General features: G+C 40.0%; 52 protein-coding genes, 10 tRNA genes, 1 rRNA gene and 1 other annotated feature. Of the genes, 44 read left to right on the top strand and 19 right to left on the bottom strand.

Features of this window, described 5'->3' with window-relative positions; genetic code table 11:
- The 17 genes from rrf to glmS all read left to right on the top strand — a co-directional run.
- Window positions 1-112, top strand: a 5S ribosomal RNA gene (gene rrf, locus IEO70_RS12180); the annotation flags it as partial.
- 9 nt (window positions 113-121) lie between these two features.
- Window positions 122-196 (top strand) — tRNA-Asn (locus tag IEO70_RS12175).
- Window positions 197-204: 8 nt separating this feature from the next.
- Window positions 205-277 (top strand) — tRNA-Thr (locus IEO70_RS12170).
- A gap of 14 nt (window positions 278-291) precedes the next feature.
- Window positions 292-366, top strand: a tRNA-Glu gene (locus tag IEO70_RS12165).
- A 6-nt stretch (window positions 367-372) separates the two neighbouring features.
- A tRNA-Val gene (locus IEO70_RS12160) sits at window positions 373-448 on the top strand.
- 158 nt (window positions 449-606) lie between these two features.
- Window positions 607-682, top strand: a tRNA-Thr gene (locus IEO70_RS12155).
- A gap of 22 nt (window positions 683-704) precedes the next feature.
- Window positions 705-789, top strand: a tRNA-Tyr gene (locus tag IEO70_RS12150).
- A gap of 20 nt (window positions 790-809) precedes the next feature.
- Window positions 810-884: transfer RNA gene (locus IEO70_RS12145), tRNA-Gln, on the top strand.
- A 5-nt stretch (window positions 885-889) separates the two neighbouring features.
- Window positions 890-962, top strand: a tRNA-Lys gene (locus IEO70_RS12140).
- Between the two features lie 21 nt (window positions 963-983).
- Window positions 984-1,055, top strand: a tRNA-Gly gene (locus IEO70_RS12135).
- Window positions 1,056-1,069: 14 nt separating this feature from the next.
- Window positions 1,070-1,145: transfer RNA gene (locus tag IEO70_RS12130), tRNA-Ala, on the top strand.
- A gap of 241 nt (window positions 1,146-1,386) precedes the next feature.
- Complete coding sequence (gene sigW, locus IEO70_RS12125) at window positions 1,387-1,950, top strand: RNA polymerase sigma factor SigW (RefSeq protein WP_190998648.1); 564 nt, start codon at window positions 1,387-1,389, stop codon at window positions 1,948-1,950.
- Between the two features lie 16 nt (window positions 1,951-1,966).
- On the top strand, window positions 1,967-2,602 hold the full coding sequence (locus IEO70_RS12120) for an anti-sigma factor family protein (RefSeq protein ID WP_190998647.1): 636 nt from the start codon (window positions 1,967-1,969) through the stop codon (window positions 2,600-2,602).
- A 182-nt stretch (window positions 2,603-2,784) separates the two neighbouring features.
- Window positions 2,785-3,606, top strand: a complete 822-nt coding sequence (cdaA, locus tag IEO70_RS12115) for a diadenylate cyclase CdaA (RefSeq protein WP_190998646.1) — start codon at window positions 2,785-2,787, stop codon at window positions 3,604-3,606.
- A complete protein-coding gene (locus IEO70_RS12110) occupies window positions 3,599-4,897 on the top strand; it encodes a CdaR family protein (protein WP_190998645.1) in 1,299 nt (432 codons plus the stop codon). Before cdaA ends, IEO70_RS12110 begins: the two co-directional genes overlap by 8 nt.
- A 118-nt stretch (window positions 4,898-5,015) precedes the next feature.
- Window positions 5,016-6,368, top strand: coding sequence for a phosphoglucosamine mutase (glmM, locus tag IEO70_RS12105; RefSeq protein ID WP_190998644.1), 1,353 nt, complete (start codon window positions 5,016-5,018; stop codon window positions 6,366-6,368).
- 553 nt (window positions 6,369-6,921) lie between these two features.
- Window positions 6,922-8,727 carry a glutamine--fructose-6-phosphate transaminase (isomerizing) gene (gene glmS, locus IEO70_RS12100; RefSeq protein ID WP_190998643.1) on the top strand — a complete coding sequence of 602 codons (1,806 nt, stop codon included), beginning with the start codon at window positions 6,922-6,924 and terminating at the stop codon, window positions 8,725-8,727.
- A gap of 314 nt (window positions 8,728-9,041) precedes the next feature.
- On the opposite strand, the gene IEO70_RS12095 is transcribed toward glmS, so the two are convergent.
- The 3 genes from IEO70_RS12095 to IEO70_RS12085 all read right to left on the bottom strand — a co-directional run bounded on the left by IEO70_RS12095 (window position 9,042) and on the right by IEO70_RS12085 (window position 11,764).
- The gene (locus tag IEO70_RS12095; RefSeq protein WP_190998642.1) at window positions 9,042-10,229 is read right to left on the bottom strand and encodes a NupC/NupG family nucleoside CNT transporter; all 1,188 of its coding nucleotides are present in this window, start codon (window positions 10,227-10,229) and stop codon (window positions 9,042-9,044) included.
- A gap of 244 nt (window positions 10,230-10,473) precedes the next feature.
- Complete coding sequence (locus IEO70_RS12090) at window positions 10,474-11,355, bottom strand: TIGR01777 family oxidoreductase (protein WP_190998641.1); 882 nt, start codon at window positions 11,353-11,355, stop codon at window positions 10,474-10,476.
- Window positions 11,356-11,371: 16 nt separating this feature from the next.
- Window positions 11,372-11,764 carry a thiol-disulfide oxidoreductase DCC family protein gene (locus IEO70_RS12085; protein WP_328820922.1) on the bottom strand — a complete coding sequence of 131 codons (393 nt, stop codon included), beginning with the start codon at window positions 11,762-11,764 and terminating at the stop codon, window positions 11,372-11,374.
- Between the two features lie 337 nt (window positions 11,765-12,101).
- On the opposite strand from IEO70_RS12085, the gene IEO70_RS12080 reads away from it, so the two are divergent.
- The 6 genes from IEO70_RS12080 to IEO70_RS12055 all read left to right on the top strand — a co-directional run bounded on the left by IEO70_RS12080 (window position 12,102) and on the right by IEO70_RS12055 (window position 17,441).
- The gene (locus IEO70_RS12080; protein ID WP_190998639.1) at window positions 12,102-13,358 is read left to right on the top strand and encodes an esterase/lipase family protein; all 1,257 of its coding nucleotides are present in this window, start codon (window positions 12,102-12,104) and stop codon (window positions 13,356-13,358) included.
- 120 nt (window positions 13,359-13,478) lie between these two features.
- Complete coding sequence (locus IEO70_RS12075) at window positions 13,479-13,913, top strand: hypothetical protein (protein ID WP_190998638.1); 435 nt, start codon at window positions 13,479-13,481, stop codon at window positions 13,911-13,913.
- 172 nt (window positions 13,914-14,085) lie between these two features.
- The gene (gene nosD, locus IEO70_RS12070) at window positions 14,086-15,441 is read left to right on the top strand and encodes a nitrous oxide reductase family maturation protein NosD (RefSeq protein ID WP_190998637.1); all 1,356 of its coding nucleotides are present in this window, start codon (window positions 14,086-14,088) and stop codon (window positions 15,439-15,441) included.
- A complete protein-coding gene (locus tag IEO70_RS12065; protein WP_190998636.1) occupies window positions 15,438-15,896 on the top strand; it encodes a nitrous oxide reductase accessory protein NosL in 459 nt (152 codons plus the stop codon). The genes nosD and IEO70_RS12065 overlap by 4 nt, the downstream gene beginning before the upstream one ends.
- Window positions 15,893-16,714 carry an ABC transporter permease gene (locus IEO70_RS12060; protein WP_190998635.1) on the top strand — a complete coding sequence of 274 codons (822 nt, stop codon included), beginning with the start codon at window positions 15,893-15,895 and terminating at the stop codon, window positions 16,712-16,714. The genes IEO70_RS12065 and IEO70_RS12060 overlap by 4 nt, the downstream gene beginning before the upstream one ends.
- On the top strand, window positions 16,707-17,441 hold the full coding sequence (locus IEO70_RS12055) for an ABC transporter ATP-binding protein (RefSeq protein WP_190998634.1): 735 nt from the start codon (window positions 16,707-16,709) through the stop codon (window positions 17,439-17,441). Before IEO70_RS12060 ends, IEO70_RS12055 begins: the two co-directional genes overlap by 8 nt.
- Before the next feature lie 35 nt (window positions 17,442-17,476).
- On the opposite strand, the gene IEO70_RS12050 is transcribed toward IEO70_RS12055, so the two are convergent.
- The 5 genes from IEO70_RS12050 to pxpB form a co-directional block, all read right to left on the bottom strand.
- Window positions 17,477-18,070, bottom strand: coding sequence for a nitrous oxide reductase accessory protein NosL (locus tag IEO70_RS12050; protein WP_190998633.1), 594 nt, complete (start codon window positions 18,068-18,070; stop codon window positions 17,477-17,479).
- A gap of 123 nt (window positions 18,071-18,193) precedes the next feature.
- A complete protein-coding gene (locus IEO70_RS12045; RefSeq protein ID WP_190998632.1) occupies window positions 18,194-18,847 on the bottom strand; it encodes a nitrous oxide reductase accessory protein NosL in 654 nt (217 codons plus the stop codon).
- A 97-nt stretch (window positions 18,848-18,944) separates the two neighbouring features.
- Entirely contained in the window at window positions 18,945-19,730 is a 786-nt protein-coding gene (locus IEO70_RS12040) for a 5-oxoprolinase subunit PxpA (protein WP_190998631.1), read from the bottom strand.
- Window positions 19,731-19,749: 19 nt separating this feature from the next.
- Window positions 19,750-20,697: a 5-oxoprolinase subunit C family protein gene (locus tag IEO70_RS12035; protein ID WP_190998630.1), complete on the bottom strand. Its 948-nt coding sequence runs from the start codon at window positions 20,695-20,697 to the stop codon at window positions 19,750-19,752.
- A complete protein-coding gene (gene pxpB / locus IEO70_RS12030; RefSeq protein ID WP_206711576.1) occupies window positions 20,694-21,404 on the bottom strand; it encodes a 5-oxoprolinase subunit PxpB in 711 nt (236 codons plus the stop codon). Before pxpB ends, IEO70_RS12035 begins: the two co-directional genes overlap by 4 nt.
- Before the next feature lie 438 nt (window positions 21,405-21,842).
- On the opposite strand from pxpB, the gene hflX reads away from it, so the two are divergent.
- Entirely contained in the window at window positions 21,843-23,114 is a 1,272-nt protein-coding gene (gene hflX / locus IEO70_RS12025) for a GTPase HflX (RefSeq protein WP_190998628.1), read from the top strand.
- Between the two features lie 64 nt (window positions 23,115-23,178).
- On the opposite strand, the gene IEO70_RS12020 is transcribed toward hflX, so the two are convergent.
- Both IEO70_RS12020 and IEO70_RS12015 read right to left on the bottom strand, forming a co-directional pair.
- The gene (locus tag IEO70_RS12020; RefSeq protein WP_190998627.1) at window positions 23,179-24,501 is read right to left on the bottom strand and encodes a hemolysin family protein; all 1,323 of its coding nucleotides are present in this window, start codon (window positions 24,499-24,501) and stop codon (window positions 23,179-23,181) included.
- A gap of 54 nt (window positions 24,502-24,555) precedes the next feature.
- Window positions 24,556-24,966, bottom strand: coding sequence for a MerR family transcriptional regulator (locus IEO70_RS12015; protein ID WP_190998626.1), 411 nt, complete (start codon window positions 24,964-24,966; stop codon window positions 24,556-24,558).
- Between the two features lie 163 nt (window positions 24,967-25,129).
- Between IEO70_RS12015 and IEO70_RS12010 the strand changes: the two genes are divergently transcribed.
- Window positions 25,130-25,849, top strand: a complete 720-nt coding sequence (locus tag IEO70_RS12010; protein WP_190998625.1) for an SDR family oxidoreductase — start codon at window positions 25,130-25,132, stop codon at window positions 25,847-25,849.
- A 289-nt stretch (window positions 25,850-26,138) separates the two neighbouring features.
- On the opposite strand, the gene IEO70_RS12005 is transcribed toward IEO70_RS12010, so the two are convergent.
- From IEO70_RS12005 to IEO70_RS11995, 3 genes are all read right to left on the bottom strand, one after another.
- Entirely contained in the window at window positions 26,139-26,834 is a 696-nt protein-coding gene (locus IEO70_RS12005; protein WP_190998624.1) for an ABC transporter ATP-binding protein, read from the bottom strand.
- A complete protein-coding gene (locus tag IEO70_RS12000; protein ID WP_190998623.1) occupies window positions 26,834-27,958 on the bottom strand; it encodes an ABC transporter permease in 1,125 nt (374 codons plus the stop codon). Before IEO70_RS12000 ends, IEO70_RS12005 begins: the two co-directional genes overlap by 1 nt.
- Before the next feature lie 156 nt (window positions 27,959-28,114).
- A complete protein-coding gene (locus tag IEO70_RS11995; RefSeq protein WP_190998622.1) occupies window positions 28,115-28,639 on the bottom strand; it encodes a PadR family transcriptional regulator in 525 nt (174 codons plus the stop codon).
- A gap of 209 nt (window positions 28,640-28,848) precedes the next feature.
- On the opposite strand from IEO70_RS11995, the gene IEO70_RS11990 reads away from it, so the two are divergent.
- Window positions 28,849-29,025, top strand: a complete 177-nt coding sequence (locus tag IEO70_RS11990; RefSeq protein WP_190998621.1) for a hypothetical protein — start codon at window positions 28,849-28,851, stop codon at window positions 29,023-29,025.
- A gap of 579 nt (window positions 29,026-29,604) precedes the next feature.
- Here the strand turns inward: IEO70_RS11990 and IEO70_RS11985 are convergent.
- The gene (locus IEO70_RS11985; protein WP_190998620.1) at window positions 29,605-30,588 is read right to left on the bottom strand and encodes a Gfo/Idh/MocA family protein; all 984 of its coding nucleotides are present in this window, start codon (window positions 30,586-30,588) and stop codon (window positions 29,605-29,607) included.
- A gap of 189 nt (window positions 30,589-30,777) precedes the next feature.
- Here IEO70_RS11985 and IEO70_RS11980 point away from each other — a divergent pair, with 189 nt between their 5' ends.
- Window positions 30,778-31,101 carry a hypothetical protein gene (locus IEO70_RS11980; RefSeq protein ID WP_190998619.1) on the top strand — a complete coding sequence of 108 codons (324 nt, stop codon included), beginning with the start codon at window positions 30,778-30,780 and terminating at the stop codon, window positions 31,099-31,101.
- A gap of 275 nt (window positions 31,102-31,376) precedes the next feature.
- Here IEO70_RS11980 and IEO70_RS11975 read toward each other — a convergent pair whose 3' ends face one another.
- A complete protein-coding gene (locus tag IEO70_RS11975; protein WP_190998618.1) occupies window positions 31,377-33,878 on the bottom strand; it encodes a YhgE/Pip domain-containing protein in 2,502 nt (833 codons plus the stop codon).
- A 414-nt stretch (window positions 33,879-34,292) separates the two neighbouring features.
- Between IEO70_RS11975 and IEO70_RS11970 the strand changes: the two genes are divergently transcribed.
- Genes IEO70_RS11970 through IEO70_RS11955 form a run of 4 tightly spaced genes read left to right on the top strand, consistent with a single transcriptional unit; the run spans window position 34,293 to window position 37,989 of the window.
- Window positions 34,293-35,246 (top strand): ABC transporter permease, encoded by a 954-nt coding sequence (locus tag IEO70_RS11970; RefSeq protein WP_190998617.1) that lies wholly within the window; start codon window positions 34,293-34,295, stop codon window positions 35,244-35,246.
- A complete protein-coding gene (locus IEO70_RS11965; RefSeq protein WP_190998616.1) occupies window positions 35,236-36,189 on the top strand; it encodes an iron chelate uptake ABC transporter family permease subunit in 954 nt (317 codons plus the stop codon). Before IEO70_RS11970 ends, IEO70_RS11965 begins: the two co-directional genes overlap by 11 nt.
- Window positions 36,186-36,950, top strand: coding sequence for an iron ABC transporter ATP-binding protein (locus IEO70_RS11960; RefSeq protein WP_190998615.1), 765 nt, complete (start codon window positions 36,186-36,188; stop codon window positions 36,948-36,950). The genes IEO70_RS11965 and IEO70_RS11960 overlap by 4 nt, the downstream gene beginning before the upstream one ends.
- 22 nt (window positions 36,951-36,972) lie before the next feature.
- Entirely contained in the window at window positions 36,973-37,989 is a 1,017-nt protein-coding gene (locus IEO70_RS11955; protein WP_190998614.1) for a siderophore ABC transporter substrate-binding protein, read from the top strand.
- 84 nt (window positions 37,990-38,073) lie between these two features.
- On the opposite strand, the gene IEO70_RS11950 is transcribed toward IEO70_RS11955, so the two are convergent.
- On the bottom strand, window positions 38,074-38,556 hold the full coding sequence (locus IEO70_RS11950) for a flavodoxin domain-containing protein (RefSeq protein WP_190998613.1): 483 nt from the start codon (window positions 38,554-38,556) through the stop codon (window positions 38,074-38,076).
- Between the two features lie 271 nt (window positions 38,557-38,827).
- Between IEO70_RS11950 and IEO70_RS11945 the strand changes: the two genes are divergently transcribed.
- The 7 genes from IEO70_RS11945 (at window position 38,828) to IEO70_RS11915 (ending at window position 45,121) form a co-directional block, all read left to right on the top strand.
- Window positions 38,828-39,370 carry a helix-turn-helix domain-containing protein gene (locus tag IEO70_RS11945; RefSeq protein WP_190998612.1) on the top strand — a complete coding sequence of 181 codons (543 nt, stop codon included), beginning with the start codon at window positions 38,828-38,830 and terminating at the stop codon, window positions 39,368-39,370.
- Window positions 39,371-39,421: 51 nt separating this feature from the next.
- On the top strand, window positions 39,422-40,528 hold the full coding sequence (locus IEO70_RS11940; protein WP_190998611.1) for an ABC transporter ATP-binding protein: 1,107 nt from the start codon (window positions 39,422-39,424) through the stop codon (window positions 40,526-40,528).
- Window positions 40,518-41,327 carry an ABC transporter permease gene (locus IEO70_RS11935; protein WP_190998610.1) on the top strand — a complete coding sequence of 270 codons (810 nt, stop codon included), beginning with the start codon at window positions 40,518-40,520 and terminating at the stop codon, window positions 41,325-41,327. Before IEO70_RS11940 ends, IEO70_RS11935 begins: the two co-directional genes overlap by 11 nt.
- Window positions 41,314-42,117: an ABC transporter permease gene (locus IEO70_RS11930; RefSeq protein WP_190998609.1), complete on the top strand. Its 804-nt coding sequence runs from the start codon at window positions 41,314-41,316 to the stop codon at window positions 42,115-42,117. Before IEO70_RS11935 ends, IEO70_RS11930 begins: the two co-directional genes overlap by 14 nt.
- A complete protein-coding gene (locus tag IEO70_RS11925) occupies window positions 42,114-43,187 on the top strand; it encodes an ABC transporter substrate-binding protein (protein WP_190998608.1) in 1,074 nt (357 codons plus the stop codon). Before IEO70_RS11930 ends, IEO70_RS11925 begins: the two co-directional genes overlap by 4 nt.
- Before the next feature lie 603 nt (window positions 43,188-43,790).
- Window positions 43,791-44,366, top strand: a complete 576-nt coding sequence (locus IEO70_RS11920; RefSeq protein WP_190998607.1) for a LemA family protein — start codon at window positions 43,791-43,793, stop codon at window positions 44,364-44,366.
- Window positions 44,363-45,121 carry a TPM domain-containing protein gene (locus IEO70_RS11915; RefSeq protein ID WP_407949199.1) on the top strand — a complete coding sequence of 253 codons (759 nt, stop codon included), beginning with the start codon at window positions 44,363-44,365 and terminating at the stop codon, window positions 45,119-45,121. The genes IEO70_RS11920 and IEO70_RS11915 overlap by 4 nt, the downstream gene beginning before the upstream one ends.
- Before the next feature lie 234 nt (window positions 45,122-45,355).
- Here the strand turns inward: IEO70_RS11915 and IEO70_RS11910 are convergent, their stop codons facing one another.
- Entirely contained in the window at window positions 45,356-45,826 is a 471-nt protein-coding gene (locus IEO70_RS11910) for a nucleoside deaminase (RefSeq protein WP_190998606.1), read from the bottom strand.
- A gap of 380 nt (window positions 45,827-46,206) precedes the next feature.
- Window positions 46,207-46,442: a binding site (T-box leader), on the top strand.
- Window positions 46,443-46,516: 74 nt separating this feature from the next.
- On the opposite strand from IEO70_RS11910, the gene IEO70_RS11905 reads away from it, so the two are divergent.
- From IEO70_RS11905 to IEO70_RS11895, 3 genes are all read left to right on the top strand, one after another.
- Entirely contained in the window at window positions 46,517-47,857 is a 1,341-nt protein-coding gene (locus tag IEO70_RS11905; RefSeq protein ID WP_190998605.1) for a sodium-dependent transporter, read from the top strand.
- Window positions 47,858-47,998: 141 nt separating this feature from the next.
- A complete protein-coding gene (locus IEO70_RS11900; protein ID WP_190998604.1) occupies window positions 47,999-48,661 on the top strand; it encodes a hypothetical protein in 663 nt (220 codons plus the stop codon).
- Between the two features lie 17 nt (window positions 48,662-48,678).
- A complete protein-coding gene (locus IEO70_RS11895) occupies window positions 48,679-50,037 on the top strand; it encodes an efflux RND transporter periplasmic adaptor subunit (RefSeq protein ID WP_190998603.1) in 1,359 nt (452 codons plus the stop codon).
- A gap of 53 nt (window positions 50,038-50,090) precedes the next feature.
- On the opposite strand, the gene IEO70_RS11890 is transcribed toward IEO70_RS11895, so the two are convergent.
- On the bottom strand, window positions 50,091-50,699 hold the full coding sequence (locus IEO70_RS11890) for a histidine phosphatase family protein (protein WP_190998602.1): 609 nt from the start codon (window positions 50,697-50,699) through the stop codon (window positions 50,091-50,093).
- 149 nt (window positions 50,700-50,848) lie between these two features.
- Between IEO70_RS11890 and IEO70_RS11885 the strand changes: the two genes are divergently transcribed.
- The 3 genes from IEO70_RS11885 to IEO70_RS11875 all read left to right on the top strand — a co-directional run bounded on the left by IEO70_RS11885 (window position 50,849) and on the right by IEO70_RS11875 (window position 54,145).
- Complete coding sequence (locus IEO70_RS11885; RefSeq protein WP_190998601.1) at window positions 50,849-51,196, top strand: metal-sensitive transcriptional regulator; 348 nt, start codon at window positions 50,849-50,851, stop codon at window positions 51,194-51,196.
- A 60-nt stretch (window positions 51,197-51,256) separates the two neighbouring features.
- A complete protein-coding gene (gene copZ / locus IEO70_RS11880) occupies window positions 51,257-51,463 on the top strand; it encodes a copper chaperone CopZ (protein WP_190998600.1) in 207 nt (68 codons plus the stop codon).
- Between the two features lie 264 nt (window positions 51,464-51,727).
- The gene (locus tag IEO70_RS11875; RefSeq protein WP_190998599.1) at window positions 51,728-54,145 is read left to right on the top strand and encodes a heavy metal translocating P-type ATPase; all 2,418 of its coding nucleotides are present in this window, start codon (window positions 51,728-51,730) and stop codon (window positions 54,143-54,145) included.
- Between the two features lie 330 nt (window positions 54,146-54,475).
- On the opposite strand, the gene IEO70_RS11870 is transcribed toward IEO70_RS11875, so the two are convergent.
- On the bottom strand, window positions 54,476-54,959 hold a 484-nt coding region (locus tag IEO70_RS11870), incomplete at its 5' end, for a transposase (protein WP_190998598.1).

Genomic DNA, 54,959 nt, shown 5'->3' with positions numbered 1-54,959 from the left:
GTAATGATGGCGAAAAGGTCACACCCGTTCCCATTCCGAACACGGAAGTTAAGCTTTTCAGCGCCGATGGTAGTTGGGGGTTTCCCCCTGTGAGAGTAGGACGTTGCCAGGCTAATATTATTCCGCAGTAGCTCAGTGGTAGAGCACTCGGCTGTTAACCGAGCGGTCGTAGGTTCGAATCCTACCTGCGGAGCCATATTTCTTGCTTCCATAGCTCAGCAGGTAGAGCACTTCCATGGTAAGGAAGAGGTCACCGGTTCGAGCCCGGTTGGAAGCTTATTTAATGAATGTGGCCCGTTGGTCAAGCGGTTAAGACACCGCCCTTTCACGGCGGTAACACGGGTTCGAATCCCGTACGGGTCACCACATAATGGAGGATTAGCTCAGCTGGGAGAGCACCTGCCTTACAAGCAGGGGGTCGGCGGTTCGATCCCGTCATCCTCCACCATATTTTTATGACGGTGTAGCTTAGTTGGTAGAGCACGTTCGAATATGCTTCGTAGATTGAATACAGCATACAGAGCGAGCCACATCTTGACTACTCTTTCTTAGGTCTAGATGACGAAAACAGTGAAGCGGTAGTAAATAAATAATACTTAATATATCGCCGGTGTAGCTCAGTTGGTAGAGCAACTGACTTGTAATCAGTAGGTCGTGGGTTCGACTCCTATCGCCGGCACCATTTCTATTTTCAATTTTATAGTGGAGGGGTAGCGAAGTGGCTAAACGCGGCGGACTGTAAATCCGCTCCCTCCGGGTTCGGCGGTTCGAATCCGTCCCCCTCCACCATTTTATACAATAAATATTATTGGGCTATAGCCAAGCGGTAAGGCAACGGATTTTGATTCCGTCATGCGAAGGTTCGAATCCTTCTAGCCCAGCCATTTTAGAGCCATTAGCTCAGTTGGTAGAGCATCTGACTTTTAATCAGAGGGTCGAAGGTTCGAGTCCTTCATGGCTCACTTTATTTTAATTTTCCGGGTGCGGAAGTAGTTCAGTGGTAGAATACAACCTTGCCAAGGTTGGGGTCGCGGGTTCGAATCCCGTCTTCCGCTTATATACATATTAAGGGGCCTTAGCTCAGCTGGGAGAGCGCCTGCCTTGCACGCAGGAGGTCAGCGGTTCGATCCCGCTAGGCTCCACCATACACTACATAAATACTATTACGTCACAAATCTCATTGGTTTGTGACTTTTTTTATATCATAAAACGACGTTCGTTAAAATGTGGTATATTTTCTGAAGCTTGCTGTTTTATTCGAAAAAACTGTAAATTCTATGCCTTAATTAGCAGAATTTGATAATATAGTCTCATATATATTTGAAACCTTTTTTAAAGAAGAAACGTAATTAGAGCATAGCCCGCGGGGCGGAGGTTAATTAGAAAATGGAATTACTAGTTAAACAGAGGATTAAAGAGGTTTTAAAAGGGGATCAAAATGCATTTGGAGAAATAGTTGAAATTTATAAAGACAAAGTATTTCAGCTGTGTTTTCGTATGCTTGGCAATCGGCATGAAGCTGAAGATATGGCACAGGAAGCGTTTGTAAGAGCATATGTCAACATCCACACTTTTAACATTAAGCTGAAATTCTCGACTTGGTTATACAGAATAGCAACGAACTTATGTATTGATCGAATACGTAAGAAGAAACCGGACTTTTATTTAGATGCTGAAGTAGCAGGTACGGACGGTTTGAATATGTATTCGCATATTGCAGCAGATGCGGAAGATCCTGTTGATGAGGTTGAAAGTCTGGAGCTGCATGATACCATTCAAAAGGAAATATTGAGCTTACCGGAGAAATACCGTTCTGTCATTGTATTGAAGTATATTGATGAACTGTCTCTTAAAGAAATATCTGAAATACTTGATATGCCTATCGGAACTGTTAAAACAAGGATTCATCGAGGACGGGAAGCATTAAGAAAACAACTGAGTAATTTATAATAAGCAGGTGATTATATTGAAATGTTCAGAAGAAGTAATTTTATACATGCATGAATATTTAGATGAGGAAATTAGCAAAGAACATGAAAATATGCTCAGAATTCATCTGCATGAATGCAATGATTGCAAGGCATATTTTCACGAGTTGAAAAGGGCAATTGCATTGGTACAAAGCACGTCCCACATTGTAGCTCCTGCTGATTTCACATCAAAGGTAATGGCAGCTTTACCAAAAGAAAAACGTAAGGTGAGCGTACAAAGATGGTTCAAAAAGCATCCTTTCTTCACTGCAGCTTCTTTATTCACTATATTAATGGGAGGGGCATTGTTCTCCAGTTGGCAAGGAGACCAGCATCTATCATTTTCTAACCAGCCTGAATTGCAAGTTGAGCAAGACACTGTTGTAGTGCCGGAAGGAAAAGTGGTGACGGGAGATATTGTTGTCCGTAATGGCAATATACGAATTGAAGGGGAAGTAGACGGCAATGTGACTATCATCAACGGAGAAAAGTTAATGGCATCTGCAGGAAATGTAACAGGTGAGATTCAAGAAGTTGACCAAGTATTTGAATGGTTATGGTTTAAGATAAAAGAGTCCGGCAAAGAATTCACTAACTTATTTAAAGAGCAAGAGAAGGTACCATCCAATTAATGCGGATGGTACCTTCTCTTTTCAAATGGTATGATTTACTGAAACCTTCCAACTAAACAAAGTGTACAAATTTATTGCATTTTTCATGTATGGTTTTAATTAGACTAAGGTTATTATATGTTATAATGGTACAGTTAATGAAGTTTATTAAAGGTTTTCAATACTAAAGTGGAGGAAGTAACATGTCACTAGAGAACTTTACTTTCCTTGATATAATCATAAATCTTTTAGATATTATCCTAATATGGTTTGTTATATATAAATTGCTGATGGTCATTAAGGGAACGAAGGCCGTTCAGTTATTAAAAGGCATTTTTGTTATTGTTGTCGTTAAGGTATTAAGTGATTTGATCGGTTTTAGAACGTTGAGTTGGCTAATGGGTGAAGCGTTGAGTTGGGGTTTCATTGCAATCATTATTATCTTCCAACCAGAGTTGAGGCGGGCCCTGGAGCAAATCGGCCGAGGAAAGCTATTTTCACGCAGTGTTGCTCAGGAAGAGGATGAACGTGAGCAAATGATCAATGCGATTACGACTGCAACTGCCTATATGGCAAAGCGTCGCATCGGAGCACTTATTTCAATCGAACGTGAAACCGGCTTGAATGAGTATATTGAAACGGGCATTGAAATCGATTCAAAAATCACATCAGAAATTTTAATCAATATTTTCATTCCTAATACTCCGTTACATGATGGAGCAGTTATTCTTCAGAAACAGAAAGTAGCAGCGGCAGCTTGTTATTTACCGTTGTCTGAAAGTCCTTTTATCTCAAAAGAATTGGGAACGCGTCACCGTGCTGCACTTGGAATTAGTGAAGTGACAGATTGCTTGACTGTTGTGGTGTCGGAAGAAACAGGCAGCATCTCTTTAACGAAAAATGGAGAATTGCATCGAGATTTAACACCGGAAGAATTTAAGGATATGCTGGATCAAGAGTTATCGAGCTCATCTAAGCCAATGACTCAATCCCGTTGGAACTGGAGGGCGAAGAAAAATGGATAAGCTTTTTGAAACTCCATGGTTCTTAAAAGTCGTTGCTTTAGTATTGGCAGCTTTGTTATACATATCAACTAACTTTGATATCGGCTCCGGCTCTTCTTCGTTTAACACACCTGCGCAAACGGATACAGTGGTTATTGAATCTGTACCGGTCGAAGTATATTATGATCGGGATAATCTTGTAGTAACAGGTGTTCCGGAAACAGTTGATGTAACTCTTGAAGGGCCAAAAAACTTATTGGTTATCACCAAGAATTCACGGGATTTCAGTTTGTTTATCGATCTGTCAGATCAAGAAATAGAATTAGGGACAAGAAGTGTCGCAATTGAAGTAAGAGATTTGAATGATCGATTGACAGCAACAGTTGATCCCAGAACTGTTGAAGTGACGATTGAGGAGAAGATTACGAAGAAATTTACTGTTACGCCGGAATTTGATCGCTCGCTTTTAGAGGATGGCTACATAGCTGAAGCGCCAACTGTCAATCCGACAACGGTTGAAGTAACTGGAGCTAAAAGCACAATTGATAGCATTGCATATGTAAAAGCAATTATCAATCTGCAAGAAGGCGTGAATGACTCTGTCACGCTCAAAGCCCCAGTACAAGCTTTTGATGAGAACTACAATAAGCTGGAGGTTGAAATAGACCCTGGGACAGTAGAAGTCGAGGTGCCGATTGTCAGTCCAAGCAAAACTATGAGCATAGTCCCTGTTGAATCCGGAGAGCCAGCTTCAGGAGTGACGATTGAGGACATTGAAGTGCAGCCGAGTGAAATTACATTGTACGGCAAACAGAAGGTACTTGATACAATAGAAGATCTTCAATTGCCTGTGGATATAAGCAATATTAAAGAGAACACGACAGTAACTATGCCTATCGACTTACCGGAAGGAATCACAGCTTCATCTGCTGAAGAAGTAACGGTCAAGATTACAGTGAAGTCAAATGCAGATACTGAAGAGGACAATCCGGATGAAAACACGGAAAATGAGGATGTAGATGTTTCCAGAGTGTTTTCTAACCTGCGCATACAATATGTAGGCCTGGAGGATACTTATGAATTATCCTTTATAGAGCCTTCGCAAGGCGTAACGAATGTATCGCTTACCGGAAAGAAAAGTATAATAAACGGTTTAAAGTCTTCCGATATTCAGGTATCTATTGACGTTACCGATTTAGGAGAAGGCGAGCATAGTGCGCCGGTTACGGTCAATACACCGAACAATACTGAAGCGAAGTCATCTGTTTCAGTCGCGAAGGTATCGATTGTAAAGAAGGAGAGTCCAACATAAGGTGAATGTCTACTTTGATTATATTTAAGGTAGTTCATATATATAGTATACCGAAATTGATACAAATTTTATTGTGTACTTATCACAGTAAAACACTTTGAAGGAGAGATATTTTAACATGGGTAAATATTTTGGAACTGACGGAGTAAGAGGTGTAGCGAATAGCGAGCTGACGCCTGAGTTAGCATTTAAATTAGGGCGCTTCGGAGGTTACGTTTTAACAAAACATACAAATGATAGACCGAAAGTAGTGATTGGTCGTGATACTCGTATTTCAGGACATATGTTAGAAGGAGCACTTGTTGCAGGATTGCTGTCAATTGGTGCGGAAGTAATGCGTCTTGGTGTCATTTCAACTCCGGGGGTTGCGTATTTGACGAAAGCTTTAAGCGCTGATGCAGGTGTTATGATTTCAGCTTCTCATAACCCAGTTGCAGATAATGGGATAAAATTCTTCGGCAGCGACGGTTTTAAACTGTCGGATGAACAAGAAGAAGAAATAGAGCAATTAATGGATATGGAAGAGGATACATTACCAAGACCGATAGGCGGAGACTTAGGTCAGGTTAATGACTATTTCGAAGGCGGTCAAAAGTATTTATCTTACTTAAAGCAGTCAGTAGAAGAGGACTTTACAAATATTCATGTGGCTCTTGATTGTGCGCATGGAGCGACATCCTCACTTGCAACACATCTGTTTGCTGACTTAGATGCAGACATTTCAACGATGGGTTCTTCTCCAAATGGTTTGAATATCAACGATGGAGTTGGCTCGACTCATCCCGAAGCATTAGCATCTTTTGTTCTTGAAAAAGGAGCAGATATCGGTTTAGCCTTTGATGGCGACGGTGACCGTCTAATTGCTGTAGATGCAAAAGGCAATGTGGTCGACGGCGACCAAATTTTATATATTTGCGGAAAATATTTAAACCAAACTGGACGATTAAAGCATAGTACAATCGTTTCAACGGTTATGAGTAACTTGGGATACTACAAAGCTTTAGAAGAGCAAGGAATCAAGAGCGCTCAAACAGCAGTTGGGGATCGTTATGTTGTAGAAGAAATGAAAAAAGGTGGTTACAGCCTTGGTGGGGAGCAATCAGGACATATCATTTTCCTTGATTACAACACAACTGGAGATGGGCTGTTAACAGGTCTGCAGTTAGTGAATATCATGAAAATGACAGGCTTATCTTTAGAAGAATTAGCTGGCGAAATGACCAAGTATCCGCAAAAACTTGTCAATGTGCGTGTGACAGATAAGCACCACGTTACAGAAAATGAAAAAGTAGCGGCAATCATTGCTGAAGTGGAAGAAGAGATGGCAGGCAACGGACGAATTCTTGTGCGTCCATCCGGTACAGAGCCGCTTGTTCGCGTAATGGCGGAAGCGCCAACTCAAGAAAAATGCGATGAATATGTAGAACGCATCAGTTCTGTTGTTAAAGAGGAAATGGGATTACAGGAATAATATAATAAAAGGGTCAGCGACTTTTGAGCTATTGGTCGCTGATTCTTTATTATTCTAAAATAGTTCATTGAGTTGTGAAAAATGGTAAAAGTCAGATGGAATAGGTACTATTATCAAACAAAATAAAGTAAAGTCAGCACGCATTCAATTGATAAGAATAGTCTAAAAGAGAAGGGATTTTTTTCCTTTTATCCTGTAATGCTGTTGACGGAATTTTTAGCATCGGTTATAGTTAATTATCATGCGCTATTAAGGCATGTCTCCGAATAAATGTTAGAGGGGGACCGGACATTTATCTTGGCAATAAATGATCTTTTAAAAGCGCCTGAACTAAACGGTACGGAGAGCGTTTAGTTGACGAGGTGGAGGTTTATCGAATTTCGGCGGGTGCCTCCCAGTTGCGGTGCACAGCTGTATATTTCCACTCCAAAACAAAAAGGTAACTTTTTGCACAAAGAGTTGAAAATGCACTATGATATAATAATAAGAGATAAGGGGACAGGAATGTCCTCTGACATTCTTGTCTCCTTCTGCTAATAGGAGGAAATCAAGTATGTGTGGAATCGTTGGATATATTGGAAACCAAGATGCAAAGGAAATCTTGTTAAAGGGCTTAGAAAAGCTGGAATATAGAGGTTACGACTCAGCAGGGATCGCAGTTGTCAATAACAATGGCATCCAAGTATTCAAAGAGAAAGGTCGCATTGCTGACCTTCGTGAAGTAGTGGATGCAGATGTGGCTGCTCAAACCGGAATCGGTCATACACGCTGGGCGACTCACGGTGTGCCAAGCGTAAGAAATGCGCACCCTCACCAAAGTAATTCTTCTCGTTTTACGTTAGTTCATAACGGTGTAATCGAGAACTATGAAATCTTAAAACGCGAGTATTTAAAAGACGTTACTTTTAAAAGTGATACAGATACAGAAGTAATCGTGGCATTAGTTGACAAATTTGCTACTGAAGAAAACTTATCTGTTGAAGAAGCGTTCCGCAAAACGCTTTCGCTTTTAAAAGGTTCTTATGCACTTGCTCTTTTAGATGACCATAATAACGGAACAATTTTTGTTGGGAAAAACAAAAGTCCGTTATTAATCGGTGTTGGTGATGGATTTAACGTTGTGGCATCTGATGCAATGGCTATGCTTCAAGTAACAGACCGTTTCATTGAGCTAATGGATAAAGAGATGGTAATTGTTACTCAAGAGAACGTTACTATCAAAAAGCTAGATGGCACAGTGGTAGAGCGCGAGCCTTACACAGCTGAACTGGACATGAGCGATATTGAAAAAGGTACTTACCCGCACTATATGCTTAAAGAAATTGACGAGCAGCCGCTAGTTACTCGTAAAATTGTTCAGGCATATCAAAATGCAGCGGGTGAGCTTACAATTGCTGAGGATATTTTAGCGGCAATGAATGAAGCAGACCGTATTTATATTGTTGCTTGCGGAACTAGCTATCATGCTGGTCTTGTCGGAAAACAGTACATCGAAAACATGGCTAAAATTCCGGTAGAGGTGCATGTAGCTTCTGAGTTCAACTACAATATGCCGTTATTGTCTGAAAAACCTTTATTCATCTTTATCTCACAAAGCGGTGAAACAGCCGATAGCCGTGCGGTACTAGTATCTGTTAAAGAACTTGGTCATAAAGCATTGACGATCACAAACGTTCCGGGATCAACACTTTCACGTGAAGCGGATTACACATTACTATTGCATGCAGGTCCTGAAATTGCAGTAGCTTCTACAAAAGCTTACACAGCGCAAATCACAGTGCTTTCAATCTTAGCGTACGTTACTGGCGTATCAAGAGGTCTTGAGCAAAAACTTGATTTAGTGCATGAGCTTGGAATTGTAGCGAATGCAATGGAAGTACTTTGCAATTCTAAAGAAATGTTAGAAGGAGTCGCAAGAGAATACCTGTCTGTGACACGCAATTGTTTCTTCATCGGCCGTTCAGTGGACTTTTTCGTTGGTTTAGAGGGCGCTTTGAAGCTGAAAGAGATTTCCTATATTCAAGCTGAAGGCTTTGCAGGAGGCGAGCTGAAGCACGGTACAATTGCCTTAATCGAAGAAGGCACTCCGGTTATCGCTCTTGCTACACAAGAATTGGTTAATTTAAGCATTCGCGGCAACGTGAAAGAAGTAGTTGCCCGTGGTGCATATCCATGTGTTATTTCCATGAAAGGTCTGGAAGAAGACGATGATGCATTCGTAATTCCAGCTGTTCATGAACTGTTAACACCTCTTGTCTCTGTCGTTCCATTACAACTAATCGCTTACTACGCTGCGCTACACCGCGACTGTGACGTAGACAAACCGCGTAACCTTGCGAAAAGTGTAACTGTTGAATAAGGATAAATTTTAATTAGTATATATTAAAACAAAAAAACTCGTCGAAATTGGCGAGTTTTTTTATGTGATTTTCTTTATTTTGTCGTAACTTATAATACGTTAAAAGCGGTGTTTGTAGAAATTTGACGGTGGAAGGAAGAGTCTTGCCGTTATATATATTAACTTGTCACAAGTTCGTATTTCTTGGGAAATAATCTAGAGTAAAAAGTGACAATAACCTACATTTTCTATACTGAACTTAATCAATCGAATGTTTGATTGAGAGGGAAATAAAAAAGAACTTCAGCACATGTGCTGAAGTTCTTTTTGGGGGATTATGCAAATAGACCTACGACAGTAGCAGATAGGATTGATGCCATTGTTGCAACTAATAAAAGTTTTAAACCGAATGAACTAACTTCTTTAGCCTTCGCTCCATTAATTGCTTGAACAGCACCAGCAATAATACCGATTGAGCTGAAGTTTGCAAACGAGACTAAGAATGTGCTTAGCACAGCTGATGCTTTTGTAGAAAGCACATCAAGTAATGGCTGTAATTGCAGAATCGCTACGAATTCATTTGATAGAAGTTTTGTACCCATAATAGAGCCAGATGTTAAAATTTCACTTGAAGGAACACCCATCAAGTATGCGATTGGAGAGAATACATAACCAATCATTGTTGTTAAATCCATACCGAAGATCCCATTAAAGATACCGTTTAATAGAGCAAGTAATCCTAGGTAACCGATTAACATAGCACCAACAATCAGTGTAACTTTACCACCATCGATGGCACCTGTACCGATAGCATCGAAAACATTTTTCGTATGAATCATATCGTCGATTACAATTTCTCTGTCTTCTTTTGATGCTTTTACAGGCGTAATGATAGAAGCAACAATCAGACCGCTGAACATGTTAAGAATAACACCAACAAGAACATATTTAGCAGGAAGCATTGTCATGTACGAAGCAATTAATGCTGCTGAAACACTTGCCATTGCTGATGTTGAAACGATGAATAAGCGATTCTTATTCAGGTGGTCGATTTGAGATTTAATAGCTAGAATTGCTTCAGACTGACCGAAGAAAACCGAGTTAATGGCATTGAAGCTCTCAACTTGCGGTAAACCGGTAATTTTCGAAAGAAGTCCGCCTAAGTATTTAATAATATAAGGAAGTATTCTTAAGTGTGTTAGCAACGATAGCAATGCAGCTGTGAAAACAACTGGTAACAGTACGTTGACGAAGAAAGGTGATCCACCATCAGGAATCCATCCGCCAACTACAAAGTCAATACCTTCATATCCGTAAGAAAGTAACTTTTCAAACGCTCTAGAAACTGCTGCGATTACATTAAGACCAGCTTTTGTGCTTAACAGTAACCAAGAGACCAGTAATTGTAAGCCGATCATAATTCCGACAGCTTTGAAGTTTATATTCTTTTTGTCATTCGACAGTAAGAAAGCGACCCCAAGTAACAGGGCGATTCCGATAATTGCAATGATAATACTGAACAAAAAAATCCCACTCTTTCAATAAAAAAATTATTTCAATAGTATCTGCCAAAATAGAGATTGACTATTGATTATGGCCCATCAAAAGTTGCCTTTAGTATAATACGAACTTTGTTATTCTATTACAAGGACATATGTCCGTAATATATAGAGTGGCGAAAAAACAAATTGTTTAGATAAATCAATAAAAAAAGCTGGTTGAGACTCAACAATAATTGAGACCTTTCCAGCTTTTGATTTATTGATTTTAAATGATATCTTGAAAGGTATCGTTCAGAGTTTCAAAGGTGAATGTGAAGCCTTCACGCTGTAATCGTTCCGGAATGACCCAGCGGCTTTTTAATACTAACTCTGTTTCAGTGCGGATGAAAATAGAGCCGAACTCGAGCAGCCATTTCGGACTCGGGAGGCCGAATGGTACGTTCATGATTTGGCGCAATGTTTGCATCATCTCATGGTTGCTGACTGGACATGGGGAAGAGCAATTAAAGACGCCGCTTAAGTCTTCACGGTCTTTCAAGAAGAGAATGATTCGAAATAAGTCCTCGATATGTATCCAGCTGAATTTTTGTCTGCCATTTCCTTGAATGCCGCCTAACCCGAACTTGGCGAGATTACGATAAGGAGTCATGACACCACCGTCTTTGCCTAAAACAATTGCTATACGCAAAGCAGCTTGACGTGTCTCAGGCAATTTGAAATCGAAGAAAGTCTTCTCCCAGCTTGTCGCCACATCAACAGAAAAGCCAGAACCAATCTCGCCATTTTCTTCTGTCATCGGACGGTCCTCAGCATGTCGATAAATTGTCGCTGTACTTGAGTTAACCCATAGCTTCGGAGGATTGCCGCATGCCAACACACTATTGCCCAATAATGCTGTTGTCCGTTTTCTTGATTCTAAGATTTCCCGTTTATTCGTTTCGTTGTAGCGGCAATTGACAGACTTGCCGGCAAGATTAATGAGAAGATCCGCATCTTCTAACGCTTCCGTTATGCCGTCTTGGTCCTCCCAGGAAATGTGCGGAGATTGTCTTGAAATTATTAGCAGCTCATATCCAAGCTCTTGGAATCGTTTTTGGAAGTATTGACCTATAAATCCGGTACCACCTGCTAAAACTACTTTTTTCATAAATACCCCCAATTAATCAGGATAAAAATCGTTTTCTTATTTCGGTAGAAGGCAGCATACAGGCCTCTTTTTTACCGAACCATTTGTATCTGTTTTTGGCTATGAATTTATAAATTATATCCCGCATTGGCTTTGGTACAAGAAGCAGAGCTGAGAGCAGCTTCCAGCCTCCATTTAAATTTCGGCTAATGTACAGAGCGGCGGTAGACTGGGAGTGCCATTGACCATTTTCAATCAAGATTAGACTATCTAAATGCGGAGAAACTTGAAGGTCTGTTAATAGTTTTTGTCCGATATTGCTTTGAATCGAGGCAAAGTGAAAGCGGGCATTTCTGTCACGTTTAATGATAAACTGGACGCTACTGTCACAAAAATTGCATTCTCCGTCAAATAAAATGATTCTGTTCACAACAATCGCCTCTTTCTCTGCTTTAATGTAAGTGTACATCTAATAGGTAAAATAATCCAAAAATATGATTTTTGTTATGTGTTAATGATTAGAGTATTTTTTGGGGAATAACGACTGCGATGGTTGGGGCATTATTTTTTTTATTTTGTATGGACCAGTCAGCAGAAGGTCGGTTCTTTGTACCATAAGTTGTCTGAGGTCAATTTACGGTTCAGTGATTTAATCAATCGTTTGATTGGACCGGTTAAAGCATGTATTGCAATATAATATGCTAGATTGATTCGTTTGAACAGGTACATACTATCAATAAAATAGCTGACAGGAAGAGGGAAAGAGAATGGCGAGAATATTTGCGATTAGTTTCATCATTCTTTTCTTGCTTTTGGGGGCAGTGATGATGAGAGATGGAGTAAAGGAAGAGCAGGTCAGCTCGTTTATTCAAAAAAATGATTACCCGATTATATTTGTTCATGGTTTGGCAGGCTGGGGCCGTGATGAAGTGTTCGGTCTTAAATATTGGGGCGGGTTGAACGATTTTGAGAAGCATTTGAATACTAAAGGTTATACAACTTATACAGCTGCTGTAGGACCGATCTCGAGCAATTATGATCGGGCTATAGAACTTTATTATTATATAAAAGGCGGAACGGTGGATTATGGGGCTTTTCACGCTGAAAGTTATGGGCATAGCCGTTACGGCCGCACGTATAAAGGCATTTATCCGCAATGGGACAGCGAGCATCCAATTCATTTGATTGGCCATAGTATGGGCGGGCTGACAAGCAGGGCATTAGTGGATTTGCTGATTGACGGAAATGTGGAGGAACAAGCGTATGCAGCATCCATTCCGGGTGAGGAGTTGTCACCTTTATTCAAAGGCAACCAAGATTGGATCCACAGTGTCACAACAATCGGAACACCGCATAATGGTTCCACATTTGCGGAAAGTGATAACGAGCTGGTTCTTTTTATTAAAGGATTGGTATTGGAGATAGCGGCTTTAAGCGGTGGAGATGTTTCCGCCTTTGACTATGATTTTAAGTTGGATCAATGGGGGATTGAACGCGGCGCAAACGAAGAGTTTGAAGGTTATTTGCAACGGGTTATGAATAATGGGTTATGGAGCAGTGAGGATTTGAGCATTCATGATTTGCATACTAAGGGAGCTTTCTACAATAATGAATGGATGGATACGCATAAGGAAGTCTATTATTTTTCGTATACAGGACAAACGACATCAGCTAACGAGCTCACAAAACGCCATTTGCCGAATTTGCTGACCAACCCACTCATTATTCAGCCAGCTATGTTTATTGGCAGCTTTTCAAGAACAGAATCAAATCCTATTATTGATGAAAGCTGGTGGCCAAATGACGGTCTCGTCAGTACGGTTTCTTCTATTCATCCTTTTGGTCATCCGGCTACCATATATACGGAGAGAGAAGACATAAAGAAGGGAGTCTGGAATTACTACCCGGTTCGTCATGAATGGGATCACCTTGATCAAGTAGGATTTACTGTCGCCCCTTATACCGATATGAATAAATTTTATGAAAAGGTAGCAGGACAGCTTCTAGCTTTGCCTGCACGTTAACTTATTGCAGGCTCAATTCTTTGACACATAATTGAAGCATTGTGATAATGGAATTATATATTTCCGGTATATGGTTTTTTTGTTTGTTTTAGGTGATTGATTTTGAAGAGGGGGGATTTCATGTCTTTGTACAATTTTTCCTATTTTGTTCATGTTATTGGGGTCGTTTTATGGATTGGTTCATTTGTGAGTTTTTGGTTCTTGCTCCGCACCGCTGTTAAACAAGATTCATACGAGGGAATCGGCAATGCAATTAGAAAAAATGTGAATGCTGTAATTTTACCTGCTGCAGTATTGGTGGTGGTGAGCGGCTCTTACATGATTATGACATTCAATCGGGACTCTATGCCGTTGTATTTTTCGTTAATGGAGATGGGCGGAACGATGGTGATTTTGCTTAGCATTATTGCTTTATCAATTATAAGCAGAAAAATCACAAAAGCAGTGGATGAAGCGAAAAAATTAGCTTTATACAGTTATTATCGCATGACTTTGCTGTTATCTTCTGTTCTTGGTGCAGCTGTTGTTTTTATCGTAGCCTTGCGTCTTACATAATGAAAAGAGAATATAGTTTTGATTGAATCGGGAATGAAACGTCATTTCTCGATTTTTTTGTGTCTAAAAAAGTAAAGAAAATTCAATCTTCTTGTAACGGACGTTAACATTTCAAAAATAGCACACAAATTCTTGGTAAAATTAACCTAAGTATGGAGAAGGGTGATAAGAGATGAGAAATGTTGTAGTAAAGGGTGCAGGAATCATAGTGCTGCTCGTATTAGCTTCTTTGATGAGATCCCCGGCCGTTCATGCAACAGACATACAGGTTAATGAAGGGCAATCAATCCAAGAAGCGATTAATCAGGCGCAGCCGGGAGATACCATTGCAGTTCAAAAGGGAACCTATAGCGAAGTGCTTACGATTATTCAGTCTATCTCACTCGTAGGGGAAGAGGGCGCAGTGATTGATGGCGGTGGTGACGGAAATGTCATAAACATTTCGGGGAATGACGTCACCATCAAAGGACTGACTATTCAAAATAGCGGTACGAATGAAACGGATAGCGGTATTTATGTGCAAGAAGGTCAAAACCATGTGCTGAAAGATAATATTTTTAAGGATACGATGCATGGAATTTATGTTAATGAGAGTCAAGACGCTGTGATTTCAGGAAATCAGATATCCAGTATATCGGAGCACTTTTCTAATCGGGGCAGTGGAGTGTTTATATTTAAAGGAAGCGGTCATACGATTGAGGAGAATATGATGATGAGCGTCCAGGACGGAATTTATGTGGAGTCTGCTTCGGACATCACTTTGCGGAAGAATGAAGCTTATGGCTCGAGATATGGGCTTCACTTTATGTTCGCAAAAGATATACTGGCCGAGGAAAATCATATGGAAAGCAATATTACCGGCATGATGATTATGGACTCAGAAAGCATTCAGGTGCTTAATAATGAAGTGCTAAATCAGTTTCATGTCCGCGGTTTTGGGTTGCTTGTTTACGAGAGCCACAATCTGCTGATTGAAGGCAATGAGATCCGTCAAAATAGTACGGGTCTATCTTTGGAGAAAACAGTAGATGTAGAGATTAAGAGAAACATTATTTCAGCCAATCAAGTCGGGCTGGAGTTTATCGGAAAAAATGAAAATAATATTTTCACAGAAAATAATTTTATCGCCAATATTGTGCAATCGAAAATCTCCAATAATGATATGAAGCTTGATAACGGAGAAATCGGCAATTATTGGGATGACTATTCCAGCTTTGATATTACCGGAGATGGAATAGGAGAAGAAACGTATAAAGCTGGCTCACTTTATGATCAATTGCTGGAGAAACAGCCATATTGGCAATTCTTTTTTGAAAGTCCATCGATTACGCTATGGAGCCAAGCAGAATCGTTTTTTCCGTCATTAAGTGCTGATGTATACGATGAGCATCCCCTTATATCGCCGGTTCAGTTGGATGAGGATTCCTCGGAAGAAGGAGCAACAAGGGATATAGGCGTATTGATTGTTGCTTTGTCATTTTTATGGTTCTCGATTTTGCTAATTTGGTTAGGGAGGCATTACGCATGAAAAAACTGCTTAGTGTGTTATTCATAATTGTTATTTTGGCAGGCTGCAGTGGCAATCAGTCATTTGAGCCGGTGGAAATTGATCCGGAGGTGGATGTGTGCGAGGTGTGCAATATGAGTCTGTCTCATGATGCATACGCAACGCAGCTTTTCTCAAAGGCTGGAGATGTGTTTTTATTTGACGATATTGGCTGTATGTTTGAATACGTTGATAAAGATAAAGAGATTGATAAAGATCAGATTGAAGTGGAATATGTGCGTGATTTGGATAACGGAGACTGGATTCAAATTGAGAAAGCGTACTTCGTTTATAATCCGGATGTGTGGACACCGATGGCAAATGGTGTAGTTTCCTTCGGAAGTAAAGAGAGCGCTGATGCATTTGTTGAAAAAGAAGGCGGAGAAGTTTTAAATTATGAGCAACTGCTGGAACATAAATGGGGTTGGGAAGGATGATTATCAATATTGCGAGACAGCAGTTTACATTAATTTTGCGCAGTAAGTGGCTGCTTAGCTTTGGTTTGTTATTCGCTTTCCTGGCTATATTCATCAGTTATTTCGGTCATTCGAGCGGATCCGGGTTTGAAGGCTTCAGCAGAATGTCTGCTAGCTTATTGAACTTGAACTTGCTGCTGATTCCATTAATAGCGTTGCTGGTTGGCGGGTTATTCCTGTCCGGAGAAAAAGAAGACCGTGGCTTAATGCTATTGCTGACGTATCCGGTCAATGCGATTACTGTCATACTTGGCAAGTATATCGGTTTATTGGTCAGTTTATGGACTGTTGTGACATTCGGCTATGGAGCGGCGCTTCTTGTCATGTATATTGCCGGTGTAGATGTGGCAATCGGAGTAATACTGAAGTTTTATATGTTCTCTATTTTATTGGCGGCGATTTTCTTAGCGGTTTCTATGATTATCGGGCTAGTGGCAAAAACACGTTTTCAGGCGCTGGGAGCAAGTTTAATTGTATGGGCATTTTTAGTGCTATTTTATGAATTCCTTGTCATGGGTCTTAGTGTGATTGTACCGAAACAATCGGTCCTTGCGTTACTTTCTGTTTCAATCTTCTTAAATCCGGTCGAGATGATTCGCGTATGGTCAGTTTTGACAATGGAGGGAGCCTCTGTGTTCGGTCCGTCCTTGTATGATTTGACGGTATGGGCAAATGGTTTCTTTGGACAAGTTCTTTTTGGAGTTTGCGGGGTTCTTTGGCTGATTGTTCCGATTATTATTAGCGGCATTGTGCTGAAAAGGAGGGTCGGAAATGAGTAAATGGATAGAGCTGCAGGACTTGTCGAAGATTTACAATGAATATAGTAAAGTAGAAAATGTCAGTTTCTCAGTCGAGAAAGGTGAGATAGTTGCTTTGTGCGGCGGTAACGGTGCTGGAAAAAGCACGCTCATTAAAATGATTACCGGCATTTTAAAACCTACGAGCGGAGAAATCTGGATTGATGGCAAGCCTGCTAATACAATCAGTAAAACGTATCGGACTCAATTTTCCTACATGCCGGATGATATGTTGTTTCCGCGTCAGCTGACCGCTTTGGAAATCCTTGCTTTTTTTGCTAATCTGCGAGGTGTGGAGAAGGAGAAGGCCGAAGAGGTACTAGGAATTGTCGGACTGCTGGATCAGCGCAATCAGTTAATTAAACATTTCTCAAAAGGAATGCAACAGCGGCTGTCCTTTGCGCAAGCTTTATTGGCGGATACGCCATTGATTATTTTGGACGAACCTACGAATGGACTCGATCCTTATTGGGTATACCGTTTCAAAGAAATCATGAAGCAAGAAAAGGCAAAAGGGAAGTCGATTTTATTCACGACTCACATCCTTTCCTTGGTTGAAGAGATTGCGGATAAAGCAGCCTTTATTGAGAGAGGTCAGTTGATCCACTTTGAAAAGGTCAGCCAATTGGTTAATCAAAACGGTGAACACGTACCGCTTGAGAAGGTATTTTTTGAAAAACAGATTACTGCGAGTTTAATTAAAGAGTAAACAAAAAAAGAGGCCTAGGCCTCTTTTTTGCACTTTTAATGACCGCTGTTTTCAGTGGTGCTTTCATCACTGTTGTTTTGCTGCTCTTGCATCTGCATTTTTTTCTGATAACGTTCGTTGGCTACTTCATCAACATTTTTCCAAGTAACGACAGTAGGGTTTAAATCAGCATGATCGCTTGTAAATGTATCGGCATCTTCTTGGCTGCTAAAGAAGGAATAACCGTATTTCATCGGTGTTGCAATGTCAGAGTGCACGATAATTGCATCGTCTGATTTAAGCCAATCTAATGTGTAGTAATCACGTACCCAGGATTCTTTATATGTTTCACCTGATTTACGAGGGGCATTTAAAAGGCAGCCTGAATCACAGAAAAATATATATTCGTCATCTTCAGTGATTGCCTCTGCAGTAAATTGACCCATTTCGTCATCTTTTTCCAAAATCTCCATGCCGCAGAATGCACAGGTGTCTTCTTCAGTCGGCTCAATTGGCTCTACTTTCTCTTCTGTTTTTGTATCATCATTATTTGACGCTGTGTCCGTGCTGGAGTTATCATCATTGCTATTACATGCAGCCATTGCTAATACAAGCAATAACGAGAGCAGCAGTAAAGAAAATTTCTTCATTTGAATTCCTCCCTCTATAATTTGCACTATAATAATACCCGCTTTGCGTGTTAAAATTCTGAACTTTTTGTGCAATAACTGAAAATAAAAAAAGCAGAGGATGTTCGCTCCTCTGCTTTTATTTCAAGAATGGCTTGAATCAGATTGATCATGCTCTGATTCAGATTCCGAATCGGAATTATTATGTTGTCCCTGATTCATTTTTTCCATTTTCTTTTTATATCTTTCATATGCTACTTCATCTACTGCATCCCAGTCGGTCATTGCAGCGTTTAAGTTTGCGTTATTGTTTACGTATTGTTCAGCTGCTTCAGAGTCGCTAAAGAAGGCATAGCCGTATTTCATCGGTGTTTGAATATCAGCTTTTACTATAGTAACATCCTCATCGCTTGTCCATTCCATTGTATTCAAATCCCGAACCCATGATTGAGCAAATTTCTGTTCTTCTTGACGCTCTGCATTCAGAAGGCAACCGGAGTCATCAAAAAATACACGCTCTCCATCTGCCGTGATGGCTTGAGCTGTAAAAGCGCCTAGAGGATCACTGCTTCCGAAAATTTTCATATTGCAAAAAGCGCAAACTTGATCATGATCAGGTTCTGTCGGAGTATGTACTGCAACCTGCTCGTCTGTATCATTCGAGTTTGTATCATTATCTATTGCTGTTGTTTCTTGCTCATCCTTTGTTGATTGGTTTTTCGTCGTTTCATCATCACCGCATGCTGTGAGTGCAACCATCGCTAATAATGACAATGACATCGCTGCTTGCTTTTTCATCAATTCATCCCCCTGAAAATCGTATATTGTCAGAATAGCAATAAAATATGTGGTAAGTGTGAAGAAAGCATGAGATTTTTGGATAATAGTAGTTATATTAGTATAATTTTCTTGTTGTATATGTATCATTTATTTTTTTCACAATGATGCTCTCAGAAGTAAGACTGGTCTTTAAAGTCTTGGCAAAGTCAAGTGCTGAACCGCCATCACCGTGTATGCATACAGTCTTTGCTTTTAGCGTGACTTCTGTTCCGGCGATAGATTTAGTCTTGCCGTTTTTTATGATTGAAATGACTTGGCTGACTGCTACCTCCGGATCCTTAATTAGAGCATTGGCTTGATTTCTCGGTGTCAAAGTACCGTCACAGCGGTAAGTCCGATCACTGAATATTTCATCAGCAGTTCGAAGTCCGATGGTTTGACCTGCCTTTACGAGCTCGCTTCCGGATAATCCGAATAGTATTAGCTCGGGGTTCACCCGATAGACAGCTTCAGCAATGGCCTCTGCCAACAAAGCATTGTTAGCTGCCATGTTATAAAGGGCTCCATGAGGTTTCACATGCTGCATTTTACCGCCTTCTGAGACCACAAAGGCATGCAATGCGCCAATTTGGTACACAATGAGCTCGTACGCCTCCGCAGGGGAGATGTGCATCTCTCTTCTTCCAAAACCGACGAGATCTTGAAAACCAGGATGAGCTCCGATGCCGATACCTTTCTGCAAAGCTAATTGAACGGATCTTCTCATCGTTGCAGGATCACCGGCATGAAATCCGCAGGCGATGTTTGCTGATGTGATATAATCGAGGATCTCCTCATCTCTCCCTAAATGATAGCAGCCGAAGCTTTCTCCCATATCACAATTGATATCGATATATGACATCTTTCTACCCCTTTATTTATTATTTCAATAAGGTCCCTTGTTTAACGTAATGAATGTTTCTTTCTAGTTTTAAGAGCTTCTCTTGCGCTTCTTCGTGACTTATTTCTTTGAAATTAACTCGGTCGCCAGGTTTTACTTGGGCCGCGTTAGGAAAATCCGCAGACGCAATTTGTGCGATTTTCGGGTAGCCTCCGGTTGTTTGTCTATCAGCCAGCAAAACAATTGGACTGCCGTCTGACGAAACTTGAATGGTTCCAAAGGCAACTGCTTCTGAAAGCATTTCAGTTTCTGTATATCGCTTTAAGAGAGGCCCTTTTAATCGGCAACCCATGCGGTCGGACTGAGGAGTGACTTCGTATGTGCTAGTAAAAAAACAGTGCTGGCTTTCTGCAGTGAACAGATTGAATTGTTGTCCTCTAACTACATGAATAGTCGGGCTACTGTGAAAGCGAGGCAGTAATTCATCTGCAATTGACCATTTCATATTATTGAATTCCCGGTCAGCAACGTTTATCAAAAGTTGATCGTCTTTTTGCAGCGGACGCCCATTAACCCCCCCATATTTGCCTCGTAAATAGGTAGAGGCGCTTTGCATTACAGCAGGCACTTGAAACCCGCCTGCAACAGCGATATAGGACCGACATCCATTTTGGATAGCACCAAAGGTTAAATATTGTCCGCGTTTGATGGCATATGGCTTCCATATTTGAATCGGATGACCGTCAATGGCAGGGGAAAGGTCGGCGCCGCCAATGGCAATCATTGTGTCTAATTCAAATCGCAGGTGCGGACCGATCAGCGTGGCTTCCAGAGTCGGTGTTGCTTCATGATTGCCAACCAGTAAATTGGCAAGCCTGTGCGAGAAGGTATCCATTGCTCCATTCACTAGCACACCATATCTTTGAAAACCGTACCGGCCTAAGTCTTGAATAGTTGTGAGCATCCCGGGCTTAATGACAGTAATCATGCAAAAGTCCTCCAATTAGAAAATTGTTCATATTCAATAGGAATAAATCGTATGAGGTCTCCAGATTTTAATAGTGTCGGAGGATTGCTGTTTGGCTTAAATAGTTCAAGCGGTGTTTGTCCGATAATCTGCCAGCCTCCCGGCGTTTCGATTGGATAAACTCCTGTTTGTCTGCCGGCGATGCCGACTGAGCGTGCGGGAACGCTTAGTCGCGGGACCTGTTTTCTTGGAGCAGCGATCTTTTCGGGCATACCGCCGAGATAGGGAAAACCGGGAGCGAATCCAAGCATATAAACTAAGTAATCGGTGCCTGAATGAATGTTGATGACTTCCTCGGGCATCAGATGATTATACTCAGCCACATAATTCAAATCAGGACCAAGTTCACCTCCATAACAAACTGGAATTTCTACAATCCGCGATTTTGAAGTAGTGACGTGAAGCAAAGTAGGCAAAAGTCTTTGCAGAAAAGTAGAGACGAATCGGTAAGGTAATTGATTTTCCTCGTTTTGTTTGTATATGCAGAAGGCATCATAAAATAAAGTGAAAGATGTAAAGGCCGGGGTATAGTCGATTAGCCAATCTGGCTGATTATGTTCAAAATAGGCAGCAATGGCTTGTACTTTATAATGTATTTCTTCTGATATTTCATGGCCGAGTTCAATGGTAATTGCTTGATCGCCTAAAGGAAATAGTTGATATTCCAATGTCACATCCTCACTTTCTAGAAATGCTCTCTATATTTTAAGTTAATTAAGTGAATATTTAAATAATTTATTTGAAGACCAATCACTTATATAAAGAAAAATATGACTATTGATTGTTTAATCCTTTTTTGCATGTTATGATGGCAATAACTTATAAAGAGCGGAGGGTTTTCGAAAAATGAAGTACATCAGACTACGTAACCAAACTTTGATGAATACTAATTGAATAGTATACAAAGGCTCTGCCTGTGTTGCAGAGTAAGGAACGAGTCTGTGTTTTTTTCGTAAAACTTACTTTTCTATAATGGAGCAACAATTTGAAGGTGGCAAAACTGCATAACGTGCGGTTTGTTTTGTCGTCTGCAATTCCATTTGATTAAAAAACACAGGCAGGTGAGCTTGTGTTTTTATTTTGGCTAAAATAAGGAGAGACGCGATATGGAAAAGAAGGAAAAGGCAATATTGGTTGGTGTGCATATTAAAGGTTCACGCGATGATGAATTTGATTACTCTATGGAGGAGTTGGGAGAGCTAGCAGCTGCTTGTGATGTAGAAGTAGTCGGCATGGTCACTCAAAAGTTGGAACGAATTAACGGATCTCATTATATCGGAAAAGGAAAAATAGAAGAGGTTAATACATTAAAGGAAATGACAGAAGCGGATACCGTTATATTCGATGATGAACTGTCTCCTTCACAAATCCGTAACTTAGAGGCGGACTTGGATTGTAAGGTGATTGATCGTACGATATTGATTCTTGACATTTTTGCCCGCAGAGCGAAGACGAAGGAGGCTCAATTGCAGGTTGAAATTGCGAAGATGCAATATATGCTTCCGCGTCTTGTCGGTTTGAGAGCTTCTTTAAGCAGACAAGGTGGCGGAGGCGGAGCAGGCCTGAGCAATAAAGGAACAGGGGAGACGAAACTAGAGCTTGATCGCCGTAAGATTGAAGAGAAGATCGTGGTGCTTGGTAGAGAGCTTGCTGCTATAGTGGCTCAGCGCGAGGTACAGCGCCGTCAGCGCAAGAAGAATGAAATCCCTGTAGTGTCTCTAGTCGGCTATACAAACGCGGGCAAATCGACAATCATGAATGCGATGCTGCAGGTGCATAATCAGTCGGAGGAAAAGCAAGTATTTGAAAAGGATATGCTGTTTGCCACATTGGAAACATCGATCAGAAGCATCCAGCAAAGTGATCAAAAGTCATTCTTATTGACGGATACAGTCGGCTTTGTCAAAAAGCTCCCGCATCACTTAGTAAAAGCATTCCGCTCAACACTGGAGGAAGCAGCTGAAGCGGATTTACTCATTCATGTTGTTGATTTTTCAAACCCTAATCATCAGCAATTAATTGAAACAACGAATGAAACGTTAAAAAGCATAGGAATAGAGGATATTCCGACAATCATTGCCTACAATAAAGCGGATTTAGCTGATGTGCCGTTTCCGAGCATTGAAGGAGAAGCGGTATATTTATCAGCGAAACAAAAAGTCGGCATCAAGGAACTTACCGAACTAATCCGCAAAAAAATCTTTAAAGATTATGTACAATGTAAGCTGCTTATTCCATTTGATCAAGGGCAAATCATCTCATACTTCAATAACCACGCGCACGTACTGCAAACAGAGTACGAAGAGAATGGTACTATGCTCCATGTGGAGTGCAAAAAAGCAGATTATGAGAAGTACCGTGATTATGTTGTGAATTAAATTAATGCAAAAAGGATGCGACTTTAAAGTCAGCATCCTTTTATGTTGCACTTAAGTTGTCTTTTTAGGCCTGATCTAATATGACTTCTGCGGGTATTTCAGATTTGGTTACTTCTATGAACAGAATTTGATGGCCTTCCATTTCTTTAATCATAAAGTTGTAGCCTTCTACTTCAATAGAATCGCCAACCTTGACTTCATAGTTTTGCGTAAAAATCCATCCGCCGATTGTGTCGATTTCTTCGTCAGATAAATGCGTTCCAAGAATATCATTTATCTCAGAAACTAATACTTTGCTGCTGAACAAGTAATGGTTATCAGCCACTTTACGGATTTCAGGAATCTCGTCAGCGTCATACTCATCGCGAATTTCTCCGACGATCTCTTCCAGTATATCTTCAACTGTCACAAGACCGGATGTGCCGCCATATTCATCAAATAGAATCGCCATATGTGTACGTTCCCTTTGCATTTTCAAAAGCAACTCATTAATTGGAATCGTTTCAATGATGCTGATAATTGGCTTCATAATGTGAGAAAGAGGCTGATCATGAGGTTGGAACTTACGCTGAGCGCTCAAAATATCTTTCATATTGATTAATCCGATAATATGATCTTTATCACCATCAATAATCGGATAACGTGTATATTTTTCTTCATGGATAATATCCATAATCTCTTCTAATGTAGCATCTAAATTAATTGTTTGAATTGATGTACGAGGCACCATAATCTCTTTGGCCACACGATTATCGAATTCAAAGATATTATTTACATATGTTAATTCAGTTTTATTAATTTCCCCGCTCTTATAGCTATCAGACATAATCATGCGCAATTCCTCTTCAGAGTGAGTTTCCTCGTGCTCAGAAGCGGATTTTAAGCCGAATAAAGAAAGCAACAATCGGGCTGAGCCATTCAATAACCAAATGAACGGATACATAATGCGGTAAAACCACATAATCGGTCCGGCAAATAACAATGTAACTGTCTCTGCTTTTTGAATAGCAACAGTTTTAGGAGCTAACTCTCCAAATACAACATGCAAGTATGTCATAACGACTAAAGCAACGACAAATGAAATGGCATGCGTAGCACCTGAAGGCAAATCAGTACCGTTAAGGAATGGTAAGAGTATTCTTTCAATTGTGGGTTCACCTAACCAACCTAATCCTAAAGCTGTTACGGTAATACCGAGCTGGCAGGCAGACAGATACTCATCCAGATGGGATGTAACGTGCTTTGCCGCTTTCGCTCCACGTCTTCCTTCTTCAAGTAATTGATTGATCCTGGTTGGCCTGACTTTTACAATCGCAAATTCTGTAGCGACGAAGAAACCTGTTAAAGCAATTAATACTACTACTAAGACTAAATTAAATATGTCCAATTTCGGCCTTACATAAGTAAGGCGTCCACCTCCTGTAATGTGTAAATGATTGAATTATAGGAGCAGCAGAAGGAGTGATTGCAGTAGCGCTACACTTTCGTGAGAAACATGTTTATTCATAATCTCACTTTTATCAAGTTTATTCTTTTCTATTATTTCCAATATTTCGGAAACGTCTTTTTCTAAGACCTTTAACTTGTCGTGCAATTTGCTTATATCTTGCTCATCATCTGTCGTCCTTTTGAAAAAACTTTTTATATCTTCAAGTGACAGGTTTTTATTTTTTAATTCTTTGATTATTTTTATTTTTTCGATCGCATCACGTTCATAAAATCTGTAGTTAGAAGGTGTACGATGTGCTGTCAGTAACCCTAAGTTTGTATAGTAATCTATTGTTCTCTTCGAAACATTTGTAATTGCAGCTAATTCCCCGATTCTTAATTTCTCGTTCCCATTAGTGTACACCCCTCCAAACTGTCACGTGATAGTTTAATTACAATTATTATAACTTGAACAAAGATGTCCATACAAGTATTACGTTAGAAGTGTTCGAAGGTTTCGAACACTATGAAAATAAATTGCGTAACAATCGTATAATGAAAAAGAGAAAAGGAATGGAGGAAACGTAATGGATAATAAACACAAGGTTGTTATTGTAACCGGAGCGGCTCAAGGAGTTGGGCGGGCTGTTGCAAAGGAATATGAGAAAAAAGGATATCAAGTAGTGATAGCTGATTTGAAAGCGCCATTAGATTTGCAGGAAGAAAACTTTATTAAAACAGATGTTAGAAATCCAAACGAGATTGAAAGTTTGGTGAAGCAAACGGTCGATACATATGGACGAATTGATATTTTAATTAATAACGCCGGTAAAACGTTATGGAAGTCTCCTTATGATGTCACTGTAGAAGAATGGGATGATATGCTCAACACGAATTTGCGGAGTATGTTTTTGCTGTCGAGAGAAGCTGCAAAACTGATGAGGATAAACGAAAAGGGAGGTTCTATTGTCAATATCGCTTCAACTCGCGCTTTCATGTCCGAGCCGAATACGGAGCTTTATGCAGCTTCAAAAGGAGGAATTGTTGCATTAACGCATGCATTGGCTGCTTCATTTGCGGATGATTATATCACTGTCAATGCGATTTCTCCGGGCTGGATTGAAACAGGCGACTATTCATTGTTAACGGAAGCCGATCATGAACAGCATTTTTCGAAAAGGGTCGGGAAACCGGAGGATATTGCCAGAGCATGCCTGTTTTTGACTGATGATAATAATGACTTTATTACCGGAACAAATATGGTGATTGATGGCGGCATGACGAAGAAAATGATTTATGCAGAATAGAAAGGGGACCTCTTATAAAGGTCCTCTTTTCGTCAATGCTTATAAATAAGTTTACTTTAGAACACAGTTTTTCCGAGCAGTCGAGCAGCGGGTATTTGAGAGCGGGGAATATGGCTTAACGTTCATCGGCTGTAAATTTGATAAATCGAGCAAGCGTGAATTTAATGGTTACTTATTTGTAACGAATAAAAGAGTATTTTTCATCGGCCGCCGTCTGCAAAACTTAATATTGAGATTATCGAGAAGATAAAAAAAGAAGCTGTCTTTTAAAGGACAGCTTCTTTTTTTATTATTTAGCTGTAACGGCTTCTTTTTGTTCCGTCAGTATACCGTCTTCCATACGGAATACTCGATCGCAATATTGGAGCATGCGCTCATCGTGCGTTACCATGATGGCAGCTTTATTACGTGATTTTACTTCTTTTGAAATAAGCTGAACAACTTCGAATGCCCGGTTAGAGTCAAGACTTGCTGTCGGTTCATCGGCAAGGATGACGTTCGGGTTGTTCATGAAAGCTCGAGCGATGGCTGTACGCTGGCGTTCTCCTCCTGATAGCTCATTCGGGAATTTGTGCAACTTCGATGCAAGACCAAGCTCCTCTAACAGTTCTTTAGCAAACTGCTTGTCTGCCGCTGTCACAGAACCGGACATTCTTTTGACCACTAACAGTTGATCGAGCACTGTTAGGTACGGCACAAGATTAGAAGTCTGCAAAATAAAGCCGATTTCATTCAGGCGCACTTTTGATAGCTGTTTAGCTGATAAACCGGCAAGCTTTTTGCCATTAATCAACAATTCGCCTTCAGATGCCTGCAATAGAGCTCCGGCAATCGTCAAGAAAGTACTTTTACCAGATCCTGAAGGGCCGATAATAGCTACGAATTCACCAGGCTCAACTGTAAGAGAAACGTTGTTTAAAGCAGTAATCGTGCTGTCGCCTTCTTTATAAAACTTCGATACGTTCTTTAATTGGATACCTGACATTATTCAACCCTCCCAATTGCTGTTAGCGGATCAATTTTTGTGATTTTACGTACAGATAATAATGAACTTAGTACCGAAATAATTAATAGTACTACGCCGTATGTGATGACAAGGACAGTGTCCAGATTAAATGGCATCGCCTCTGGCAGAATTGCTGCAGTGCCATATGACAGTGCAATACCGATAAGAATGCTAATCAGAGACAGTGTGAATACTTGTGATACGATTGCTTTAGCAAGGAATCCGTTGCTTGCTCCGATTGCCTTCATAATACCGAATTGGTTGGACTTCTGTAATGTCAGTACATAGAAGAATACTGCAATGACAAAAGCAGAGATAGCAAGCAGGAATACTAGCATCATAGTGATTGTGCCATTTTCTGCTGTGTATCCTGGCATTCCGTTAATTGCTTGTTTTTTCGTCGCTGTTTGGATGCCGTCGATTTGGCTGTCTAATTTTTCTGCATCAATATTTTCACCTTGAAGGGCGATACCATTCACTGGATTTTCGATACCGTTATCAGATCCAGGAGCGGCGAATGTGTAGTCGCGCCATTTTTCCATTGTTACATAAATAGATGTTACGTGGTTATATGTTTGGTCTTCTACGAAACCAGCAATCTCCATTTCTTCAGTGGATCCGTCAAGCTGAAGTACGTCACCAATTTTGAAACCCGCATCTTTTAATGTATCGTTGGCGATCACTTTCATTGGTTCACCGGAAGAAAGCGAGCTTCCTTCAATTACTTTCGGTTCAAGGAATGTTCCGGGTTCAATGCCGAGGATAGCAACATCTTCCTTGTCGCCGTCAAGATCTTCACCGTCTTTTACTACTGAACCCATGGAAGCGCCAATTGGAGCGGCTGCTTTCACATCGGAATTTTCCTCTTTAATGCGGGTCGTTAAATCTTCTGAAAGCAGAGATTTGCTGAGCGCGTTACTGGACCCTTTCTCATAAACGACATAGTCTGTATCCATTCCTTTTAGGGAAGCAGCGCTTAGTGTCGATAATCCGTTTCCTAAACCTGATAGGATAAATACCAGCCAAGAAATAAGCACAAGTATTGTTCCTATCATTAAAAATCGTAATTTGCCATGCTTTAATTCTTTTAAAGCAAGAAACATACATTTCACCCCTTAGTCCATATGTGAATAATCAATCCTGACTATTATGAATGAATTATACATCTATTCTGAATACGGGGTCAAATCCGTTGACTCTGAAACACTGCTTTTTTAAAACGCAAAAAAGGGAATACGACCCTGTAACAGTCCATTCCCTTAACCGGATTGCTTGGCAGATAGTTTTGCGATGGTTTCCTTCAAAAAAGAAATCTCAGCTTCCAGCATTTTTGCTTTATGAGAGATAGCCAAATTGACACCAATTGCAGTTCCGTGGTCAGGCATACTCTTGAACATATGATAGCTTTGTTCCGTTTTAGCCAATCGTTGCTGCAACGCGTTTATTGCTTTTTCCAATGGTAAGTGTTCAATAAACATCAGGCCAATATCGCCTTCATATTCTACAGCATCGCCCGAGGAAAGGTTTTCGATAAGAAGCTCATAAAAGTAAGTTCTCCCTTTTTCGTTGATTGTATAGACTTTACGCGGAGGTCTGTTTCCTTCACGTTCTGTATTGACCTCAATGAAGCCTTGTTTACTCAATTTATCTAAAGTGGCATACGCTGTAGGCTTTTTCATATTGGTGATCATCGACATATTATTCTCGATGAATTCATTGATTTGATAGCCGTGCTGGCTTTGAGCCATCAGCAGTCCGAGCAGCACTAACGAGCGGTGATCCATTTTTGAACCTCCTTTAACAAGTTATGAATTACATAAAGTATAGCATCTTTTTTGAAAAATGACTTTGTTTGGCTATTTAAAGGTACTTGGGGGAACGATAATTTCTAGCAATGTAGTCTATTTTATCTATTTTTTTGAAAACGCTTGCAAAGTTCACAATTTAGACATAAAATGTATATAAATAGTAAAAAATGGAAGGGGATTAGCGAATGGATAGTCAAGGATTTGTTCTATTTCTTCAAATATTAATCATCTTTGCATGGTTTTTGCCGTTAATTATTCCATATTGGATCTTGAAGCATTGGGCTGAGGAAAAGCGGAAAAATGATTCCGGGGGAAAGCTAAAATTTGAACCGATTGGGAAACTGAAACCGAATGAACCGTAAGTTTGATTTGTACTAAAAAGCTGTCTATAGTGCGAACCCTTAAATATAGATGATCGAATGGACAATAAGCAGGCGAATCGGAAAGACTGATTTTTCTTTCTGATCGCCTGTTTTTTATTTGTTAAGAATAGAATTTTGAACGTGGATAGCTATCTAACCTTATACCTGCCATGAGGCCTACAGGATGTAGGTCTCATCGGCGAAGACATGCGGACGTGGCGTCCTTAGCCGATGTTCCTCTCCTGCCTTCCCGAAGACCAAAGTTGTCTAGCTGCAGCGGCCAGCCAGTTTTAACCTTAGAAAAGCTTCCTCGAATATCTTGTAAAATTCATGACTGACAAGTGATGACGCTCAAGGTTATAAGCTAAATCACTCCAGGAATTTTACAATTTCCTACGTGATTCGTCTTATGCAGGTCGGAGGCTCTCAGGACGAGAGTTACAGCGACGAAGATATGCGGACGTAGCGTCCTTAGTCGCTGTTCCTTACTTGCGGGCCGCTTCCGCTTTTCGGTTCCCGAATGGCTCCTTTTTCATTAAAGTTAAATCAAAAATGAAAAAGGACCGGTGACGGTTTTTCTTATTGGTCAGCCGGATAAGTAATGCCGAGTTGGCGGCGAACTTCATCCATGATTTTAATTACTGACATAGATCGCGCAAAAGTATTAATCGATGATTCAGTTTGGTTATTTTTAATAAGGCTGATAAATTCTTTTGCTTCGTAAAACATTGTGTTTTCTTTTTGCTGCACGGATATGTCTTTTTGTTCACCATTACGGTAATTGATTTGGATATGGGAAGGAGAACTTATTTTATCGATAATAATACTTCCAGCTTCTCCTTGAATCTCATTTGGAAGGTTGGAATCTGTAATTTTTGAATACATGACAACTGCCTCGTGCTGTTCGTATTGCATAATGATGCTTCCTTGCCCATCCACGCCAGATTCAAGTATAGTGCCCATTGCTTTTATAGACTGAGGCTCACCGAATAAATGAACAAGAGGAGCAATTGTATAGACGCCGATATCCATTAAGGCCCCATTTGAAAACGTTGGATTGAAGGCATTTAAAATATTGCCTTTCTTATATTCATCGTAGCGGGATGAATATTGGCAGAAGTTAGCAAAATAGCGGCGGACTGGGCCGATTTCATCCAAATGTTCTTTAACGGCCAGAAAGCACGGTGTACATGTGGATTTCATTGCCTCCATAAATAGTACGTTATTTTTTCGGGCTGCCGCAATCATGGCTTCTGCTTCTGATTTGTTAGATGCGAACGGTTTTTCACATAAAACATGTTTGCCGTTATTCATGCAAAGAATTGCTTGGGATGCATGGAAAGAGTTGGGGCTGGCAATATAAACAGCGTCAATTGTATCGCTTTGCGCCATTTCTTCTATATCGGTAAAGGTATAGGAGGCGCCGTGGGCATTGGCAAACTCTCTTGCAGTTACTTCTGATCTTGAGTAAACCGCAGTTAAACAAAAATCTTCTAACTCTTTAGCTGCTTCTATAAATTTATCTGTTATCCAATTCGTTCCTATCACACCGAATCTTATCATTCATTAGTCCTCCTAAAAAGAAAATGCTATAACATCATTTTACAGGATGGTTCTTTTCGATATATGAAGAATTTAAGGCAATTTTGTTGTCAGTGTCATGAAATAATTTTATTCAATAACGTTTTGATGCAGTCAGATGGAGTTAAATAATAAAGAGTGAGTTATTAGGATTGAAAAGAGGGGATCAGAATGAATCCGGATACTTTGAGAATGATGAGATGGGTTAGCGGCGGTTTAGAAGCATTTTTCGGTATACCGATAATCGGCGGCTCAATCATCATCGGTTTGAATTGGACTCCGCTTTTATTTTTATTAATACTTCATATAATTATTGTAGTGTTCAGCTACCAGTATGGTGTTTATGCCTACGGCAATATATTTGGCATTGTGTCCTCTTGTATCGGTTGGATACCGATTGTCGGCATGGTGATGCATATTTTAACAGCTATTTTTATTTTTATTGAATTAATCAAAACACCTGAGAATGCTGTCGGTGACGGAGAAGCGCAATAAATTAGAGGGGGATAAAATCTTTCCTGTCTGCATATATTAGAGCGAATATGCGAGAGTCACCTGAATGTGAAGTTGCATAAAACAGACGACAATTTGAAAATATATGAAGCGCTCTTTGAGAACGGGGAGGAGCTGAATCTGAGGAATCAGTTTTATTATACAAACGAGTGCTTTGAACATGGTATGGAAGATATAAAAGAGAGGGTTCAAATATAGGGCAAGGAAAGGGTCTCCTGGTTCAACAGGAGACCCTCTTTTATGCTGAAGATTAAATCTTATGCTTCAAAGCTTGTGGAATTGCTGGCTGAATTTTTATTCTTCAAGACAGCTGTGAGGGCGATAAGCGCGACAGCAGCAAGCAAGAAGATACAAAGTGTCATGATGCTAGACCAAGCAAATCCTGTATCATTCAACGATACTAAACCTCTGAATCCGTCAATTGAGTAACGCATCGGTAAGAAGTTGCTTAAGTTACGCAATCCTTCCGGCAACATTTCAATCGGTAGACTGGAACCTGTCGTAGAAAGCTGAAGCACAAGGAAGGCTACAGCTATGAATCTGCCGATATTTCCGGCCAAAGCTACTAAGAAGTAGGCGATGGCTAGGAATGTGACGCCGGCAATGACTGCAAATAATATAAGCAGCACACTATTTAAAGCGCCGATTTTAAGGAAGAATAAAGCGAACACACTCATGATTACAGCTTGGATGGCAGCAAAACCGGCCATTTTGGCGAATTGTGCACCATACCAGGCAAATGCCGAACCGCTGTATTCATCCGGTCTGCGAGTTTCCATAAACAACGTCAGAATTAACGCACCGACAAACAAGCCAAGTGAAAGAACATATGGAGCGTTGGCATAGCGGTATAACGGGAACTCATTAATTGTCTCACCTGCGGTACCGACAGGAGAAGCGAATTGTTTAATATTCGCATCATTTACTTGAATTGCGCCTACTTTCTCAGCGCCCCCTTGTAGTCCGGATGCTAATTCTCCGCTTCCGTCTTCAATTTGTGCGATTCCGTCATCTACTTGTTGAACACCATCTGTTAATGTTGACCATCCTTCTTTGACGGTTTGGTTACCGTTGTTAACTTGGGTCATCCCAGTATCAATTTGTTTAACACCAGATGATAATTCAGACCAAGATCCTTTTAAAGTTTGAGTTCCTCCACTTACTTGAGTCATTCCACTATCAATTTGTTTGACACCGGAAGACAATTCAGACCATGAGCCTTTTAAAGTTTGGGTACCACCAGCAATTTGTGCTAAGCCAGTGTCTACTTGAGCTACTGAACTTGTCAGTGTACCCCAAGATTGATTCAAGGAAGCATTTCCATCAGCAACCCTGACAGCCCCTGCAGATAATTCTTTAGCTCTAGCAGCTAGTGTATTGGCACTTGGTATGAATTGATCAGCTCCGCCTTTTATCTCTGACGCACGATTCTGTAAATTAGAAGCTCCTTTAGTTAACTCTCCGGAGGAAGCAACTAATCGATCAGCGCTACCTTTTAACTGTTGTAAATTTCCTGCTAAGCCATTGATGTTATCTGTTACCGATTGACTTCCATTTATAAGGTCTTGATATTCTTTAACTTGAGATAGAATTGGTCCTAGAGTAGGGTGTTGAAGTAGGGCTTTAAGTCCGTTAGTAATACCGTTTGAACCACTGGCAATTCTTCCAGCTCCATCAGCCATTGCGCTAACTTGACCAGGTAAACCATTTATATTAGCTGTTAATTGTGTAGCGCCTGTTGCGAAATCATTGGCACCATTCGCATATGCTACAGCGCCGTTGGCGAATGTAGGGAGTGCTGTAGAGAACTTAGATAAATTTTCAGCTAATAAAGTGCTACCATCAGCTACCCCCCTCGATCCTTCAGCCAGTTGAACAATATCTGGTGTTTTATCCTTTAACGTAGATAAAATCTGTGATGTACCTGCTTTCAATTTACTAGACCCATCAGCTAGTTGGTTAATATTTCCAGTCCCGCCTTGGACTTTTTGCAGCAATGTAGAAGTCCCACTTTTTAGTTGTTGTGATCCACCAGCTAACTGATTGATGCTTCCAGTCCCACCGTGAACTTTTTGCAGTAATGTGGAAGTCCCGTTTTTTAGTTGTTGTGATCCGTCAGCTAATTTAGAGATGTCAGGTGATTTTTCTTGAAGTGATTCAAGGATTGTGCTTGTACCATCCTTTAGTTTGGAAGCGCCTTCATTAATTTGACCGGAACCTTCTGCTCCGTCCTTAAAACCGGAAGCGATTTCATTTAGTTGAGAGAATAAATTTTGAGCGTATGTTTGGGAGATGTTCGCAGCAAGTTGTTCGCGAATCTGATTCGTGGCAGAATTAGTGACTTGGGAGGCCATGAAATGCAAGCCTTCGTTTTTCGTGTACTTCAGTTCCGGAAGTGTCGGATTTTCAGTAAGAACGGATGTGATATTCTCTGAAAAATCTTCAGGAATTTCAATGACCATATAATACTTCAAATCCTCTAAACCTTTTTCGGCCTCTTCTTTACTGACGAAATCAAATCCTAAAGACTTACTTTCCTTCAGATTTGCAACTAAATCCTCACCTGCGTTAATCGGATCAGATCCTGACATTGCACCTTTGTCTTCATTAACAACAGCAACCGGGAGATTTGAGAGATTATCGTATGGTCCCCAAGACGCTGTCAGCATAATGGCTGCGTAGATAAAAGGCACTAATAAGACAGTTATAAGTGCAATACGCATCCCCTTCTTTCCAGAAGCTGATGAGAATTCGTTCATATAAAACCTCCATTCTAGTGATTATTAATAGAAAATGAATAAACATTCAATGTTCTATTGATTCAATATATTCGGAGCTTGTTCGCGAAATTCCTTTTAAAGATATTACTTTATTTTACATTTTTATTATTATGTGGAAATATAAAGTCGATTTAGGGGGGAATAGTCGGATTACATCTATAGCTTAAGCAGTGGATTAATATGGTACTTATAGGTGCTTATGTCAGTAACAAAGGAATCTGTAACAAAATTTATAATTTTTTTAATAAATAGCAACAAAATAGTTGCTATTATTAATGATAATCATTATCATTAGAAAAGGATAAAGAAATTATAATAGATAATCAGTTATGAGAGAATGAAGCAATCTTTATTTTTATCAAACTGAGAATATACGAATTATGGGGACTGCATATGAGATTATGGATGTTGATGATTGCAGCATTGGTGCTGTCATTTATTTCACTTTTTATTGGTGCGATAGATATTAAAGTAACTGATTTGCTTGATTGGGATTCTGATGAAACACAAATATTCTTAATCAGCCGTGTACCGCGTCTTATTGCTATTATTTTGGCAGGAGCCGGAATGAGTATTGCCGGTTTGATTATGCAAAGTCTGAGCCGGAATAAATTTGTTTCCCCGACAACGGCTGGAACTCTGGATGCAGCTAAAATGGGGATAATGATTTCTATGCTGTTTTTTACAAACGTAACGTATACACAGCAAATCATATTCAGTTTCGCATTTGCACTGGCAGGAACTTTTGTTTTTATGCAGATTTTGGATCGCATTAAATTCAAGGATGTTATTTTTGTTCCACTGATTGGAATCATGTATGGTAACATTCTGTCATCAATCACGACATTTTTTGCTTATGAAGCGGATATTATACAAAATATTTCATCTTGGTTGATGGGAAGTTTTACGCTTGTGATTTCAGGTCGCTACGAGCTGTTGTACTTGAGTATACCGGCTGTTATTTTGGCGTACCTTTATGCAAATAAATTTACAGTAGCCGGAATGGGTGAGGAATTTGCCAAAAACCTTGGTCTGAGCTACAAATGGGTTTTGAATACCGGTCTTGTCTTAGTTGCGATTATCGCTACTACTGTAGTGCTGACGGTCGGCGTTATTCCGTTTTTAGGTCTTATTGTACCGAATATCGTATCGCTTTATATGGGAGATAACTTGCGGAAAACGATTCCGCATACTGCGCTATTGGGCATTGTGTTCCTGCTTCTATGCGATATTATCGGACGCGTTATCATTCACCCGTATGAGATTCCGGTGAATGTGACTGTAGCAGTAATCGGCAGTGCAATCTTCTTAATTATGCTATTTAGGGGGAGAGCATATGCGAAATAGTTTGAAACTGGCTTTATTGTTTGTGTTGGCTGTTACCTGTGTTCTATTATACGGATTTTATGATATTAAAGGCGGATTTGATTATGCATTTCCGAGACGAATGATTCGTGTCGGCGCGATGGTTGTAACAGGATTTGCGATTGCTTATTCAACAGTCGTATTCCAGACCATTACTCGCAACCGTATTTTGACGCCTTCCGTAATGGGCCTTGATTCAATGTACGAAGTAGTGCAAACCATGATTTACTTCTTTGCCGGGTCGTTATCGATTTGGGTATTGAACAAGTATTTGAATTTCGGCTTATCAATTGCTGCGATGATTTTATTCGCGTTACTGCTGTATCGCTTTTTATTCAGAGCGGATAAGTATCCGATTTATTTATTGTTGTTGATTGGGATGATTTTAGGCACATTGCTTGGCAGTCTTGTGTCATTCTTGCAGGTGCTGATTGATCCCGTAGAATATTTGAGTTTGCAAACGAGGCTATTTGCGAGCTTCACCAGCGTAAATGCTGACTTATTATATGTTGCGATGGCGATTTTATTGGTTGCGTTCATATACGGAGCACGTATTATGAGACAACTAGATGTCATGTCCCTTGGTCGTGAAAATGCGATTAACCTTGGCATTAATTATGATCGTCTTGTAATGAATGTTTTGATTCTATCTTCTGTGCTGATAGCAACATCTACTGCACTTGTCGGTCCGATCACATTTTTAGGCTTGATTGTTGCGAACCTGTCATACCAATACTTGGTGACATATAAGCATTCAACCTTAATTGTCGGTGCCGGTTTGATCAGTGTCATTGCTTTAGTTGGTGGACAATTCCTTGTTGAGCATATATTTGAGTTGAGCACAACAATCAGTGTCATCATCAACTTTGTAGGCGGTATTTACTTTATCTACTTATTATTAAAGGAAAGTAGGGCGGCGAAATGATTGAAATCAAAGGACTTACGAAGAGATTTGGGAAAAAGGCCGTCGTAGAAGATGTTACGGTAACGATTGAGCCGGGGACGATCACGTCTTTTATCGGTCCAAACGGTGCCGGTAAGTCAACGCTTCTTTCAATGGTCAGTCGCTTGATGAATGCAGACACAGGGGAAGTTTTACTGGATAAAAATAACGTGAGAAAATGGAAGTCTGATGATTTTGCCAAGCGTGTTTCAATATTGAAACAGTCAAACTACATTAATGTGCGTTTGACAATACGCGAGCTTGTTTCATTTGGACGATATCCATATTCAAAAGGCCGTTTGACGGCAGAAGATGAACAATTTGTTGATCAAGCAATTGAATATATGAACTTGACGGATATGCAGGATAAGTTTTTAGACGAATTATCCGGGGGTCAAAAACAGCGAGCTTTTATCGCAATGGTCATTGCGCAGGATACAGATTATGTATTGCTGGATGAGCCGTTGAATAACTTGGACATGAAACACTCGGTCCAAATCATGAAAATTTTGCGCAAGCTTGTAGATGAGCTTGGCAAAACGGTTGTTATTGTTTTACACGATATCAACTTCGCATCGGTTTATTCTGACCGCATCGTTGCATTAAAGGACGGTAAGGTCGTCAAAAATGGGCCGACGCATGAAATTATTAATTCAGATGCACTCCGGGACATCTATGATATGAACATCCCTGTACAAGAACAAAACGGTTGTCGCATTTGTGTATATTTTAATTCTCATTAGAAAAAGGGAGAGGGAAAGAAAAATGAAAAAGTGGCAATTATTCACATTAGTTTTGTCGTTAGTATTCGTACTTGCGGCATGTGGTTCTGACGATACGTCAAAAGAATCAGATAAAAAAGAGGCAGAAAAAACTTCTGCAACAGCAGAAAATTCTGCATATCCGTTAACAGTTTCTCCAACTGTTGCTTCAACTGAAAGCGAAGAAGCGGGCACAATTACTTATGAAGATATTACTTTCGAAACAATGCCTGAGAAAATGGTTGTATTTGATTATGGTTTCTTAGATACACTTAATACGCTTGGTGTAGAAGGCGTTGTTGGGTTAGCGAAAGATTCAAGTTTACCTGAGCATTTATCTGAGTATGCTAGTGATGAATACGCTAGTGTTGGTAGCTTAAAAGAGCCTTTATTAGAAGACATTGCAGAACTTGCTCCGGATGTAATCTTTATCTCTGGTCGTCAAGCTCCATTCTATGAGCAATTATCTGAGATTGCTCCAGTTGTTTTCGTAGGTACTTCACAAGATGATTACTGGAACACATTCTTGAAATCTGTTGATGTAGCTGCGGAAATGTTCGACAAAGAAGAAGAAGCTGCAGAGCACATCGCGAAAATCGAATCTGCAATTGAAGAAGTGAAAACATTAGCTGGCAACTATGACAATGTTTTAGTAACAATGTACAATGAAGGTAAATTATCTGGTTTCTCAACAAACTCTCGTTTCGGTTATATTTATGACATCTATGGATTTGTTCCTGCAACAGAAGACATCGAAGCTTCTTCTCATGGTTCTAACTTTGGCTTCGAATCAATCCTAAGTATCAATCCGCAAGTGTTGTTTGTAATCGACCGTACAGCAGCGACAGGTGACGAATCTAATATCGAAGCAGATATGGAAAATGATATCATTAAGAAAACAACAGCTTATAAAAATGACAACATCGTTTACTTAGATGGTCCGCTATGGTACTTAAGCGGCGGCGGCTTGGAATCTGAGCTTGCTAAAATCGAAGAAATCCTAGCTGAATTAGGTAAATAATAGATAGAAGGCATGTCAATTCATTGGCATGCCTTATTATATAGAAGCAAGTAGAAGAAGACCTTTGGAGATTCCGAAGGTCTTTTAATGTGCATGCGATTGTACTTCTTGTGCGAAATGATCAATGTGGTCCGGCAGAATTTTTGGCTGTTCTTCTGTTTTGGCAGAGCGCAATGCCATCTTGGTAACTGTTTTTTCGAAAAAACTTAGTGAATTCAAATGAAGTTCTCCCCCGAAATTCTCTTTAGCGAAGGCGTGTTTCAATAACTCAGGAGGGAAATTATCGATAAAATGCTGTTCTGCTTGATTCGGAAATCCGCAGCAAATATAAAGAGCAACATCCTTTTGCAGAAGCTCAGATAAGTGTGCTTCAACAAATTGATGGACTTTCTTATTTATGCGGCCGTATCGGATTGCTCCGCCGATAATGATAGGATTACAGCCTGAAAGGTCAACTGTTTTCGTTGCCAGATTAGCTAACACAGCATCAGACAGTTTTTGTTTTAGTATTTCTGCGCACTTTGCTGTTGTCCCGCTCTTTGATGCATAGACTATCAATGTTTTCATATCGTTACCTCCTATATTTTTAACAGTTTTATACCCGATAATTACAGAAGAAAAATATTAGAAAACAAAATATTTCTTTGTTTGTGAAACTTGAGTAAATTAAGTGAAGAAAATGTACGCAAAAAATGACGAAACATGAGATATTTTTCTTGAAGTTTTGAATAAACCTTGTATAATATCTAATGTTAAAAGTAAACTTGAAGTAAAGTTAAAGTAAACTTTATTCATTCGGAGTTTACTGATATTAAACACGATTGAGGGTTAATTAATCATGCAAATCGGAAAGAAAATTAAGAACTTGCGCTTGAAAAAAGGGTTAACTCAGGAAGAACTGGGCGAGAGGACAGATTTAAGCAAAGGGTACATTTCTCAACTTGAACGAGATTTGAGCTCGCCGTCTATTGAAACTTTTTTTAATATTCTAGAGGTGCTTGGTTGTTCGCCGAAGGATTTCTTTAACGAAGAGGATCGTATACAAAAGGTTGTCTATGGCGAAGAAGACCAGACAGACTATATCGATGAAGAGCGTGGTTACCAGATTCAATGGCTAGTACCCGAATCGAATGAGAAAGAAATGGAACCGATTATTATTACATTTGAGGAAGACGGAGAATTCAAGATTTTTGAGCCGTCTTTATCAGAGACGTTCGGATACGTATTAAAAGGAAAGATAAAAGTAATTTTGGGAAAAAGAGAATACTATGCAAAAGAAGGCGAATCCATCTATTTCAGCGCCTCTGATCAGCATCAGGTAACGAATGGACATAAAGGCATTTCGCAACTTTTATTAGTAGCAACAGATTCATACTTATAACAGCAGCAAATAAACAATAATCATGGGGAAAGCCGTGAAAAGGAGAAGAATATGACAGAACAAACGATAATTCGATTTGAAGGCGTTACACAACAATATGATGATGATCCGGCTGTATTGAATAATGTCAGCTTTGAAATACAAAGAGGAAAGTTTTATACGCTTTTAGGGCCATCAGGTTGCGGTAAAACAACTATTTTGCGCTTGATTGCCGGCTTTATCAGTCCGACTCAAGGAAATATTTATATAAACGATAAGCTTGTCAATAATATCCCGGCCAACAAGCGCCAAGTAAATACGGTATTCCAAGATTACGCATTGTTCCCGCACTTGAATGTATACGAGAACGTGGCATTCGGGCTTCGTATTAAAAAAATGAAAAACAATGAAATTGATGTGAAAGTAAAAGAAGCGCTTCGCTTCGTGAACTTAGCAGGATATGAAAATCGTGAAATCACTGATATGTCAGGCGGCCAGCGTCAGCGTGTAGCGATTGCAAGAGCGATTGTTAATGAGCCGGAAGTTATCTTGCTTGATGAACCTCTATCAGCATTAGACTTAAAACTTCGCACAGAAATGCAGTATGAGCTTCGCGAACTTCAACGCCGCTTAGGAATCACATTTATTTTCGTTACGCATGATCAAGAAGAAGCATTGGCTATGAGTGATGAAATCTTTGTATTAAATAACGGTAATATCGAGCAAAGCGGCACGCCGATTGATATTTATGATGAGCCGGTTAACCGTTTCGTGGCGGATTTCATCGGTGAATCGAACATTGTCAAAGGTCGCATGATTGAAGATTACTTAGTGGAATTCACTGGCAAAAAGTTTGAATGTGTGGATGGCGGATTAAAGCCGAATGCAGCCGTTGAAATTGTCATCCGTCCTGAGGATTTAGAAATCGTTGCTCCTGAAAAAGGAAAGCTTTTAGTGACGGCAGATACTCAGTTGTTCAGAGGTGTACACTATGAAATTTCTTGCTACGATGAGGACGGAAACGAATGGCTTGTTCACTCGACAAAGAGAGCGGCTGTAGGAGAAAAAATCGGTCTATACTTCGATCCGGAAGCGATCCACGTTATGGTTCCTGGAGAAACAGAGGAAGAATTTGATGCGCGCTTAGAGGCGTATGAAGAGGCTGATCATGAAGAATAGCAGAAAATTATATGCCATTCCATATTATGTATGGATGCTCTTATTTGTTGTCGCACCAATTATGCTAGTTGTTTACTATTCCTTCATTGATATCGAAGGTAATTTTTCATTAGTCAACTATCAGAAATTCTTTACGCCGATTTATTTAAAAATGACATTGAGCTCATTCTGGTATGCCTTCTTAATCACAGCATTTGCTTTGCTAGTTGCTTATCCGGCAGCGTATTTGCTGACAAAAACGAAGCATAAACGACTTTGGCTATTATTGATTATTGTTCCTTCATGGATTAATTTATTGCTGAAAGCATATGCATTTATCGGGATTTTTGGATCGCACGGCCCTATTAATGCATTCCTTTCCGTAATGGGCGGGGAAAAACAGCTGCTGTTCACGGATTTCAGTTTTGTCTTTGTATCCGTTTATATTTTTATTCCGTTCATGATTTTACCTATTTTTAATGCGCTTGAGAAATTGAATCCATCATTGGTGGATGCATCCAACGATTTAGGTGCCTCCAATTGGACGACATTCTCCCGCGTAATCTTCCCGTTGACGCTTGATGGCGTGAAAGCAGGATGCCAAACAGTTTTCATACCTGCATTGTCACTGTTCATGTTGACGCGTCTTATTGCAGGTAACCGAGTGATTACGCTTGGAACAGCGATTGAACAGCATTTTTTGATTACAGAAGATTGGGGAATGGGTTCTACAATTGCCGTGTTCTTGATCATTACAATGTTCATCATTATGGGACTTACAGGAAGCCGAAAGCGAGGTATGAGAAGTGAAAAGAAATAATAAGCTTTCGACGATTTATTTAGCGGTTGTTTTCATCATTTTATATGCGCCGATTTTTTATTTGATTTTGTATTCCTTCAACAGCGGCGGCACAATGTCTGGGTTTGAAGGATTTACGTTAGACTATTATCGTGAAGTTATGCAAGACACGCGTTTGTTCATCATTGTCTTGAATACAATTGTCATCGCCTTACTTTCTGCAGCCATTGCGACCATCATTGGTGTTTTTGGGGCTATGGCCATTATGTATATGAAACAAAAGCAAGCAAAAAACACGCTACTATCATTGAATAATGTTTTGATAGTCAGTCCGGATGTTATCATTGGTGCATCTTTCTTGATTTTGTTTACGATGATTGGCATTAAGTTAGGCTTCACTTCCGTATTGCTTTCGCACATTGCGTTCGGAATTCCGATTGTCGTGATTATGGTGTTGCCGAAATTGCAGGAAATGAGTCCGACATTAGTGGATGCGGCGCTTGATCTCGGAGCAAGCAGATTTGAAGTAGTGCGGAAAGTAATCATTCCATACATCACTCCGGGAATTTTCGCCGGATTCTTTATGGCATTAACGTATTCTTTAGATGATTTTGCGGTAACATTTTTTGTTACGGGAAATGGTTTCTCCACTTTATCGGTAGAAATTTATTCATTAGCCCGCCAAGGGGTTTCACTGAGCATTAATGCCTTATCTGCTCTTCTCTTCCTATTCACTATGGTAATCGTCGTTGGTTACTACTTTATTAGTCAACGTAATACCCGTGCGAAAGGAGCGAGTGTGAAAAAATGAAACAATTGACGAGAGCATTTATTGCTGTATTTGTCGTTTCCTTCGCTTTATTATTTTGGATAAAACAATTGAATGCTTCAGAAGGCTACTCGGGGGATAAGACCATCTCTGTATATAACTGGGGCGATTATATAGATGAAGAATTGATTGCTAAATTTGAAGAGGAAACAGGGTATAAGGTCATTTACTCTACGTTCGATTCGAATGAAGCGATGATTACAAAAATCAATCAGGGCGGAACGAATTATGATGTAGTTGTTCCATCCGAATATGCGATTCAAAAGATGCGAGAAGATGATTTGCTGCAAGAAATCGATCACAGTCTAATTCCTAACTTGCAGTACATTGATGAGCGTTTTCTGGATTTATCATTTGATCCAGGTAATAAATATTCAATCCCTTATTTTTGGGGAACAGTAGGCATTGTGTACAATACGAAAATGCTAGAAGGCCGAACATTCGAGAGCTGGAATGACTTATGGGCTGAGGATTTAGAAAATGAGATTTTACTTGTTGATGGTGCCCGTGAAGTTATGGGAATGGGCCTGAATTCTTTAGGCTATTCATTAAACAGCAAAGATGAGTCGCAACTATTAGAAGCAAAAGAAAAGCTAGATACACTAACACCGAATGTGAAAGCAATTGTTGGTGATGAGATTAAGCTGTTGCTAGCTAATGAAGAAGCATCAATTGGAGTAGTTTGGTCAGGTGATGCTGCTGATGTCATGTGGGAGAACGAGAATTTGGATTATGTAGTACCTAGCGAAGGCTCTAACTTATGGTTTGATAACATGGTCATACCGAAAGATGCTGCGAATGCAGAAGGGGCTCATGCTTTTATTAACTTCATGTTGGATCCGGAAAATGCCGCTCAAAATGCTGATTACGTCGGTTATTCAACGCCGAACGTCGGAGCGTTTGAATACATGGATGAAGAAGTCATTACAGATGAGCGCTTTTATCCAAGCCCTGAGCTTACAGAGAAGCTTGAAGTGTACGATAACTTAGGTAAAGTGAAGTTAGCTCGCTATAACGAATTATTCTTAGAATTTAAGATGCATAGGAAATAAGAAAAAACGTTACCGGTCCTTTTTTCATCATGAATATGCTATTTGAATTCACCTCGATGAAAAAGGAGACATGCGGGAACCGAAATGCGGAAGCGGCCGGCAAGTAAGGAACAGCGACTAAGGACGCTACGTCCGCATATCTTCGTCGCTGTGACTCTCATCGTGAGAGCCCCGCTCGTGAAAAAAACGGTTTTGGTTTCTTGGGAGAGGCAGAAAAGGAACATCGGCTAAAGGCACCACGTCCGCGTGTCTTCGCCGATATGTCCTACATCTTGTAGGTCTCCGAGCATGGCAGGTATAAGGTTAGACAGCTACTCAAGATTGAAGTTGTACTATTTTATATAACAGAAAAAAGTCCGCTTTGCGGGCTTTTTTTGTTTGCTGATGCAAGTGTGTATTTTTGGAAAGTAATTAGAATGGGTTGAGTAGAATAGAATATGTATATTACGGCAACGATTGTACTAGAGTGTCGAGTATGAACATCTGTCTCGCCTGATTACTATTTTTCCATCAGTATCTGGGGCAAGCAGGTTTTCTCCTTTAATATTTAGTGTAATATAAAAGGTATATTGAAATAATAATTTGAAAAAGAGGTGCTTTTTATTGAAGAAGTATGGTTGGCTTATAGGTATTTTGGCTGTTATTGCTATTATAGCCATAACTATCATTCCGAGTTACAACGGGTTAGTAAATAAGGATGAAGACGTAGACCAGGCATATGCGCAGATTGAGAACCAATTGCAACGGAGATTGGATTTGATTCCTAATTTGGTTAATACCGTTAAAGGGTATGCAAGTCAGGAAAAAGAAGTGATCCAAAGCATTTCTGATGCACGCGCCAATTTAGCAGGTGCAAAAACACCAGGTGATCAGGCAACGGCCAATGATCAATTGACAACTGCATTGAACCGTCTGTTAGTTGTGGTAGAAAACTACCCGGATTTGAAGTCAAATCAGACATTTCAACAATTAATGGATGAACTTGCCGGCACGGAGAACCGAATTGCAGTCGCTCGCAAGGACTATAATGACGCTGTTTCTACATATAACCGCAGCGTAAAACGTTTTCCGGGTTCAATCATAGCAGGAGTTTTCAATTTTGATGAAAAAGAATACTTTAAAGCAAGCGAAGGAGCGGATCAAGCGCCTACTGTCGACTTTGGGGAGAATGATGAATGATGAAAAAAGCTGCTTTCAAATGGATAGCAGCACTTCTTCTCTTTCTTAGTCTTTCTCCTTTAATGGCGGAGGCAAAAGCGGACATACCTGATCCTGTAGGAGATATATACGTCCAGGACTTCGCCGGTCTGCTTTCTTCTGAGCAAAAAGCAAGTTTGAATATTCTGGGGAGAAACTTGGAGGATGCTACTACCGCGCAAGTAGCAGTCTTGACGGTAGATTCTTTAGATGGCTCATCAATTGAAGATTATGCGAATGAAGCCTTCAGAGAATATGGCATCGGCAGTAAGGAAGAGAATAATGGCGTGCTGCTTGTGATTGCCATAGACGATAAAGCGGTTCGAATTGAAGTAGGCTACGGTCTTGAAGGAGCGCTTCCGGACGGAAAAGTGGGAAGAATTCTTGATGATTTTACAATGCCTTACTTACAGGACGGGCAGTATGATGAGGCAATTATTCAAACGTATAAGGTTTTATATAATGAAGTCGCAACAGAATACAATTGGAACGGAGAGCAGGTAGAGACCGTTCCGTATGAGAATCAAGCAGATAATCCTTTCATGCTCATTATAGTGGGCGTCATTATCGTAATCATTGTAATTGTGGATATGCTGTTTTTTGGAGGTACATTCACAAGATTCTTGCTCATCATGTTGGCGAGAGGTGGTAATGGAGGCGGTAATGGAGGAGGCGGCGGTCCCCGAGGCGGAGGAGGCGGTTCCTCAGGCGGAGGCGGAGCCAGCCGTCATTGGTAATATAAAGAAGCTACAAATACCCCACACTGTTCTGCAGTGTGGGGTTTCTTTGGGGAGATAATATATATTAAAAAATGATAAAGGACTGGTGCTAGTTTTTCTTACACTATAAAAAAGCAGATAAATTGGCAACAAGGTGAAAAACTCGACTTAGACGCCAATTTCAAGTCTATAGTATAAGTACAACTAGACCTTTGCCTGCGCCTTATCAGGCTTGCCAAAGACAAGTTTACTTTAGTAGCTTATTTTAGATTCATAATAAGACCATTTCTCGAATGGTGCATTTTTTGTTTCGAGCGGCAAGGAAATAAAAGGTATGCACCGGGACGAATGGGGTTTCTGAATTTCTTCATAAATAAACGCATCATCAAATCCTGCTGAAGCAGCGTCGGTTTTGGCGGCAGCGTAATATACCTTGGCCGGTCTTGCCCAATAAATAGCACCTAAGCACATTGGACACGGCTCACAACTTGTATAAAGTATGCAGTTATCGAGCTGGAAGCTGTTTGAATTTCGGCAAGCTTGACGAATAGCTTCGACTTCAGCGTGTGCAGTAGGGTCTGAATTTTTAGTAACTGAATTTTGACCGATGCCTATAATATTGCCGTTTTGGTCAACCACAATGGCTGCGAAGGGTCCTCCGCCGTTTACTATGCTTTCATTAGCTAATTCAATTGTCTTTTGTAAAAAATCGCTATGATTCATGGAAACACCCTCCTTAAAATGTGATAGTAGTAGTGTACTATTTGTTTGGAAAAAATGGAAGTTAACATTCAGAATTATCAATTAAATTGTCGAGCAAGGTTGACTTTGCACGTTTGTTGTACGCTACACTTAACTGAATTTTAAAATTAATTAAAAAATATCTCACTTAAGTATATTATAACGAAATAATTTATAAAGAATTTGTGTTTATTTTGGATATATGGCGAATAAGGGGCTTTTGTTCTTTTGTGTGTATTTTTTGTTATATTGATATATTGAACTCAAGCGTGTAGATAGGAATAATTCAGAGGAAAGTCCAAAAGCAGACTTGACCTTTTTTTATTATGATAATATAATTTCGAGTATTATTATAAAATATTAAATGAGCGTTGAAGAGTCTATAGTAAGCCGGTCTCCCTGTTAGTAAAGAGAATCAGTGGTTGGTGAAAACTGATACAAAGATTTGGTGAATTTCATCCTTGGAGCTCTCCTTTGGAAGCGATAATACAGTATTGCGATATAAGGACGGTGTGAAACCGTTATTTTCTCACTAAGCGGAAAACAGCTGTTTTGTTTTCAATTAGGGTGGTACCGCGTGTTAAACCACGTCCCTATCTATTAGATAGGGGCGTGGTTTTTTTGTTGATTTGCGGAAAAAGGTTTTAAAAATAGAGATAGGAGTTGAACGATATGCAGCATCATGAGCAATGGTCTTCAAAAATTGGCTTTATACTGGCAGCAGCAGGCTCAGCGATAGGAATCGGAGCGATATGGAAACTTCCTTATGTAACGGGCGTCAGTGGTGGTGGAGCATTTTTTATGCTTTTCATTTTGTTTTCATTGTTGATCGGATTTCCGTTACTTTTAGCGGAGTTTGTTATTGGTAAAAGTACACAAAAGGAAGCAATCAGTGCTTACAGAGCACTGGCTCCGAATACGAAATGGCATTGGGTCGGCAAGATTGGTGTTTTTACAAGTTTCTTATTGCTATCATTTTATAGTGTTATTGGCGGTTGGATCGTTATTTACTTTGTTAAGGGGCTGTTTGGCGACATTATTTATGATTCTGCTCAATACAGTCAAGTGTTTGGCGACACAATCAGCAATCCGGGTTTGACGGTTCTTGCTCAAGGCGTATTCTTAATGATTACGGTTTATGTTGTAGCAAAAGGCGTTCAACAAGGAATTGAAAAGGCAACGAAGATTTTGATGCCGGCTTTATTCATCCTGTTTGTTGTATTAATTGTACGATCATTAACGTTGGATAATGCGATTGAAGGAGTGAAATTCTTCCTTTCTCCCGATTTTTCAAATATTAAATCTGAGAGTATTTTATTTGCTTTAGGACAATCGTTCTTCTCTTTGAGTGTAGGGGTTTCTGTTATGGTCACATACAGCTCATATTTGCCGAGAAGATCAAATTTAATCCAACCGGCAATATCTATCGTTTCGATGAACTTGGTTATTGCTCTTCTGGCTGGATTAGCGATTTTTCCTGCAGTTTTCTCACTAGGACTGGAACCTGCTGAAGGGCCGGGATTGCTGTTTGTCGTTCTCCCTTCTGTATTTGAGCATATTTTCTTCGGGGAATTTTTCTTAGTGTGTTTCTTGGCATTGTTCTTATTTGCTACTCTAACGTCAGCTTTCTCGATGCTGGAAATTATAGTTGCTTCGATTATTAAGGATGATGAAGATAAACGACGAAAATATTCTGTTATTATGGGGGCACTTATTTTCATTGTAGGTGTACCGTCAGCATTGTCTTACAGTTCTTTAAGTCATATTTCAATTTTTGGTTTGAATATTTTTGATGCGGCAGACTATTTAGTCAGTAACATCTTGTTGCCGATCGGCGCATTGTTAATTGCTATTTTCGTTCCGTTAAAAATTAGAAAGAAGGTTCTGCAGACAGAGTTGTTAGAAGGCTCAAGATTCGGCAAAACTGCTTTCAATATTTGGTACTATATTGTCAGGTACTTAATTCCGATTGTCATTGTTGTCGTATTTTTAGATGCAATAGGAATCATATAGTAGATCAGGAAGACCGGGATATATTGAATTCCGGTCTTTTTGTTTTGGATTCTTAAATATACTGTCGAATTTACCATTAAAAAGTTTCAAAAAATTTCAATTTTTGGTAATCTTATAATGATAGTGGAAAGGGGAAGAAACATGAATTTGCCAGTAAGACCTTTGAAGGGAATTATGAAACCGGGTATATACATCGATCAGTTAAAGTTAGCTGAGAATTGCAGTCAGTATAAACGTTACATTTTTATTTTATTGGCTATTAGCATCATTTTATATGCGTTAAATGCATTTTTAGGGATTGGGACAGAGTCACTGTCAAAAGAATTAATCGGTGCAGAGATGGAAACGTGGATTGCGAGAAGCCAATTGTTTTTGGTCGGCAGTACACTATCCGGTGCTTTAGTTGCTTGCATTTTTCTTTTTTTGAGCTCTATTTACTATTGGTCTTTTTTGCAAGCTGATTATCAACGAATTGTTATCGCTCAAATGAGTATTTTCATTTTGTTTTTAGTAGAAAAAGCACTGCAAATTCCTTTGTACATATGGTTGGATGTTGGTGATATATCAAATATTTTATCTTTCGGTATTATTGCCCAATATATATCGGACAGCCAGATTTTGGCTCATTTCTTAAGTCAAATCACGTTGTTTCGAGTTGGGATGTTGGTTATGTCTTATTATTATTTAAAGGAGTTATCTGAAGTAAGCAGAAGAACGCTTCTAATTGTAATCGGCTTTTTGTTTCTGTTCTTTTGGATAGCTTCAGGTTTATTATCATATATCAAAATTGGAGTTTTCTTCTAAGGGGGGCGGGGCGGCATATGTTGAAAAAGGTACGATATTACATATTGGCATTTGCAGTGCTCTTTATAGGAGTGAACCTCTTCCTCTTATTGAAGGAGGACAGCAAGGCTGAAAGAACGGTTTACGTGAGTGAATGGGAGCGAATCAAGAATGGTAATGTGACACAGACCTTCAAAACAGAGGGAGTAGCGCTACCGGAGAGCGAACAGTATGTGTATTTTGATGAGGAAGAAGGAGAACTGGCTTCTATTTATGTAAAGGAAGGGGAGTTTATTACTGCTGGTACTTCTTTGTTTTCCTATGATTCGGAGGAGCTGGAGAAACAAAAATCAGAAATAGAAATAGAAATTGAGCGCTTGGAGTCCGAAATTGATAGTGTCGAAGAACAGTTAGCGGATTTGAAAAAAATTGATACAAAATCATCAGCACGCAATCGTTCATCGAAAGAATCTAATTCCGAAGTAACGGTGAACGTGGATGTAAATGTGGATTTTTCGTTAATTGCTGAAAGCCAAGTAGAAGAATCAATTGCTGCTGCAAAGGCGGAAATTGGGAAATTGGAAGCGAAATTGAATGCCAGTGAACAAAAACTGGATCAGCTGGATGAACAGATTGATAATGTAACAGTATATAGCGATACAGACGGCATTGTCACTCAAATCAATAAAGATTTAAAAGCACCAATCATTACGATATCTTCTAATCAATTAGTCGTCGAAGGTCTATTGTCCGAGAAGCAAATGAAGGATGCTGAAGTCGGCCAGAAAGTCACAATGTATTCAGAACTGCATAAAAAAACATATGAAGGCGTCATTTCGCTCATTAATGAATATCCAACAGAGTTACCGAGCATAGGTAAGGAACCGGTTTATGCATTTTTAGCTACTTTTAACGAAGAAGAGCAGGAAGCCGATGCAGAAGACGAGTTTGCGGAGATAGAGGAGGAAGCATCTGAACTATCTGATGAAGCAGAGGGAATTGAATCAGAGGAAGAAACTGAGAAGGATAAAGACCGTCTCTTTGCAGGCACCAACTTGCAAGTGAAGGTAATTGTAGAAGAGGCATTGGATTTGCCGGTTATCTTGACAGATGTAACATACTCTGCAAAAGGGAAAGAGTATGTGTATAAATTAACGGCTGCCGGTATATTGGAACGTCATGAAGTGAAGCCGGCACTGACATTCAAAGGGAAATCGGCGATTGAGTCAGGCTTGGCTGCCGGTGAAGTCATAACTACACAGCCTAATGCTGTACCGGTCAATAAAGTATCTTACATAATGCCGATGAAGATGACAGGAATAAAGACAAAAGAAATAAAAAATATGAGAAAAAAACATTATGCCAAATATGTGCTGATGGGTTTGCTGGAAAATTAATTTAAAAAAGATGATTAGTAGCTCTAATCATCTTTTTTATGTTTGCGCTCCTGTTAGCCCGAATGCGACATATCACTTTCATATTCAATGTGTAATGAGTTACCGTCGTAAATGACTTTCGTTAAGCTCGTATTTTCAGGGCGTTTTTGCGTGAAAATCTCTGAAATAGGCATATTCTTAATTGTAGCAGTAAGCATTCTCAGAAAGATTGAATGTGCGACAACAAGTACTGTCCCGTTGCTATTCTGCTCAATAATCATTTGCATAGCTTGTTTGACGCGATTTTGCAGTTCATAGAATGTTTCACACGTTTCGCGTTTGAAGTTTTGCGGTTCTTCCCAGAAAGTACGGAAATCTTCCGGAAACTGCTCTATAATATCATCGCGATATTTTCCGTCCCAGTCTCCAAAGCACATTTCGCGGAAAACATCATCTTTGACAATGGGGATAACCCTGCCATCTGCAATAATTTCAGCTGTTTGGTATGCTCTCTTGCTTGTGCTGGCATATATTTTGTCGATTGGGGTATTATGAAGGCGTACGGCTAAGTTTTTAGCATCAGATAAACCGAGCTCTGTTAATTCACCATTGCCCCAACCTTGCATTCTGTGCTGTACATTCCATTCGGTTTGCCCATGACGTGTAAAATAAATTGTTAACATGGTGAACCTCCCTAAGTTGATGTATAAAATCATTGTATCGTACTATACTTAAAAATTTAAGCTTGTTACCTATATTTGGAAAAATTTTCAAAAGCACTTGAATAGGGTAGGGGGGTATGGTACATTATTGTTTGTAGGGGGGAGATTATATGTCAAATGATTTTTCAACCGAAGAAGAACGATTGGTTGAAGAAGAGTGTTGTCATTCGCAATCACACCGAAAAAGCCACCACTCGGAACAAGTTAAGAAAAACTTGATTACACGTTTGAACCGGGTAGAAGGGCAAATACGCGGCATAAAGGGCATGATTGAGAAAGATGTATATTGCGACGATATTATCACTCAACTGTCAGCCACTCAATCAGCTTTGAATAGTGTAGCCAAGTTGTTGCTTGAAGGCCATATGAAAACGTGTGTCGCAGAGCGCATTCAAGAAGGCGACTTAGAAGTGTTGGATGAAGTGATTGTGACTATACAAAAGTTGATGAAGAAGTAAGTCTAAATAGTTTTACGTTATTAATAAATAATAGATAGTAAAGGAAAAGGAGAGATACAGATGGAAAAGGTTATATTAAACGTCAGCGGAATGTCTTGCGGTCATTGTGTGAAGGCAGTGGAAGGCAGTGTAGGTGCGCTGAATGGCGTGAATGAAGTTAATGTTCAATTAAACGAAGGAAAAGTAGAAGTTAATTTTGATCCTTCAGTTGTGACGGTTGAAGCGATTAAAGATGTTATTGATGACCAAGGCTATGATGTAGAGTAATAGACTATGATGTGCTCCGGAATTGTCTAACCTTGCACCTGCCATGCTAGGAGGTCTAAAGGAGGGAGGTACAGCGACGTTGCTACAGGACGTAGCATCCTTACTCGCGGGCCGCTTCCGCTTATCCTCCCGCTTGGCTCTTTCAACGAAGTGAATCTAAGTAGCGTAGTCATGTTGAAAAAGAACGGTGCCGGTTTTTCTATTGCGGAGTTTTCTTAAATCTTCTATATACCCCTGTAAGGTATATGGGTGGAGGTTGGCAGTATGAGCGAAAAAATAAAAGAAACAACTTTTCAAGTTACAGGAATGTCATGCGCTGCTTGTTCAAGCCGAATTGAAAAGGTTTTGAAGAAGATGGACGGCGTGGAGGACGCTAATGTGAACCTTGCCATGGAAACAGCGACTGTTATTTATGATTCAAAAGAGTTATCCGAAAATGACTTGCAAGATAAAATTGAAAAGATTGGATACGGCGTAGCTGCGGATGTCGCGGAATTCACTGTTACCGGTATGACGTGCGCTGCTTGTTCAAGCCGGATTGAAAAGGTTTTGAAGAAGATGGATGGTGTAATGAATGCCAATGTCAATTTAGCCATGGAAACAGCAACAGTTTCCTACAACCCGGCTGTTTTATCGGCAAGTGATATATCGAAAAGAATCGAGAAAACCGGCTATAGTGCTGAATTGAAAGAGGACCAAGAAGAGGTTGACCATCGGGTGCTTTCTATTCAAAAACAAAAAATAAAGTTTATCATCTCGGCTATTTTGTCGTTACCGCTTCTTTACACAATGGTTGGACACTTTTCCTTTACATCCTTTATTTATATACCGGATATTTTCATGAATCCGTGGTTCCAATTTGCATTGGCTACACCTGTTCAATTCATAATCGGATGGCAATTTTATGTTGGTGCTTATAAATCGCTGCGAAATAAAAGCGCCAATATGGATGTGCTTGTTGCATTAGGCACATCTGCTGCTTACTTTTACAGTTTGTACGAAAGTATAAGCTCAATCGGCCATCATGGTCATAATGTTCATTTATACTACGAAACAAGTGCTGTATTAATCACGCTGATTTTGCTTGGCAAATTGTTTGAGGCAAAAGCGAAAGGTCGTTCCTCTGATGCGATTAAAAAGCTGATGGGGCTTCAAGCAAAAACGGCGGTGGTTGAGAGAAACGGCAAAGAACAAGTAGTAGCCATTGCTGAAGTTATCGTTGGTGATATCGTTCTTGTAAAGCCAGGAGAAAAAGTGCCGGTTGACGGTGAAATTATAGAAGGGCGATCGGCAGTTGATGAATCGATGCTGACAGGAGAAAGCTTGCCGGTAGATAAAAGTGCCGGTGATAATGTTGTCGGAGCGACAATCAATAAAAATGGCTTCTTAAAAATAGAAGCAACAAAGGTAGGAAAGGACACAGCACTTGCACAAATTGTGAAAGTTGTTGAACAAGCGCAAGGATCGAAGGCCCCAATTCAACGGCTTGCGGATAAGATATCAGGGATTTTTGTGCCTATTGTTGTTGCTATTGCTATCATTACCTTTATTGCATGGTACTTCCTTGTTAATCCCGGAGATTTTGCTGCAGCGCTTCAAAGTATGATCGCTGTTCTGGTTATTGCATGTCCGTGTTCGCTCGGATTGGCTACACCGACTTCAATAATGGCCGGTTCAGGACGCGCTGCTGAATACGGTATTTTATTCAAGGGCGGCGAGCACTTAGAGGGCACGCATAAAATTGATACCGTTCTGTTAGATAAGACTGGTACAGTCACGAATGGAAAACCAATTTTGACAGATGTAGAGACTGCTGCTTCATGGAAGGAGAAAGAATTTCTGAGATTGGTTGCATCAGCCGAAAAAAATTCCGAGCATCCTTTAGCGCAGGCAATTGTGCAAGGAGCAGAGGAACATGGAATAATGCCGGGCAAGGCAGAATCATTTCTTGTTCATCCGGGATTCGGGATTGAAGCTGAGATTGATGGGCGCAAATTGCTAATTGGAACACGCCGTCTGTTGCTTAATCATAAAGTGCACTTAGATGGAGAAAGCTTAAGCAAGGTCCAATCATTTGAAAAAGAAGGAAAGACAGCAATGCTTGTAGCAATTGATGGCACTTTTGCCGGAATTGTTGCCGTAGCTGATACGATTAAAGAATCCTCACAAGCAGCGATCAAACGCCTGCGGGATTTGGGAATCGAAGTGTGGATGATAACTGGTGACAATGAGCATACAGCAAAAGCTATCGCAGCCCAAGCCGGCATTCCACATGTCATTGCCGAAGTGCTGCCGGAACAGAAGGCTGAAGAAGTAAAAAGACTGCAGCAGCAAGGCAAACAGGTGGCGATGGTAGGAGACGGCATAAATGATGCGCCGGCGCTTGCCACTGCTGATATCGGAATGGCGATCGGCACAGGAACAGACGTAGCGATGGAGGCTGCTGATATAACGCTTATGAGAGGCGATTTAAATTCAATAGCGGACGCAATCACAATGAGCAAGCTGACAGTGCGTAATATTAAACAAAACTTGTTCTGGGCACTGGGGTATAATACGCTTGGAATTCCGATTGCTGCATTCGGTCTGCTGGAGCCGTGGGTGGCGGGAGCTGCTATGGCATTCAGCTCAGTAAGTGTCGTTCTGAATGCACTTAGACTACAAAGAGTGAAGTTGCAGTGAACTAATCAATCATTTGATTGAAAAAAGGTGGAGATAATCAAATGATTGATTAAAATCTCCTTTATTGCTGTACTTTAGGACAAAACAAAAGAAGGCTTCTGATGATTTTCTCAGGAAGTCTTCTTTTTTTAGAAAGTATATATTTTGAACAAAGATGGCTGCGAATTTTTGAGTGACGGTTTTTTCTGTGAAAATAAAAAAACTAAACGAAGCAAGTAGCGAAGAAAAGTAAGGAGAAAACAAGTGGATTTCAAAAAATGCCCAATCTTAAGAGAGGTATGCTTGTTTGTTTTTTAAAAAAACATACCCTAATCAATATGTTTTATAAGGTTAAGCTATTATACCTGGCTCCTTATAGAGTTGACGGTTTGTAAACAATTTATAAATGATTCTAACGAGCTTGTGTGCAATCGCTGTGATCGCTTTTTTCTTTCCTCTTCGTGCTGATAAAGACCAAAAGGTAGCTGCCATCTGCGTTTTTCTCGATCGTGAAATGCTCCAAGCGACTTGGCAGAGGGCAGCCTGTATGTGCGGATTGCCTTTAACGGTTTTGCTTCCTTTTTTTTTACCTGCACTTTCATTGTTGCCCGGTGAAACGCCGGCCCAAGAAGCTAAATGTTTAGAAGAAGGAAATTGTGTCATATCGGTTCCAATTTCAGCAATAATGGAAGCTGCGGATTGGATTTGAATACTAGGTACACTCAGAAGAATATCCACTTCTTCCTGATAAGGCTGCAGAAGTACTGAGATGCGATCTTCCAGTTCCTTAATGGACTTTTCAAGATAGATGATATGGTTCCAAGAGCTTTTAATC

The sequence above is a fragment of the Peribacillus faecalis genome (assembly GCF_014712675.1).
Classification (GTDB): Bacteria; Bacillota; Bacilli; order Bacillales; family DSM-1321; genus Bacillus_AD; species Bacillus_AD faecalis.
The sequence above is the reverse complement of the archived record's forward strand: the minus strand, read 5'-3'. Positions and strand labels throughout refer to the sequence as shown.

Bases quoted from the DNA above. Each gene is read 5' to 3' on its own strand.
- sigW (WP_190998648.1), top strand. From the start codon at position 1,387: ATGGAATTACTAGTTAAACAGAGGATTAAAGAGGTTTTAAAAGGGGAT.
- cdaA (WP_190998646.1), top strand. From the start codon at position 2,785: ATGTCACTAGAGAACTTTACTTTCCTTGATATAATCATAAATCTTTTA.
- IEO70_RS12110 (WP_190998645.1), top strand. From the start codon at position 3,599: ATGGATAAGCTTTTTGAAACTCCATGGTTCTTAAAAGTCGTTGCTTTA.
- glmM (WP_190998644.1), top strand. From the start codon at position 5,016: ATGGGTAAATATTTTGGAACTGACGGAGTAAGAGGTGTAGCGAATAGC.
- glmS (WP_190998643.1), top strand. From the start codon at position 6,922: ATGTGTGGAATCGTTGGATATATTGGAAACCAAGATGCAAAGGAAATC.
- IEO70_RS12090 (WP_190998641.1), bottom strand. From the start codon at position 11,355: ATGAAAAAAGTAGTTTTAGCAGGTGGTACCGGATTTATAGGTCAATAC.
- IEO70_RS12080 (WP_190998639.1), top strand. From the start codon at position 12,102: ATGGCGAGAATATTTGCGATTAGTTTCATCATTCTTTTCTTGCTTTTG.
- IEO70_RS12075 (WP_190998638.1), top strand. From the start codon at position 13,479: ATGTCTTTGTACAATTTTTCCTATTTTGTTCATGTTATTGGGGTCGTT.
- nosD (WP_190998637.1), top strand. From the start codon at position 14,086: ATGAGAAATGTTGTAGTAAAGGGTGCAGGAATCATAGTGCTGCTCGTA.
- IEO70_RS12065 (WP_190998636.1), top strand. From the start codon at position 15,438: ATGAAAAAACTGCTTAGTGTGTTATTCATAATTGTTATTTTGGCAGGC.
- IEO70_RS12060 (WP_190998635.1), top strand. From the start codon at position 15,893: ATGATTATCAATATTGCGAGACAGCAGTTTACATTAATTTTGCGCAGT.
- IEO70_RS12055 (WP_190998634.1), top strand. From the start codon at position 16,707: ATGAGTAAATGGATAGAGCTGCAGGACTTGTCGAAGATTTACAATGAA.
- IEO70_RS12050 (WP_190998633.1), bottom strand. From the start codon at position 18,070: ATGAAGAAATTTTCTTTACTGCTGCTCTCGTTATTGCTTGTATTAGCA.
- IEO70_RS12045 (WP_190998632.1), bottom strand. From the start codon at position 18,847: ATGAAAAAGCAAGCAGCGATGTCATTGTCATTATTAGCGATGGTTGCA.
- IEO70_RS12040 (WP_190998631.1), bottom strand. From the start codon at position 19,730: ATGTCATATATCGATATCAATTGTGATATGGGAGAAAGCTTCGGCTGC.
- IEO70_RS12035 (WP_190998630.1), bottom strand. From the start codon at position 20,697: ATGATTACTGTCATTAAGCCCGGGATGCTCACAACTATTCAAGACTTA.
- hflX (WP_190998628.1), top strand. From the start codon at position 21,843: ATGGAAAAGAAGGAAAAGGCAATATTGGTTGGTGTGCATATTAAAGGT.
- IEO70_RS12010 (WP_190998625.1), top strand. From the start codon at position 25,130: ATGGATAATAAACACAAGGTTGTTATTGTAACCGGAGCGGCTCAAGGA.
- IEO70_RS12005 (WP_190998624.1), bottom strand. From the start codon at position 26,834: ATGTCAGGTATCCAATTAAAGAACGTATCGAAGTTTTATAAAGAAGGC.
- IEO70_RS12000 (WP_190998623.1), bottom strand. From the start codon at position 27,958: ATGTTTCTTGCTTTAAAAGAATTAAAGCATGGCAAATTACGATTTTTA.
- IEO70_RS11995 (WP_190998622.1), bottom strand. From the start codon at position 28,639: ATGGATCACCGCTCGTTAGTGCTGCTCGGACTGCTGATGGCTCAAAGC.
- IEO70_RS11990 (WP_190998621.1), top strand. From the start codon at position 28,849: ATGGATAGTCAAGGATTTGTTCTATTTCTTCAAATATTAATCATCTTT.
- IEO70_RS11985 (WP_190998620.1), bottom strand. From the start codon at position 30,588: ATGATAAGATTCGGTGTGATAGGAACGAATTGGATAACAGATAAATTT.
- IEO70_RS11980 (WP_190998619.1), top strand. From the start codon at position 30,778: ATGAATCCGGATACTTTGAGAATGATGAGATGGGTTAGCGGCGGTTTA.
- IEO70_RS11975 (WP_190998618.1), bottom strand. From the start codon at position 33,878: ATGAACGAATTCTCATCAGCTTCTGGAAAGAAGGGGATGCGTATTGCA.
- IEO70_RS11970 (WP_190998617.1), top strand. From the start codon at position 34,293: ATGAGATTATGGATGTTGATGATTGCAGCATTGGTGCTGTCATTTATT.
- IEO70_RS11965 (WP_190998616.1), top strand. From the start codon at position 35,236: ATGCGAAATAGTTTGAAACTGGCTTTATTGTTTGTGTTGGCTGTTACC.
- IEO70_RS11960 (WP_190998615.1), top strand. From the start codon at position 36,186: ATGATTGAAATCAAAGGACTTACGAAGAGATTTGGGAAAAAGGCCGTC.
- IEO70_RS11955 (WP_190998614.1), top strand. From the start codon at position 36,973: ATGAAAAAGTGGCAATTATTCACATTAGTTTTGTCGTTAGTATTCGTA.
- IEO70_RS11950 (WP_190998613.1), bottom strand. From the start codon at position 38,556: ATGAAAACATTGATAGTCTATGCATCAAAGAGCGGGACAACAGCAAAG.
- IEO70_RS11945 (WP_190998612.1), top strand. From the start codon at position 38,828: ATGCAAATCGGAAAGAAAATTAAGAACTTGCGCTTGAAAAAAGGGTTA.
- IEO70_RS11940 (WP_190998611.1), top strand. From the start codon at position 39,422: ATGACAGAACAAACGATAATTCGATTTGAAGGCGTTACACAACAATAT.
- IEO70_RS11935 (WP_190998610.1), top strand. From the start codon at position 40,518: ATGAAGAATAGCAGAAAATTATATGCCATTCCATATTATGTATGGATG.
- IEO70_RS11925 (WP_190998608.1), top strand. From the start codon at position 42,114: ATGAAACAATTGACGAGAGCATTTATTGCTGTATTTGTCGTTTCCTTC.
- IEO70_RS11915 (WP_407949199.1), top strand. From the start codon at position 44,363: ATGATGAAAAAAGCTGCTTTCAAATGGATAGCAGCACTTCTTCTCTTT.
- IEO70_RS11910 (WP_190998606.1), bottom strand. From the start codon at position 45,826: ATGAATCATAGCGATTTTTTACAAAAGACAATTGAATTAGCTAATGAA.
- IEO70_RS11905 (WP_190998605.1), top strand. From the start codon at position 46,517: ATGCAGCATCATGAGCAATGGTCTTCAAAAATTGGCTTTATACTGGCA.
- IEO70_RS11900 (WP_190998604.1), top strand. From the start codon at position 47,999: ATGAATTTGCCAGTAAGACCTTTGAAGGGAATTATGAAACCGGGTATA.
- IEO70_RS11895 (WP_190998603.1), top strand. From the start codon at position 48,679: ATGTTGAAAAAGGTACGATATTACATATTGGCATTTGCAGTGCTCTTT.
- IEO70_RS11890 (WP_190998602.1), bottom strand. From the start codon at position 50,699: ATGTTAACAATTTATTTTACACGTCATGGGCAAACCGAATGGAATGTA.
- IEO70_RS11885 (WP_190998601.1), top strand. From the start codon at position 50,849: ATGTCAAATGATTTTTCAACCGAAGAAGAACGATTGGTTGAAGAAGAG.
- copZ (WP_190998600.1), top strand. From the start codon at position 51,257: ATGGAAAAGGTTATATTAAACGTCAGCGGAATGTCTTGCGGTCATTGT.
- IEO70_RS11875 (WP_190998599.1), top strand. From the start codon at position 51,728: ATGAGCGAAAAAATAAAAGAAACAACTTTTCAAGTTACAGGAATGTCA.